57 protein-coding genes, 1 tRNA gene and 1 riboswitch (1 of these 59 running past the window's edge) are annotated in these 56732 nt (G+C 63.3%); of the genes, 34 read left to right on the plus strand and 24 right to left on the minus strand.

The window, feature by feature from the left end; translation table 11 throughout:
• Positions 1 to 447 precede the first annotated feature (447 nt).
• The 3 genes from GOX01_RS06330 to purF are packed head-to-tail and all read left to right on the plus strand — an operon-like array spanning position 448 to position 2678.
• Positions 448 to 648 (plus strand): hypothetical protein, encoded by a 201-nt coding sequence (locus GOX01_RS06330; RefSeq protein WP_226986557.1) that lies wholly within the window; start codon positions 448 to 450, stop codon positions 646 to 648.
• A 1-nt stretch (position 649) separates the two neighbouring features.
• The gene (locus tag GOX01_RS06335; RefSeq protein WP_024716953.1) at positions 650 to 1213 is read left to right on the plus strand and encodes a CvpA family protein; all 564 of its coding nucleotides are present in this window, start codon (positions 650 to 652) and stop codon (positions 1211 to 1213) included.
• A 25-nt stretch (positions 1214 to 1238) separates the two neighbouring features.
• Entirely contained in the window at positions 1239 to 2678 is a 1440-nt protein-coding gene (purF, locus tag GOX01_RS06340; protein WP_034954035.1) for an amidophosphoribosyltransferase, read from the plus strand.
• An 82-nt stretch (positions 2679 to 2760) separates the two neighbouring features.
• Here purF and GOX01_RS06345 read toward each other — a convergent pair whose 3' ends face one another.
• From GOX01_RS06345 to GOX01_RS06400, 13 genes are all read right to left on the minus strand, one after another.
• Positions 2761 to 4983, minus strand: a complete 2223-nt coding sequence (locus GOX01_RS06345; protein ID WP_228119233.1) for a histidine kinase dimerization/phosphoacceptor domain -containing protein — start codon at positions 4981 to 4983, stop codon at positions 2761 to 2763.
• Positions 4984 to 5142: 159 nt separating this feature from the next.
• Positions 5143 to 6627, minus strand: coding sequence for a S10 family peptidase (locus tag GOX01_RS06350; protein WP_011253165.1), 1485 nt, complete (start codon positions 6625 to 6627; stop codon positions 5143 to 5145).
• Between the two features lie 120 nt (positions 6628 to 6747).
• Positions 6748 to 8151, minus strand: a complete 1404-nt coding sequence (locus tag GOX01_RS06355; RefSeq protein WP_011253166.1) for a class II fumarate hydratase — start codon at positions 8149 to 8151, stop codon at positions 6748 to 6750.
• Positions 8152 to 8276: 125 nt separating this feature from the next.
• A complete protein-coding gene (locus tag GOX01_RS06360) occupies positions 8277 to 9173 on the minus strand; it encodes a DMT family transporter (RefSeq protein WP_011253167.1) in 897 nt (298 codons plus the stop codon).
• A gap of 55 nt (positions 9174 to 9228) precedes the next feature.
• Complete coding sequence (locus GOX01_RS06365; RefSeq protein ID WP_024716934.1) at positions 9229 to 10227, minus strand: hypothetical protein; 999 nt, start codon at positions 10225 to 10227, stop codon at positions 9229 to 9231.
• A gap of 129 nt (positions 10228 to 10356) precedes the next feature.
• Entirely contained in the window at positions 10357 to 10638 is a 282-nt protein-coding gene (locus tag GOX01_RS06370; protein WP_011253169.1) for a hypothetical protein, read from the minus strand.
• Positions 10635 to 11375 carry a c-type cytochrome biogenesis protein CcmI gene (gene ccmI / locus GOX01_RS06375; protein WP_011253170.1) on the minus strand — a complete coding sequence of 247 codons (741 nt, stop codon included), beginning with the start codon at positions 11373 to 11375 and terminating at the stop codon, positions 10635 to 10637. Before ccmI ends, GOX01_RS06370 begins: the two co-directional genes overlap by 4 nt.
• Before the next feature lie 5 nt (positions 11376 to 11380).
• Entirely contained in the window at positions 11381 to 11851 is a 471-nt protein-coding gene (locus GOX01_RS06380; RefSeq protein ID WP_011253171.1) for a cytochrome c-type biogenesis protein, read from the minus strand.
• Positions 11848 to 12402 carry a DsbE family thiol:disulfide interchange protein gene (locus GOX01_RS06385; protein ID WP_011253172.1) on the minus strand — a complete coding sequence of 185 codons (555 nt, stop codon included), beginning with the start codon at positions 12400 to 12402 and terminating at the stop codon, positions 11848 to 11850. Before GOX01_RS06385 ends, GOX01_RS06380 begins: the two co-directional genes overlap by 4 nt.
• 12 nt (positions 12403 to 12414) lie before the next feature.
• A complete protein-coding gene (locus tag GOX01_RS06390; RefSeq protein ID WP_011253173.1) occupies positions 12415 to 14394 on the minus strand; it encodes a heme lyase CcmF/NrfE family subunit in 1980 nt (659 codons plus the stop codon).
• 7 nt (positions 14395 to 14401) lie between these two features.
• Complete coding sequence (ccmE, locus tag GOX01_RS06395) at positions 14402 to 14905, minus strand: cytochrome c maturation protein CcmE (protein WP_011253174.1); 504 nt, start codon at positions 14903 to 14905, stop codon at positions 14402 to 14404.
• Positions 14902 to 15069 carry a hypothetical protein gene (locus GOX01_RS12860; protein WP_165919959.1) on the minus strand — a complete coding sequence of 56 codons (168 nt, stop codon included), beginning with the start codon at positions 15067 to 15069 and terminating at the stop codon, positions 14902 to 14904. Before GOX01_RS12860 ends, ccmE begins: the two co-directional genes overlap by 4 nt.
• Complete coding sequence (locus GOX01_RS06400) at positions 15066 to 15827, minus strand: heme ABC transporter permease (RefSeq protein WP_011253175.1); 762 nt, start codon at positions 15825 to 15827, stop codon at positions 15066 to 15068. The genes GOX01_RS12860 and GOX01_RS06400 overlap by 4 nt, the downstream gene beginning before the upstream one ends.
• 173 nt (positions 15828 to 16000) lie before the next feature.
• On the opposite strand from GOX01_RS06400, the gene GOX01_RS06405 reads away from it, so the two are divergent.
• Complete coding sequence (locus tag GOX01_RS06405; protein ID WP_011253176.1) at positions 16001 to 16417, plus strand: EVE domain-containing protein; 417 nt, start codon at positions 16001 to 16003, stop codon at positions 16415 to 16417.
• A 6-nt stretch (positions 16418 to 16423) separates the two neighbouring features.
• Here the strand turns inward: GOX01_RS06405 and GOX01_RS06410 are convergent, their stop codons facing one another.
• Positions 16424 to 16957: a hypothetical protein gene (locus tag GOX01_RS06410; protein WP_011253177.1), complete on the minus strand. Its 534-nt coding sequence runs from the start codon at positions 16955 to 16957 to the stop codon at positions 16424 to 16426.
• 141 nt (positions 16958 to 17098) lie between these two features.
• Here GOX01_RS06410 and GOX01_RS06415 point away from each other — a divergent pair, with 141 nt between their 5' ends.
• The gene (locus GOX01_RS06415; protein ID WP_011253178.1) at positions 17099 to 17938 is read left to right on the plus strand and encodes an EcsC family protein; all 840 of its coding nucleotides are present in this window, start codon (positions 17099 to 17101) and stop codon (positions 17936 to 17938) included.
• 27 nt (positions 17939 to 17965) lie between these two features.
• Positions 17966 to 18355 (plus strand): MAPEG family protein, encoded by a 390-nt coding sequence (locus GOX01_RS06420; RefSeq protein WP_011253179.1) that lies wholly within the window; start codon positions 17966 to 17968, stop codon positions 18353 to 18355.
• Here the strand turns inward: GOX01_RS06420 and GOX01_RS06425 are convergent.
• The gene (locus GOX01_RS06425; RefSeq protein ID WP_034954040.1) at positions 18342 to 18545 is read right to left on the minus strand and encodes a hypothetical protein; all 204 of its coding nucleotides are present in this window, start codon (positions 18543 to 18545) and stop codon (positions 18342 to 18344) included. The two genes, GOX01_RS06420 and GOX01_RS06425, sit on opposite strands and share 14 nt — an antisense overlap.
• A 105-nt stretch (positions 18546 to 18650) precedes the next feature.
• Between GOX01_RS06425 and aat the strand changes: the two genes are divergently transcribed.
• The 11 genes from aat (at position 18651) to GOX01_RS13130 (ending at position 31342) form a co-directional block, all read left to right on the plus strand.
• Positions 18651 to 19328 (plus strand): leucyl/phenylalanyl-tRNA--protein transferase, encoded by a 678-nt coding sequence (gene aat / locus GOX01_RS06430; RefSeq protein ID WP_024716936.1) that lies wholly within the window; start codon positions 18651 to 18653, stop codon positions 19326 to 19328.
• The gene (locus GOX01_RS06435) at positions 19325 to 20242 is read left to right on the plus strand and encodes a hypothetical protein (protein WP_011253181.1); all 918 of its coding nucleotides are present in this window, start codon (positions 19325 to 19327) and stop codon (positions 20240 to 20242) included. Before aat ends, GOX01_RS06435 begins: the two co-directional genes overlap by 4 nt.
• Entirely contained in the window at positions 20239 to 20853 is a 615-nt protein-coding gene (locus tag GOX01_RS06440) for a hypothetical protein (RefSeq protein WP_011253182.1), read from the plus strand. Before GOX01_RS06435 ends, GOX01_RS06440 begins: the two co-directional genes overlap by 4 nt.
• A 166-nt stretch (positions 20854 to 21019) precedes the next feature.
• Positions 21020 to 21418, plus strand: a complete 399-nt coding sequence (locus GOX01_RS06445) for a hypothetical protein (RefSeq protein WP_011253183.1) — start codon at positions 21020 to 21022, stop codon at positions 21416 to 21418.
• 63 nt (positions 21419 to 21481) lie between these two features.
• Positions 21482 to 21988 carry a thioredoxin-dependent thiol peroxidase gene (gene bcp, locus GOX01_RS06450; protein ID WP_011253184.1) on the plus strand — a complete coding sequence of 169 codons (507 nt, stop codon included), beginning with the start codon at positions 21482 to 21484 and terminating at the stop codon, positions 21986 to 21988.
• A gap of 59 nt (positions 21989 to 22047) precedes the next feature.
• Positions 22048 to 25314 (plus strand): YhdP family protein, encoded by a 3267-nt coding sequence (locus GOX01_RS06455; protein ID WP_131973817.1) that lies wholly within the window; start codon positions 22048 to 22050, stop codon positions 25312 to 25314.
• A 126-nt stretch (positions 25315 to 25440) separates the two neighbouring features.
• Positions 25441 to 26844 carry a replication-associated recombination protein A gene (locus tag GOX01_RS06460; protein ID WP_098049541.1) on the plus strand — a complete coding sequence of 468 codons (1404 nt, stop codon included), beginning with the start codon at positions 25441 to 25443 and terminating at the stop codon, positions 26842 to 26844.
• Positions 26841 to 27848: an RluA family pseudouridine synthase gene (locus GOX01_RS06465; protein ID WP_011253188.1), complete on the plus strand. Its 1008-nt coding sequence runs from the start codon at positions 26841 to 26843 to the stop codon at positions 27846 to 27848. Before GOX01_RS06460 ends, GOX01_RS06465 begins: the two co-directional genes overlap by 4 nt.
• A complete protein-coding gene (locus GOX01_RS06470; protein ID WP_011253189.1) occupies positions 27845 to 30364 on the plus strand; it encodes an AsmA family protein in 2520 nt (839 codons plus the stop codon). Before GOX01_RS06465 ends, GOX01_RS06470 begins: the two co-directional genes overlap by 4 nt.
• Positions 30361 to 31056, plus strand: coding sequence for an ATP12 family protein (locus tag GOX01_RS06475; RefSeq protein WP_062269203.1), 696 nt, complete (start codon positions 30361 to 30363; stop codon positions 31054 to 31056). The genes GOX01_RS06470 and GOX01_RS06475 overlap by 4 nt, the downstream gene beginning before the upstream one ends.
• A gap of 154 nt (positions 31057 to 31210) precedes the next feature.
• Complete coding sequence (locus tag GOX01_RS13130) at positions 31211 to 31342, plus strand: hypothetical protein (protein WP_255314061.1); 132 nt, start codon at positions 31211 to 31213, stop codon at positions 31340 to 31342.
• Between the two features lie 84 nt (positions 31343 to 31426).
• Here GOX01_RS13130 and GOX01_RS06480 read toward each other — a convergent pair whose 3' ends face one another.
• The 4 genes from GOX01_RS06480 to metZ all read right to left on the minus strand — a co-directional run bounded on the left by GOX01_RS06480 (position 31427) and on the right by metZ (position 34855).
• Entirely contained in the window at positions 31427 to 31861 is a 435-nt protein-coding gene (locus GOX01_RS06480) for a lysozyme inhibitor LprI family protein (protein ID WP_062269205.1), read from the minus strand.
• A gap of 34 nt (positions 31862 to 31895) precedes the next feature.
• Complete coding sequence (locus GOX01_RS06485) at positions 31896 to 33062, minus strand: bifunctional 2-C-methyl-D-erythritol 4-phosphate cytidylyltransferase/2-C-methyl-D-erythritol 2,4-cyclodiphosphate synthase (RefSeq protein WP_062269209.1); 1167 nt, start codon at positions 33060 to 33062, stop codon at positions 31896 to 31898.
• Positions 33063 to 33146: 84 nt separating this feature from the next.
• The gene (gene apaG, locus GOX01_RS06490; RefSeq protein WP_011253193.1) at positions 33147 to 33620 is read right to left on the minus strand and encodes a Co2+/Mg2+ efflux protein ApaG; all 474 of its coding nucleotides are present in this window, start codon (positions 33618 to 33620) and stop codon (positions 33147 to 33149) included.
• Positions 33621 to 33661: 41 nt separating this feature from the next.
• On the minus strand, positions 33662 to 34855 hold the full coding sequence (gene metZ / locus GOX01_RS06495; RefSeq protein ID WP_011253194.1) for an O-succinylhomoserine sulfhydrylase: 1194 nt from the start codon (positions 34853 to 34855) through the stop codon (positions 33662 to 33664).
• Between the two features lie 72 nt (positions 34856 to 34927).
• Positions 34928 to 35007: riboswitch (SAM riboswitch) on the minus strand.
• 109 nt (positions 35008 to 35116) lie between these two features.
• On the opposite strand from metZ, the gene GOX01_RS06500 reads away from it, so the two are divergent.
• Positions 35117 to 35190, plus strand: a tRNA-Gly gene (locus GOX01_RS06500).
• A gap of 21 nt (positions 35191 to 35211) precedes the next feature.
• Here GOX01_RS06500 and GOX01_RS06505 read toward each other — a convergent pair.
• The 5 genes from GOX01_RS06505 to GOX01_RS06525 form a co-directional block, all read right to left on the minus strand.
• Positions 35212 to 35751 (minus strand): hypothetical protein, encoded by a 540-nt coding sequence (locus GOX01_RS06505; RefSeq protein ID WP_024716943.1) that lies wholly within the window; start codon positions 35749 to 35751, stop codon positions 35212 to 35214.
• Positions 35752 to 35803: 52 nt separating this feature from the next.
• Positions 35804 to 36553, minus strand: coding sequence for a 2OG-Fe dioxygenase family protein (locus GOX01_RS06510; protein WP_011253196.1), 750 nt, complete (start codon positions 36551 to 36553; stop codon positions 35804 to 35806).
• Between the two features lie 80 nt (positions 36554 to 36633).
• Positions 36634 to 37863 (minus strand): NAD(P)/FAD-dependent oxidoreductase, encoded by a 1230-nt coding sequence (locus GOX01_RS06515; protein WP_011253197.1) that lies wholly within the window; start codon positions 37861 to 37863, stop codon positions 36634 to 36636.
• Positions 37864 to 37961: 98 nt separating this feature from the next.
• The gene (gene argJ, locus GOX01_RS06520; RefSeq protein ID WP_024716944.1) at positions 37962 to 39197 is read right to left on the minus strand and encodes a bifunctional glutamate N-acetyltransferase/amino-acid acetyltransferase ArgJ; all 1236 of its coding nucleotides are present in this window, start codon (positions 39195 to 39197) and stop codon (positions 37962 to 37964) included.
• A 4-nt stretch (positions 39198 to 39201) separates the two neighbouring features.
• The gene (locus tag GOX01_RS06525; RefSeq protein ID WP_011253199.1) at positions 39202 to 40128 is read right to left on the minus strand and encodes a peptidylprolyl isomerase; all 927 of its coding nucleotides are present in this window, start codon (positions 40126 to 40128) and stop codon (positions 39202 to 39204) included.
• 46 nt (positions 40129 to 40174) lie between these two features.
• On the opposite strand from GOX01_RS06525, the gene GOX01_RS13135 reads away from it, so the two are divergent.
• The 16 genes from GOX01_RS13135 to glmM form a co-directional block, all read left to right on the plus strand.
• Positions 40175 to 40297, plus strand: a complete 123-nt coding sequence (locus GOX01_RS13135) for a hypothetical protein (protein WP_255314062.1) — start codon at positions 40175 to 40177, stop codon at positions 40295 to 40297.
• Positions 40298 to 40464: 167 nt separating this feature from the next.
• A complete protein-coding gene (gene secA / locus GOX01_RS06530) occupies positions 40465 to 43230 on the plus strand; it encodes a preprotein translocase subunit SecA (protein ID WP_062269207.1) in 2766 nt (921 codons plus the stop codon).
• Positions 43231 to 43264: 34 nt separating this feature from the next.
• Positions 43265 to 44014 carry a YebC/PmpR family DNA-binding transcriptional regulator gene (locus GOX01_RS06535; protein ID WP_011253201.1) on the plus strand — a complete coding sequence of 250 codons (750 nt, stop codon included), beginning with the start codon at positions 43265 to 43267 and terminating at the stop codon, positions 44012 to 44014.
• Positions 44011 to 44517: a crossover junction endodeoxyribonuclease RuvC gene (gene ruvC / locus GOX01_RS06540; RefSeq protein ID WP_011253202.1), complete on the plus strand. Its 507-nt coding sequence runs from the start codon at positions 44011 to 44013 to the stop codon at positions 44515 to 44517. The genes GOX01_RS06535 and ruvC overlap by 4 nt, the downstream gene beginning before the upstream one ends.
• A complete protein-coding gene (gene ruvA / locus GOX01_RS06545; protein WP_011253203.1) occupies positions 44514 to 45116 on the plus strand; it encodes a Holliday junction branch migration protein RuvA in 603 nt (200 codons plus the stop codon). Before ruvC ends, ruvA begins: the two co-directional genes overlap by 4 nt.
• Positions 45113 to 46162, plus strand: coding sequence for a Holliday junction branch migration DNA helicase RuvB (gene ruvB / locus GOX01_RS06550; protein WP_011253204.1), 1050 nt, complete (start codon positions 45113 to 45115; stop codon positions 46160 to 46162). The genes ruvA and ruvB overlap by 4 nt, the downstream gene beginning before the upstream one ends.
• A 52-nt stretch (positions 46163 to 46214) precedes the next feature.
• The gene (ybgC, locus tag GOX01_RS06555; protein WP_011253205.1) at positions 46215 to 46640 is read left to right on the plus strand and encodes a tol-pal system-associated acyl-CoA thioesterase; all 426 of its coding nucleotides are present in this window, start codon (positions 46215 to 46217) and stop codon (positions 46638 to 46640) included.
• A 29-nt stretch (positions 46641 to 46669) separates the two neighbouring features.
• Positions 46670 to 47461, plus strand: coding sequence for a protein TolQ (gene tolQ, locus GOX01_RS06560; protein ID WP_172952927.1), 792 nt, complete (start codon positions 46670 to 46672; stop codon positions 47459 to 47461).
• A 3-nt stretch (positions 47462 to 47464) separates the two neighbouring features.
• Positions 47465 to 47905, plus strand: coding sequence for a protein TolR (gene tolR, locus GOX01_RS06565; protein ID WP_024716946.1), 441 nt, complete (start codon positions 47465 to 47467; stop codon positions 47903 to 47905).
• Positions 47906 to 47917: 12 nt separating this feature from the next.
• Complete coding sequence (locus tag GOX01_RS06570) at positions 47918 to 48913, plus strand: hypothetical protein (RefSeq protein WP_011253208.1); 996 nt, start codon at positions 47918 to 47920, stop codon at positions 48911 to 48913.
• A gap of 16 nt (positions 48914 to 48929) precedes the next feature.
• Entirely contained in the window at positions 48930 to 50291 is a 1362-nt protein-coding gene (tolB, locus tag GOX01_RS06575) for a Tol-Pal system beta propeller repeat protein TolB (protein ID WP_011253209.1), read from the plus strand.
• A gap of 487 nt (positions 50292 to 50778) precedes the next feature.
• Positions 50779 to 51258: a peptidoglycan-associated lipoprotein Pal gene (pal, locus tag GOX01_RS06580; RefSeq protein ID WP_011253210.1), complete on the plus strand. Its 480-nt coding sequence runs from the start codon at positions 50779 to 50781 to the stop codon at positions 51256 to 51258.
• Between the two features lie 143 nt (positions 51259 to 51401).
• On the plus strand, positions 51402 to 52268 hold the full coding sequence (locus GOX01_RS06585) for a tetratricopeptide repeat protein (RefSeq protein ID WP_011253211.1): 867 nt from the start codon (positions 51402 to 51404) through the stop codon (positions 52266 to 52268).
• A 62-nt stretch (positions 52269 to 52330) separates the two neighbouring features.
• A complete protein-coding gene (gene tilS / locus GOX01_RS06590; RefSeq protein WP_011253212.1) occupies positions 52331 to 53527 on the plus strand; it encodes a tRNA lysidine(34) synthetase TilS in 1197 nt (398 codons plus the stop codon).
• A 171-nt stretch (positions 53528 to 53698) separates the two neighbouring features.
• The gene (ftsH, locus tag GOX01_RS06595) at positions 53699 to 55603 is read left to right on the plus strand and encodes an ATP-dependent zinc metalloprotease FtsH (protein WP_011253213.1); all 1905 of its coding nucleotides are present in this window, start codon (positions 53699 to 53701) and stop codon (positions 55601 to 55603) included.
• A gap of 93 nt (positions 55604 to 55696) precedes the next feature.
• Positions 55697 to 56732: the 5' portion of a phosphoglucosamine mutase gene (gene glmM, locus GOX01_RS06600; RefSeq protein ID WP_011253214.1), read on the plus strand. The gene runs 323 nt beyond the window's last position; only the first 1036 of its 1359 coding nucleotides appear in the window; it begins with the start codon at positions 55697 to 55699; its stop codon lies beyond the right edge, outside the window.

A 56732-nucleotide genomic window follows, 5' to 3' on the forward strand; every position in this document is an offset into this window, starting at 1 on the left:
CCCATCAAACCCCGGGACCAAACACCTAGAGTCCTGAGGAGGCCGGGAGCCGTTCCAAAGAAGAGGGGTGGGTTCCAGGGCCTGACTGTGACGCGTTGTCTCATGCGGAGAGTTAATTATTAGATAATTTAAGCGCAAAATCATTCAGGTTTTAAAAATGAAAACGTCAGTGACAAATCGTTAAAACATTATTTTTCAGTTACTTGCGCGAAGTGCCCCCGCCGTACTTCAGGAGGTGACGCTGGACTTGGATCTTTGTTTTTCAGAGAAAACAGAGCAGGATCGTGTCAGGAAAAAACGGCGGAACGGGTTGCCTGTCAGCAGGCTTCCGACCATCATGTCGTGATGGTGTCACAGGAAAAATCGGTTCCCTTCCGTAAGAATCGGAAAGTAACAAAGCTTTCTCAAAGAATGGGAATTGCGGGAGCTTCCTGTGTACTGGATGTCATGATCAATGACCGGTCTGCCCTGGTCCGGGACAGCGCGGCTTTCATTGTGCTTCTGGAAAGAATCTGGAAAGCGCGTGATGTCGATGCGAGCCTGGTCTGGTCGGAGATCGACGAGCGGATCCGTCTGGCGGACGAGTTGCGTGCGAGTGGGATCCGTCCCTACAAGGGGGGCCGTTTCCGCTCGACGAAGCTGCCGTGACATGCCGCCCCTGCCAGACCTGTCCCATATCAACCCTGACGATCTGACCCGTCTCGACATCGTTGCCCTGATCATCATGGCGCTGTCGGCGTTATGGGGGCTGACGCGGGGTTTTGCGACCGAACTGGCCGGGCTTCTGGCCTGGGTGGGGGCAATTGTCCTGACCTACCGGTTCCACGGGATGCTCGAGCCTTATCTGGAACCCTATCTGCATCAGGCGGCACTGGCCGGGAGTGCGAGTACGGCGATTCTTTTTGTTGTCGTGCTGCTGGTCTTCACCATGCTGGGCGCGCGGATCGGTTCGGCGGCGCGGGGCGTCCTGTCTGGCGGCGTGGACCGTATTCTGGGGGCCGTATTCGGTGTGGCGCGGGGTTATGTGGCCCTGATCGTGCTTTATCTTCTGGCGGGGTCTTTTTTCGGGTCCTGGATGACCTATGTGATGCAGGGAAGCCTCATCGGCCCTTACATTGCCGCTGGAGCCACCCATCTGACAGGTTATCTGCCTCATTTCCTGCAACCGCATCTTGCGTCTCCGTTCACAAGCGGCCATGAGGCGTCCTTGTGAAACCAGTCCGGAAAGGCCGCGCCGCATGACCCAGTCCGACAGTCTCAACCGCCCCTACGAAGAGTGTGGGGTTTTTGGCGTCTGGGGTGTGCCTGATGCGTCCGCCCTGACGGCTCTGGGGCTGCACGCCCTGCAGCATCGCGGCCAGGAAGCCGCCGGCATCGTCAGTTTCGATGGCGAACGGTTCCACCAGCACAAAGGTCTGGGACTGGTCGGCGATGTGTTCGGTGACAGCCGCGTCATGGCGACGCTGCCCGGCACGGTGGCCATCGGTCACAACCGCTATGCCACGACGGGCGGGACGCATGTCCGCAATGTGCAGCCACTTTATGCCGATTATGAATTCGGCGGTCTGGCCGTGGCGCATAACGGCAACCTGACCAATTCCGCGACCCTCAAGCAGGCGCTGGTCAAGCGCGGATGCATCTTCCATTCCTCGACGGATACGGAAGTCTTCATCCACCTGATCGCCATATCGCTCTATACGACCGTGCTCGATCGCTTCATCGATGCCGTCAAGCAGGTGAAGGGTGCGTACTCGCTCATTACGCTGACGCCGGATGACGGCCTGATCGGCATGCGCGATCCGCTCGGTGTGCGTCCGCTCGTCCTTGGCCGGATGCCGGGCTATGAGCAGGGCAATGGCGGCTGGGTGCTCGCGAGCGAGACCTGTGCTCTGGATATCATTGGTGCGGACTATGTCCGGGATATCGAACCCGGCGAGATCGTCGTCATCAATAATGACGGACTGCGCTCCCTGCGGCCTTTCGGCGATCAGGGCGGCCGGTTCTGCGTTTTTGAATACATTTACTTCGCGCGGCCTGATTCCGTGCTCGAAGGCCAGCCGGTCTATGAGGCGCGGCGTCAGATCGGCTGCGAACTGGCACGGGAGAGCGCGGTTGAGGCGGATGTCGTGGTGCCGGTGCCGGATTCCGGTGTGCCGTCTGCGATCGGCTATGCGGCGGAGAGTGGCATTCCGTTCGAGCTTGGCATTATCCGTAACCATTATGTGGGCCGGACCTTCATCGAGCCGACGGACCAGATCCGTAATCTCGGCGTGAAGATGAAGCACTCCGCCAACCGTCCGGTTCTGGCGGGCAAGCGCGTCATCCTGGTGGATGATTCGATCGTCCGGGGCACGACGTCGCGCAAGATCGTGGACATGGTGCGTGCGGCCGGTGCGACGGAAGTGCACATGCGCATCACGTCTCCGCCGACGAAGCATGCGTGTTTCTACGGGATCGACACGCCTGAAGAGAGCAAGCTGATGGCGGCGACGCATACGCTTGAGGAAATGGCACAGGCGATCGGTGCGGACAGTCTGGCCTTTGTCAGCTTCGACGGGCTTTACCGGGCGCTGGGTCATGCTAACCGGGCCGAGGGCGCGCGCCGTTACTGCGATGCCTGCTTCACCGGGGATTACCCGATCGAACTGGTGGACAAGGAAGGCAATCTGGTCGCGTAAGACCGGATTTTCTTGGAGAGCACAAAAAAGGCGCCGGACTAAAGGTCGGGCGCCTTTTTTCATGCCTGAATGCGGGGAAGGCTCAGGGATATGGGTAGGGGGGCTGGGACAGGGCGGCCTCGGTGCTGGCATCCGCTTCCGAAGGCAGGATGGAGTCCAGCGGCAGGGTCATGACAGCTTCCAGGCCCGGAGTGAGCGTGGTGTAGGTCAGTGTACCCGAAAGGCTGTTGACGACGGCATTCATCATGCGTGTGCCGAAGCCCGTTCCCTTGAGCTGGGGCGTACATTCGCCCTGATCCGAGACTGTCAGCACCAGACGGTCGCTGGTCTGGGCCAGACCGACATGCAGCGGGCCGGCCTTGCCGTCATAGGCGTATTTGCTGGCGTTGATGACCAGTTCGGTCAGGACCAGGCCGATATTGATGGCACGATCGGCCGAAATCATGATCGGGAAGAGGGAGAGGTGCAGCTGCTCCTGCCAGTCTCCGCCCAGTGACGAGCACAGCTCTTCCATCAGTTCTTCAAGATAGCGGCCGAGGTCCACGATCCCGAAATGCTCGTCGCGGTACAGGCGGCGGTGCACGAGGCCGATGGCGGCGATGCGGTGCTGCGCTTCGGTCAGGGCGGTCGTGGTTTCCTCGTTCGAGGCGCTGCGAGCCTGGAGCTTGAGGAAGGAGGCGACCATCTGAAGGGAATTCTGCACGCGGTGATTGACTTCCCGGATCAGGAAATCCTTCTGGCGGAGCAGGCTTTCGCGCTCTTCCAGCGTGGCGGCAAGGGTCGCGTTGAGTTCCCGGAGCTGCTGGGTCTGGTAGTCCGCGATCAGGACGCGGCGCAGGCGGCGGGCGGCCTGTTTCTGTTCGCTGGTCCAGCGTGTGCTGTGACCGCGGATCGTCTGTTCCCAGGTCCTGAAGGACGCGCGGGGACGCAGGACATCACTGCCTTCTGTCGTGTCCTTGTGCGGATTTCCGGCCCATTCGATGGTCTGGATGATCTCGACGCGGCTCCAGATCAGGCAGGTCGGCGTCCGGAACGGGAGTGTGATGGCCAGAAGACCGGCCGAGCGTTCGGGCCACTCTGCTGCGGGCGGATAGTCTTTGCCCAGCATGGTGCTGACGAAAATGCCGCCGTTCGTGCCCAGTCTCAGCCAGTCATGCAGCCGGTGCAGGTTCTCCGCATCGGGCAGGACGCCGGTCCCGGTAATGGTCTGGTCACTGATGACGGCAAAGCCGTTGCACGGGAACAGGGACTGCAGTTCGCCCATGAAGCTGCGCAGATTGCTTTCGATGGGATGACGCACGTCGAAATGGGACGTGACGAATTCCATCGCATTGCGCAGGCGCAGACGCTCCTGATAGGTGACCAGCTCTTCCTTGTTCCGCAACTGCCGCGACATGACACCTGCCAGCGTCCGGCAGGCGGCGCGGATGTCTTCTGACAGGCAGCGCGGCGTGGCATTGTGGCAGGCGATCAGCCCCCACAGCACACCATCCACGACCAGTGAGACGGAGGCCGAGGCCCGCGTGCCCATATTGGCCATGTACTGGAGATGGATCGGCGAGACGCTCCGGAGCTGGACATCGCTGAGATCAAGCCCTGCAAGCCCGGCTTCCGGGGGGCGTATGGGGGCGGCCTCGTAGGTGATGTCAGGGATGACGCGGATGCGGTTGCGCAGATACAGCGCCCGGGCCTGCGTGGGGATGTCGCTGGCCGGAAAATGGTGGTTCATCAGGGAGGGGAAGGCGTCGTTGCGGCTTTCGCCGACGACGCGGCCGGTTCCGTCCTCCATGAAGCGATAGACCAGAACGCGGTCGAAACCCGTAAGCCGACGGAAAATCGCAGCGCCCTGGCGGCAGACGGAGGTTGTATCCGGGCAGCGCTCGAAACGGTCTGCCGTGCTGTCGATTTCGCCGAAAATGTCCCAGGTCAGCAGGTTGTGCGCTTCGACCGGTTCAAGCTCGATGAGGAGATGCGTGCCTTGGGCGTGGCGCAGGATGCTGAAGGTTTCGTCTTTCAGCCCTGCAACACGCAGATCGGACAGGGAAGGCCGCTTTTCATCGTGAAGGCGGCTTTCCGGGATTTTCAGGATATCCGCGAGGGGGCGTCCGAGCCAGTCGGGAGCGAGACGCCCTTCGATGTCGCCTGCGCCACCGATGATTTTCAGGCTCGTGCTGTCGACGACGAGCAGGAGTCCATAGGGCTGGATGGCGTCCGGTCGATGGATCGGCTCGCGATCACACGAGGTCATGACGGCATGTTCCAGCGAACAGCCCGGTTCGGGGGCGAGGGAGCGCTGGACTGTCAAATGGAGATCCACCTGAAAGAGGAAGAGACCGCCCGAAGTCCCTGAAAGACAGCGGACATGGAAGGTCCAGAAATCATTCCGTCCATTATCTGTTCCTCCATCAGGACTGTCAATTTATGACATCCTGTTTCAGCGATGGCTGTTTCAGCGATGGCTGTTTCAGGGCTGGCGACCGTCGGCCTGGATCCAGGAGGCGACGTCTGCCGAGAGGGCATGACGGCTGGCCGGACGCGTGTAGAGCATGTGGCCGCCCTGATAGAGGTGCAGCGAAACACGATCCGCGCCCACCGTCAGATGATCCTTCATCCAGTGTGCCGTTCCGAACGGGCAGGCCACGTCGTAATAGCCATTGGCCACAAAGACGCGCAGGCCGGGATCGAGCGCCAGCAGGCGGTTCAGGACCGGGATCTGATGGATTGGCGAGGGACCGCCCGAACTCCACTTCCAGCTTCCGTTCACCTTAAGGGAGAGCAGGTCGTAGGTCAGCGGGGTCTTGAAGCCGAGTTCATTGGCCGCGTAGCCGGAGAAAGCGTTGCCATAGGCACGGCCGAAGCCAAACAGCGTCGGATCGGGGCTTTCGTCCAGACCATCGGCCGCAGGGTCGGCGATGGACTGGGTGAAGTCGTACAGTCCATACAGGCGACCATCACGGGACATGATGTCATGCGAGCCGATGGCCGGGATACCGTGCTGGCGGGCGATCACGTCCTGCGGCAGGCCGGTCCTCTGGGCGATTTCGGCGTAAAGCGCCTGACCTTCGCTTCCCGAGGGGAGCTTGCCGGCGATTTTCGGCAGATAGGTGTTCAGGGACCACTGATAGGCGTCTTCAGCGGTCTTTTCCGTCACGTTCGGGCTCTGATGCGATGTGATCAGGCTCGGCATCATGAGGGCGGCGGAAAGCGGGTTCTCGTCCGTGTCGAGCAGGGGCATTTCGATGGCCGGGGAGATCATGACGATGCCGTTGAGCAGGATGCCCTGTTCCATCTGCAGCGCATTTGCGACCTGGATGGAGCGGATACCGCCATAGCTTTCGCCCACGAGATAATGCGGGGAGGCTTCACGACCATTTGCCGACGTCCACAGGCCGATGGCCTTGGCGAAGGCGCTGGCGTCCTGCTTGACGCCGTAGAACTGGTCCCCGGCCTTGGCCGTGTCGGCGGGACGGGAATAGCCCGTGCCCACGGCGTCGATGAAGACCATGTCCGTGACGGGGAGCCAGCTGTCGGGGTTGTCACCCATCGTGGCGTGCGTGCCGTCCGTCGGGTCCTTGGCGGGCATGGTCAGGGCTTTGGGGCCGGCCGCGCCGAGGTTCAGATAGGCCGTGGCCGCCCCCGGGCCGCCATTGAAGAAATACGAGACCGGGCGGGTGCCGGCCGGGACGCCGTCCTTGGTGTAGGACACGTAGAACATGCGGGCAGTCGGTTTGCCGTCATGGTCGCGCAGGATGAGCGTGCCGGCATGGGCGGTATAGGCGATGCCGTTCAGATGATGCTGGGTGACGGAATCCGCCGGGAGCAGGGCTGCCTCGCCGGTGAAGGCGTCGGTGGCCTTGATGGCGTCGGTTTTGGGAGCCTCGGCCGCCGCGGCCGTACAGACGGGGGACAGGAGCGTTAAAGCCAGCAGGGCTGCGCGGCGGGTCATCATCTGACGGGCATCTCCGATAAAAGAAACAGGAATATTCCGCCGTATCAGTCCTGAGGCGGAACGGCTACCGCTGCCGCATGAAGTTTTCGTCATACGGCAGGGTGAGGGGCCCGGAACCGGTCAGGCTTTGGGCGGCGTGATGTTGGAGCGCAGCATCAGGCGCGGGTCGGCGAAGCGGTCATACTCTTCTGATGTCATGAAGCCGAGTTCCAGCGCGGCTTCACGCGGGCTCAGCCCCTTTTCCATGGCGTGATGCGCGACTTTCGAGGCGCGGTCATAGCCGATGGCGGGGGACAGGGCCGTGACGAGGACGAGCGAGCGTTCCAGATCCTGCTTCAGCTTGTCGGTATTGGCCTTCGTGCCTTCGACAAGGAAGCGGCGGAAGTTTTCCGACCCGTCATGCAGAAGGGTGATACCCTGCATGATGTTGTGGATCATGAGCGGCTTGTAGACATTCATGTCCAGCATGCCCGCTGCACCGCCAAGGCCAACCGCAACGTCATTGCTCATGACCTGAAGGGCAAGCATGGCGAGCGCCTCGGCCTGGGTCGGGTTGATCTTGCCCGGCATGATGGAGGAGCCGGGCTCGTTCTCCGGCAGGTGCAGTTCGCCCAGACCGGCGCGCGGGCCGCAGGCGAGCAGGCGGATGTCGTTGGCGATCTTGAACAGGCTGCCCGCCGTCGTCCGCAGTGCGCCGGACAGATGCACCAGTGCGTCATGGGCGCCCTGTAGCGCGAACTTGTTCTCGCCTGCTGTAAAGCCGAGGCCGGTCAGGCGGGCGATTTCAGCGCAGGCGCGGCGGTCGAAGCCTTCATCCGTGCTGACGCCGGTGCCGAGTGCCGTACCACCAAGGGCGAGGGGGAAGAGGCCGTCCCGGGCCTGCTCCAGACGGGCGATATTGTCCGTCAGCATCCCGGCATAACCGTGCCATTCCTGACCCAGCGTGATGGGAACGGCATCTTGAAGATGCGTGCGGCCGACCTTGACCAGATCGCGCCATTCCTCGGCCTTGGCGGCCATGGCGTCACGCAGGCGGGTCAGGGCGGGGATGAGGCGGCGATGCGTGCCGAGAACGGCCGCAATGTGCATGGCGGTCGGGAAGTTGCAGTTGGTGGACTGCGACATGTTGACGTGATCGTTCGGATGCAGCGGTGTCTTGCTGCCGAGCGGATTGCCAGTGATCTGGCAGCCGCGGTTGGCGATAACTTCATTGACGTTCATGTTGAACTGCGTGCCCGAGCCTGTCATCCAGACATGAAGCGGGAACATCCGGTCATGCTCGCCCTTCGTGATCTCATCGCAGACGGTATGGATCAGATCCGCACGGTCCTGCGACAGACGGCCACTTGCGGCATTGGCCGTGGCACAGGCACGCTTCATGATCGCATAGGCTTCGATCATTTCACGCGGCATCAGTTCGCGGCCGATGCTGAAATATTTCAGGGAGCGCTGGGTCTGCGCGCCCCACAGCACATCATCAGCGACTTCGATCGGGCCCATGCCATCGGTTTCGGTACGGCTCATTGTCTGTTTTCGGCTTTCCTGCGGGTGATCCGGCTCATTCCAGGCGGGAAATTATCGCACAATCGCCGCAGGACAAAGGAAGACAGCCATAGAAAATCAGGATGCCGCCACAGGCCGCCGGGGGCTCAGGATTCTACGGTCTGGGCAACGGGGTGACGACCATAGGTGTTGGTCAGGATCACGCCGGCCATTACGACCGCGCCGCCGATCAGGGTGCGCAGGGAGGGGACCTCGTTAGTGAGAAGATAGGCCAGGACCATCGTAACAGGGGGCAGAAGGTAAAGCAGCGCGGCGCCCCGGGACGCGCCGAGATGGCCGATGACGAAACCCCAGGCTGCATAGCCGAATGCCGCCGGGAAAATGCCGAGTTCCAGCACTGCGGCCTGTCCCTGCCATGAGGCATGGGAGAAGCTCGTGAGGCCCTGAGGCAGCCATGGGGTCAGGAAAATCGCGCCGGAAATCAGGACATAGGCAATGGTAGGGAGTGCGCCGTAACGTCGGATCAGGCCCTTCTGAAGGATCGTGTAGAACGCTGCGCAGACGGCCGCACCGAAGACCAGTGTCGCGCCCGAGCCGAAGGAAAGGCCACCGCTCTGCCCTTTTGCGATCAGGGCGACGCCGCTGAAACTCAGGATCGATCCGGCCCAGCCCCAGCGGGACATGCGTTCGCCGAGGAACACCATGGCCAGAAGGCCCGCCATCAGGGGGGCTGCGCTGATGAGAAGGCTGGCCGCACCGGAGGAGACGGTCATTTCGCCGCAGTTGAACAGGATGTTGTAGACCGTAATCCCGATGATCCCGCAGGCCAGGATCTGCGGAATATCCGTCAGTTCCGGACGGCGGGGACGCTTCCACAGCAGCCACAGGGCCGCCATGACGGCCGCCACGGCATAGCGCAACGCGGCCAGAGGCACGGGGGCAAGGTCATGCAGCGCAATCCGGACGACGGGATAGGCGCTCGCCCAGGACAGAATGGCCACGGCGACGAAGAATGGCAGAAAACGCCCGGAAGGATGTGTCATGATCGCCCATTATCAGGAATATTTCCCGAGCGGGAGACGGACTTTATGCGGGGGCTCAGAATGTATGTTCGAAGGCCAGCGTCCCGATGACCTGACGGGTTGTATCGCGGCCTGAAAGGGTCAGTCCGACGCCGCCGAGAATGGAGGTGCTGGCGTTCCAGTTGTATTCAATGGCCGGCGCAGCCAACCCTTCGTCTTCCGCGGGTGTATTGAATGACAGGTTCTGGGCGGCTGGCGCGGTCTGGAGGATCTGGCGTCCCTGCACATGGGAGCCGCTGGACCAGTCCCGGATCATGTCTAGGGCGAAGACGAGGTGGCGGGTCAGGGAAAATTCGACGGATCCGCCGAAATTGCCGAACGCCTCGGCATGGGCGCGGCCGGAAAATCCTGTGCTGGTTCCGTAAACGCTCTGTCCGTTCAGGGACGCCGATGTGACGGGCTGGATTCCGGTGGCCCAGAGGCGGACGCGGAAGGGACGCATGTGGCCGAATTTGAATCCTGTCTGGTCGGTCAGGCCGTAGCGGAAGGAATAGACGCCCGAGCCGCTGCCATCCTGCGGCCGCGACAGCCGGTCATAGCTTCCCGTTGGAAAGTTCATGCCGAGATCGACGGTCAGGGTGGAATGCTGCCAGCTTCCGGGCCAGAGCCTGCTCTGACGATCCAGCGCCACGCCTTGCAGGACAAATGACAGATCCGTGAATTTCAGACCTGAGGGCGTGGCGGACCGCTGCCAAGAATACTGCACCTGTGGCGTGATGTAGACCGAGATGCGGTTCGTGATGCCGTATTTCAGGATGATGAGTGAACTGACGGAGCGCTGGACGCCGGGCAGGGGGTGATAGTCTCCCTGTGAGCCAAACTGCCCGATGGGTGAGCCAACATAGAGATAGGGCTCGACATAAAATGCGCCGGCTTTTGGCAGCGGCGTGGGCGGCGAGAACAGGGAGCCTGAATAGGCCTGTTCATCTCCGGGGACAGCATGGGCCCGGGACGTGGGCAACAGTACGGCCGCGGTTAGGGACAGGCACAGGACGATCTCCAGCGGAAAGCGCACGGCTTCACAGACTTCCAGACAGTGACGGATGAAAGGGAAACGATCGTTTTCCCTTTCGGGTTCACAAACCTGATCGTCTGTTTCTGTCTGGAAGGCCGGATCAGGCCCCTGTCCGGGCCTGACGGGATATTATTTCAGCCAGCGATCGCCGCTGAAACGGTTGTGGGAGAAGAGAAAACCGGCCACCAGCCCGATGGCAGCGAACATGATCGTCCACAGCGAGATCGGCAGCAGCAGGGTCGAGAGCGCCGCGAGCAGGACCATTCCGGCGAAGGCGCAGACGGCGGATTCGACGACGCGCGGACCGTAATGGCGCTCAGCCCCGCAGCTGGGGCATTTTTCCGAGGTCGGGCGCATGGGCTGGCGGCAGACGGGGCACAGCGCGATGGCGTTGGCTTCGGGTTTTCTCACTGACCGTTATTCTCCTGATGTTCGCCGACCGCGATACGTGCTTCCACGGCCATACGCCAGGGCGCATCGGCCGGTGCCGCTGCCAGGGCGCGGCGATAGAGGTCAAGGCTCTCACCAGAGATATGGCTGCCGTTGCGACTTTCAAGTTCGGCGAGGCGGATGGCGAGCTCGGGCTCGAAATGCGCGTCAAGCGCGGCTTTCCAGTCCCGGATCGCCTCATCCGTCATGCCGGATCTTGCTTCGATCTGCCCCAGAAGGAAATGCCCGGTCGCATAGGTCGGTGAACCGGGGGGGATGGTGGAGACCTGGGTCTGGAGCTTGTGGATCATCTGCAGGCCCTTCGCGTCCGGGCGTGTCTGCCGTCCACTCAGGGGCTGGGGCGGCAGGGAAGGATGACCGTTGACGATATAGAGCGCGAAGGCCAGCACCGGAATGCCGATCCCGACGGCCGCGACCGGCAGGGCGCGGCTGCGTTTTGCAGGTTCGGCGTTCAGATCCTCGACGGCAGCTTCGCCATCGGTGGCCAGCAGGCGGCGCTGAACTTCCAGACGGGCGGCCTGATATTCCTCGTCATTGATGAGGGCGAGGGCGTGGTCACGCTCCAGATCGCCAAGCTGTCCGCGATAGAGGGCGAGAGCGGAGTCACGCGCGTTGACGCGCCGGCGCAGGGTGCGCAGCCCCAGAAATGCGGGACACAGGGCCACCGCCGCGATTATCAGGATTCCCAACCAGAACAAAAAGTCTACTCCCGGCCCGAAAGGGCATCCAGACGCGCGCGCTCGTCATCCGTGAGCGGCGCAGGCGTGACGACGGTGCGGCGTTTGGTCGCACGCCATGCAATGACAAGTCCGGCCACCAGCGCGAGCGCCGGCATCAGCCAGAGCAGGGCGGTGGACCATGAAAACTGTGGGGCCAGACGGATGAATTCGCCGTAGCGTTCGGTCATCCAGTCCATGATCTGCTGATCGGATTTTCCGGCCGAGACCTGCTCGCGCACAACCTTGCGCAGATCGCGGGCGAGGGGGGCGCTGCTGTCTTCGATGCTCTCGTTCTGACAGACGAGACAGCGCAGATGCGCGCCGATGGCTTCGGCCCGCTTTTCCTGCGCCGGGTTCGGCAGCATCTCGGCAGGGTCATCCACGGCGAGGGCCACGCCACCGCCGATCAGGCCAGCCGCGAGCAGCAGGGCCGGGAAGCGTCTGGAGGCCTTCATAGTCCGGCCAGCCTCGGACGGATTTCCGCCTCATAGATCTGGGGATCGAGGGCGGCACTGCCATGCCAGATGATCCGGCCGCCGGGGGCCACCAGAAAGCTCTCGGGCACGCCGGTCACGCCCCAGTCGATGGCGACCCGGCCATGACGGTCCGACGCAACGCGGGCATAAGGCGAGCCGTCACGCTGGACGAAGCCGGCAGCGTTCTCGGGCTTGTCCTCATAGGCGATGCCCCAGATCGGCATGTTGCGCGAAATGGCGCGCAGGCCGGGCATTTCCGCGACGCAGGGGATGCACCATGACGCGAAGAAATTGACCAGAACCGGGCGGTGCTGGGCCCTGAGTTCCGCATCGGTGAAGCCGTCGCCAAGACCGGGGAGGCCGGGCATGGCGAAGCTCGGGATGGGCTTGCCGACATTGGGGTTCTTGATGGCGCGCGGGTCGAAGGCACCGCTGCGCATGTCGCTCAGCATCCGCCAGAAGCCGACGCCGAGGACGCCTGCGCCGATGATGGGGACGGCCGTGAGGATGCCGCGTCGTGTTGCGTTCATGTCCCTCTCTCCTCAGGCACGCGCCATGTTGCGGGCGGCGGCGCGCTTGGGGGCGCCAATTCGCATCCGGCGGTCAGACAGCGAGAACGCGCCGCCGATGGCCATGACCAGTCCGCCCAGCCACATCCAGGGTGCGAGCGGATTGCGGTGCAGGCGCAGGACATAGGTCGTGTCCTTGCCCGTGCCGTGCCGGTCACCGACCACGCCGTACAGATCGGTGATGAAATTGGTGTGGATGGCGACTTCGGTCGTGGTCTGGCTCTGCGTCGTGAAGTCGCGCTTTTCGGGGTGCAGGATGGTGACCAGCTTGCCGTTGTGGCGGATGGCGATGTCAGCCTGCATGGCCTTGTAGTTCGGGCCGATATAGTCGTGCACGTCGAGCAGGGTCCAGTCGTCGCCGGCCAGCGAGCGGGTCTCGCCAATATGGACTTCGACGATGGCGTGCTGCGCCTGCGACATGCCACACAGACCAAGCACGGTGATGCCTGCGCCGATATGGGCGAGAGCCGCGCCCCAGCTTGAACGCGGCAGGTGCTTCATGCGCTCCCACACGCCCTGTGCGGAGGTGTGGCCAATGCCGATCCGGCGCAGGACGTCGGAAGCGGAAGCCGCGATGACCCAGATGGCCAGCGCGCCGCAGGCGATGGGCAGGACACCGGAGAGCTTCCAGAAGCACAGGACCAGCCCGATCGCGGCGATGCCGGCGGCGGCATAGAGATGCGAGAAGGTCCGGGCGAGCTGTGCGCGTTTCCACGGCAGGGCGGTGCCAACACCCATGGCCAGCAGGAGCGGCAGGGTCAGCGGGATCGTGGCGGCGTCAAAGAACGGCTTGCCGACGGAAATGGTACGGCCGGCCAGAAGCTGCATGAAGGGCGGATACATCGTGCCCGTCACGACCACGGCGCAGATCGAGCACAGCAGGATGTTGTTCAGGACCAACGAGCCTTCACGGGAGATCGGCGAAAACAGGCCGGTCGAGGTGAGGGACGGGGCGCGCCAAGCAAATAGGGCAAGCGAACCGCCGATGACGATGGCGAGCAGGGCCAGGATGAACACGCCGCGTGCGGGATCGTTGGCGAAGGCGTGGACCGAGTTCAGGATGCCCGAGCGGACGAGGAAGGTGCCGGACAGTGAGAACGAGAAGGTCGCGATAGCCAGCAGGACCGTCCAGATTTTCAGGCCTTCGCGCTTTTCCACGACGATGGCGGAATGCACGAGGGCCGTGCCCGTCAGCCAGGGAATGAGGGAGGCGTTTTCCACCGGATCCCAGAACCAGTACCCGCCCCAGCCCAGCACATAATAGGACCACCAGGAGCCCAGCGCGATGCCGCAGGTCAGGAAGCACCAGGCCGCCACGGCCCAGGGACGGACCCAGCGGCCCCATGCGGCATCGACGCGGCCTTCGATCAGAGCCGCGACGGCGAAGGCGAAGGGGACGGCGAAACCGACATAGCCGGTGTAGAGAATGGGGGGGTGGAAGGCGAGACCCGGATCCTGCAGGAGCGGGTTCATGCCCTGACCGTCCATCGGTGCCGGGAAGACGCGGTCGAACGGATCGGAGGTCAGGAGGCAGAACATCTGGAACCCGGCGGAGACACCGCCGAGAATGGCCAGAACGCGTCCGCGCAGGATGTCTGGCAGGTTACGGCCGAACAGCGAGACCGCACCGCCGCAGACGGCAAGGATCAGCGTCCAGAGCAGGACCGAGCCTTCGTGGTTTCCCCAGACGCCCGTGATTTTATACAGGAGCGGCTTGGAGACGGCAGAGTTTGCTGCAACGTTCTGGACCGAGAAATCGTCGCTGACGGCGCACATCACGAGGCACAGGAACGAATAGCCCAGCGCGATAAGCTGCGAGACCGCGAGATAGGGCGCGAGCCCCACGAGGCGGGCATCGCGGCGGTTTGCGCCCCAGAGCGGGACGGCGAACTGCACGAGGGCGAGCACGCAGGCGAGGGCCAGGGCGAAATGGCCCTGTTCAGGTCCGAACATCAGGCGGTCAGCCCCCTGCTTTCTTTGCGGTCATGGTGTCCCAGCTCGACGCGTCCGGAGCCTTGCCGAAGCGCGGATCCCATTTGCCGGTGCGCTTGAGTTCGTCCGCGACTTCCTTGGGCATGTAGGTCTCGTCATGCTTGGCGAGGACTTCGCTGGCCGTGAAGCCGCCGTCCTTCTGGACGGTGCCGAGGGCGACGACGCTCTGTCCTTCGCGGAACAGGTCGGGGAGGATGCCGGTGTAATGGACCTCGACGGCAGCCTGTCCGTCCGTGACTTCGAAGGCGTTCACGGGGGTGCCGTTCTCGTTGATGCGGTGCAGGCTGCCGGCCATGACCATGCCGCCGAGGCGGATGGTGCGGTCTGGCGAAGGCGGATTGGCTTTCACCTGCGAGGGCGCCATGAAGAAGACGATATTGGACGAGAACGCCCGCAGCGTCAGGGCGGCGGCGGAGCCGACACAGGCCAGACAGGCAATGACGATCCAGAGGCGACGGGTCTTGCGGGTCATGATGCTGACCTTTCACGACGGCGGGCATGGCCCTCAACGACGGCCAGACGGGCCTTGGACTTCCGAAGGCGCAGGGCCGCGCCGACACCGAGGACGAGCGAGCAGCCCAGCGTCAGGGCATAGGATGCCGCGATATAGGGCCAGTGGTTCGGGAGGTGCATCATGCGGCTTGACTGTCCCTGCGGTCGAGGCGCGAACGGGCCAGAAGCTGGCGCGCGCGGCTTTCATGGATGGCGGCGCTGAGCCGGGTGAAGATGACGGCCGCGACACCGAGCGTGAAGCCGATCGTGGTGATCAGCAGCGGCCAGAGCATCATCATGGACATGGTGGGGGCGCCGGTCAGGGTAATGCTGTCGGGCTGATGCAGGGTATTCCACCACTGGACGCTGAACTTGATGATCGGCAGATCGATCACGCCGGCCAGAGCGAGGATCGCGGCGGCGCGTTGGCCACGGGCGGGTTCATCAAAGGCGCGGATCAGGGCGATATGGCCCAGATACAGGAAGAACAGCACCAGCATCGAGGTCAGGCGCGCGTCCCAGACCCACCACGTGCCCCACATGGGCTCACCCCAGAGCGAACCGGTAATCAGGCACAGGGCGGCGGCGCAGGCACCGACCGGGCCGATCTCGATGGCGGCAAGATCCGCCAGCGGATGGCGCCAGACCAGCGAGAGCACGCCGCAGACTGCAAGTCCAAGGTAGCAGGACGAGGCCAGCCAGGCCATCGGGACATGCACATACATGATGCGCACGGTGTCGCCCTGCTGCCAGTCAGCCGGGGCGATGAACAGGCCCCAGATGACGCCGACGGTCAGGAACAGGATGGCGCCGCTGCTCAGCCAGGGCAGGAGCGCATGCGCCAGACGCAGGAACTGCCCCGGATTGGCATAGCGATGGAGCAGGTTGGGGGTAGGGCGCACTGGGACACGGACCTCGGAGATTGGCAACTCGGCGATTGGTTCCCCTTTGAAATAGTCCGAAGCAATCATATTCGGAAGAGGCGCGTTGTCCCATTGTTCCGATCACTGTTATCACGTTTCACGGAATTGAGCGGTAAATGCCTCTGTAAATGCCCTTGGGGCGGGAGTGAAATGTGGCTTTCTGGCTGGTGAAATCGGAACCCGAGGCGTTCTCGTGGGCACAGCAGCTCGATCATGGCGTCGAGCCGTGGACGGGGGTGCGCAACTATCAGGCGCGCAATAACCTCTCGGCCATGAAAAACGGTGATCTGGCGCTTTTTTACCACTCCGTCAGCGAAAAACGCATTGTCGGCGTGGTTGAAGTGGTGCGGGAAGCCTATCCGGACCCGACGGCGGAGGATCCGCGCTGGGTCTGTGTGGATGTGAAGGCGATGGGGGCGTTTGCCCACCCCGTGAGCCTGGCCGACATCAAGGCTGATCCTGCCCTGGCGGAGATGGCGCTGCTGAAACAGTCCCGACTGTCCGTGGCGCCGGTGACGGAGACGGAGTTCCGCCACCTGACGCAGATCGGGGGCTGGACGCGCCCCTGAGGAGGATCAGTGAATGGCGGAGGAGTCGCCGTTCACGAGAATGTTGGTCTGGCCGTTGACCGGGTGTCCGGCGTAGCTCGTGGGAGAGTCTTCATCCTCATAGGGGGACTGGACCGGGGCGTTGAACTTCACCGGCATGCCGAAGATCGAGAAATGGGACGGCAGGTTGTTGGTGCCGTTGGTCTTCTGCTGGGCGTTCGTGCCGGGCATGCCGACCGGGAGATGCGTGCGGACGCGATCACTGTAGCTGGCGAGGGCTGCTTCCGAGTCTTCCACTTCCGTATAACCGTGCGGCGGGGCGGGAGCGCCTTCATCGGGCAGGGCGGATTGCTGGGCCGGAGTCAGGGGCTTGGCGGGAGCGCCGACGATCTGGCCGGCTGTCGGGCCCATCTGCGGAAGATTGGCCGTGCCGTGTGCGGCGCGGTGACGGGTGTGACCCGAGGAAGAAGAGCTGGAGGCGGCATGGGCCGAAAAACCGGCCGGGATGAGGAGGCTGGCTGCCAGCGGAGCAGACAGGATCCAGCGCGATAATACGGTCATTATTGTAATTCTCCTCACCCCGCCGGGGGCGTCCCGGGTAGCGTCACAGAGCCGATATCCCCATGATGGCGCCATGTTAGGATATGAAACCTGCTATCCGGTAAACGGTTTCGGGTCTTACGAACAGGAGTTTTGATCGTCATGACCGCAGTGAATGACACGCAGCTTCCAACCAGCGAATTCGCCTCGATGGCGCTGGACGGGGATTCCCTTGCCCAGCTTCAGTCGGTTCTCGAAAAGGTGGAACAGGGCCGCGGGGTTCTCGTGCGTCTTGCAGACCTGATGGGGGGTGCGGTCGGGCAGGCTACGCGACTCGGTATGCAGGGACTCGGCCTGGCGCCGGCGGTGCAAGAAAAATTCCACAACGCGGCTGAGATCGCCATCGAGCGGGCGTTCAAAGTCGCCATACTGGGGATCGACAACGAGGCTCCCGCCGTCCGTGAACCCTGGCGTGAGAATGTGGGGCAGGCCGCCGTGGCCGTTTCGGGCGCGCTGGGTGGTTTCGGCGGGATCTTCGGTCTGGCGCCGGATGTGGGCTTCACGACGCTGACCATCATGCGCGAGATCGCACGCATTGCCCGCGAGGAAGGCGAGGACCTGCGTAACGAAGACACGCGCCGGGCCTGTCTGGAAGTCTTTGCGCTGCGCAGCTTCCCCGCACGGCAGAGCGAAGATGAGAGCGAACTCGGATTTTTCTCGGCGCGGGCGCTGCTGCGTGGCCGGCCTATCGTCATGCTGATGGCGGAAGTGGCGTCGCATTACGGAATCGGTCTGTCGCGCAAATTCGCGTTGCAGATGGTGCCGGTGGCAGGTGCACTGTGTGGGGCGTCGCTCAATGCGGCGTTCCTCGCGCATTACCGCGCGCTGGCCCGGGCCCATTTCACGATCCGCCGTCTGGAACGGACCCATGGGCTGGCCGTTAAGGAAGCGGCTGCCGACCTGCGCGCAGGGGGAACGGGCACATCTGAAACATTCTCCTGATTTTCAGGAGCTTCCGGGGAAAAGCCCATGCCGATCGGTCTTGTCTGGCTTGGATGGACACTGGTGCTGGCAGTCGTCCAGCTTTTCCTCACCGCCTCAGCGTGCCGTCAGCAGGACGGTCTGCAATGGGCGAGCAGCAACCGTGACGGTGACCCGCCCCATTACACGGGGATGGCGGCACGGCTGAAGCGGGCGCAGGCCAATCTGGCGGAAACGCTGCCGATCTTTATCGGGGCGGTCCTGCTGAGCTGGGTCTCGGGCCGTTACAGCCCGCTGACGGGCTGGGGTGCGGGGATCTATTTTCTGGCGCGGACACTTTATGTGCCAGCCTACGCGTTTGGCTGGGGGCCGGTGCGCAGTCTGATCTGGGGGATCTCGATGGCCGGCTTGGTCCTGGTGCTGATCAGTCTGCTGTGAAGGACGCTTCGGTCATGGACGGGGGTTCGACGCCTTCGCGCATCATCCACAAATCCACGAGTGCGGAGATGACCAGACAGACGGCGCTGACCTTGGCCAGGGTCATCAGCAGGCCATGCGCTTCGGGCATTGCCAGACGCAGTGCGCCGAGAATGACGAGAATGATGGCATAGACGAAGGCAAGCGGCACTGGCGGTCTCCCTGACGATGGATCACCCTTACCATGCCCGCTGTCGGCACGGCCATGTTTTCCCGTGCCGCCCCGGATCATGACACGAGCAAAGACTGTACCCTCATGGACGACATAACGCCGGATCTTCTGCTGCGGGCCTATGCCTCGGGGATCTTTCCCATGGCGCCTGACGCCGGGAGTATGGAACTCTCATGGTACCTGCCCGAAGAGCGCGGGATCATGCCGCTGACCGGGATGCATGTTCCAAAGAAGCTCATGCGGCTGGTGATGTCCGGCAGAATGACGGTGACGGCGGACCGGGCTTTCGATGAGGTCATGCGGGCCTGCGCGGAGCCTGCGCCGGGGCGGGAGACGACCTGGATCAGCGGCCGCATCCGCGTTCTTTACGGTGCGCTGCACCGGCAGGGAAACGCCCATTCCATCGAGGTCCGGGAAGGCGAAAAGCTGGTGGGCGGCCTGTATGGCGTGTCGCTGCGCGGGGCTTTTTTCGGCGAGAGCATGTTTTCGCGCGAACGTGATGCTTCTAAGGTGGCTCTGGTTCACCTTGTCGCAGGGTTGCGAAAGGGGCGGTTCACGCTGCTGGATACGCAATACACCACACCTCATCTGACGGGGCTTGGCGGTATCGGAATTCCGGCGGCAGATTATCAGTCCCTGCTTCATCAGGCGCTGACCGTGCGCGCGGTCTGGCCTGACGATTTCAGCCTTCAGGCCCTGCGGGAATCCATTGCGTCCCTGCGTGTGCCTGCCGGGCGCACGCCTGCCGGAGATCCGCCATGACTGTTTTCACGCGCCCCGCCCTCCTGTCTGCCGCGCCATTGGGGTTGCTGGCCGTCGGGCTGTGTCTGGTGACGCCGGCCCGGGCGGAGGATCATCCCCGCCTGACGCCGACGCGCGATGTCACGGTTGTTTATGAACTCACCACGTCATCCGCGCCGCCCAAGGCTGGGCCCAATACCGTCAAGGTGGCGTTTTCGGGGGCGGGCGATCTGCTGCGGATTGATTCGCAGGACGGCAATGGCGTCACGATTCTCGACCGGCCGGGGCAGCAGGTGACGCTCGTGATGATGAAGCAGCAGGTCTATACGCGCCTGCATCCCAGCCACGGGCTGCATAATCCGTTCATGCTTGATCTGGACATGCAGTACACGCCGGCGGGGCATGAAACCGTGGCGGGCGTGGCCTGTGAGCGCTGGGACATCCAGAGCAGCCATGGCAAGGCCAGTGCCTGCGTGACGGAAGACGGCGTCATTCTGGCTGAGAATGGCGTGGACGCGGATGGGGTGGAAGGATCAATCAAGGCGCTTTCGGTGTCCTATCAGGATATTCCGTCCTCGACGTTCGAACCGCCAGCGGGATTCCATATTCTGGAGCCGAAGGCCCGCCCCGCCCATCAGAGCCAGGCGGGAAGTGCGACGCCATCTCCCGTGCCGGAAACGTCAGGCAGCGACACGAAGACGACAATGCCCGAAGCGGCGTCTCCCGAGACGTCCGATTCCGATAATCCCGTGATTGGCAGTCAGGACAGTCCGGCCCCGGCGAAGACAACGCCTGGTCCGGAGGCGCCCTTGCCGGGGCAGTCTTCCCAGCCTGATACGACGCAGCCTTCCGTTTCCAATGATTCTTCGGGGGATGGCTCGGTGTCTGCTCCCGATCAGCCGCCCAGCGGTCCTGCTGATGGAAATCACAAATGAGGCTGACGTTTTGGCCCGGCGCAGGTGGCGCGGCCTGTGTTCTTATGGCGGCTGTATGCGCTTTTCCGGCGAAGGCGGATGTGCCGTCTGTTCCGGCACCCGCGCCGGAACCGGGTTCGGCCCCGCTGGTCACGCCGCTGCATGACGCCGATATCGATTACGTCCTGACCGGTCCGTCCGGGCAGCGTCTGCACCAGCGCATGCGCTGGACGTCCGCGCTGTGGCGGCAGCGGGTCGAGCCGGAAGGGTCCGCAACGGTGATGCTGACGGATTACCGCACGCATACGCTGATGGTGCTGGATGGCACGAACCGCACCGCGACTGTCATGTCCGCGCCGGGCGAGGGGTTTTCCGCGCCCGGAACGCCGGCATCCGGGTCATGGCGCAGGCTGGGGCAGGGCAGGATCGCGGGGGAAGCCTGCACGATCTGGGAAAGCGCGGACAGCGACCGTCACCCGACCACATTCTGTTACACGGATGACGGCCTGATGCTCGGGGCGGTTCATGATGGCAAGCCGGTCGTGGAAGCGGTGTCCGTCAGCCACGCGCCGCAGCCCGTCGAGATTTTCGACCCGCCGCCGGGCTATCACCGCGTCGATCCGGCACACTGAGACCATGGGGTGAGAGCAGGGCAGGGCGCTGTTACAATTTGTCCGCCTCCTGCCATGATTGGCGCCTCTTGCTGCCATTTTCAGCGGGCATGATCTTTCTCATGGACGGAAAAGACCCCTTTCATCCGGGGCTTTCCGGTCCACGTGTTTCGAGGAGAAAGATGCCATGCGTCGCATCACACGTGCAGTTCTTATGGCCGCTCCCCTGCTGATCGGTTCTGCCATCGTCCCGAATGTTCTGGTGCCGCAGGCCCAGGCTCACTGGCATGGCGGCGGTCGCGGTCCTGGTCCCGGTTATGGCGGTCCGCGTGGCGGCTGGCATGGGGGCTACCGCGATCATTCCGGCGCCATTGTGGGCGGGATCCTTGGCGGTCTGGCTCTGGGTGCCGTAGGGGGCGCGCTTCTGGCGCAGCCTTATGCCGCCCCTCCGCCGCCCCCGCCGCAGGTGGTCTATGCGCCGCCGGCAGTCGTTTACGCCCCGCAGCCGCAGGTTGTTTACGGACCGCCGCTTGTTTACGGACCGCCGCCGGGTCCGGCCTATCTGGGGATGTATCGGGGTTACTGATCTCGGCAAACTGAGCGCTTTGTGTCCGCTTTGCCTTGATCGGACCGGAAGGGTGAGGCAATCATGCCCGTCATGACAGCTTCTTCCCCCAGAACGGATCTTCAGCCGGGTGACCGGGCGCCGGACTTCACGCTTTCCGCCTCGGGCGGACGCACGGTCAGCAGTGCGGAGCTGAAGGGGAAGCCCTATCTGCTCTATTTCTATCCGAAGGCCGATACGCCGGGCTGCACCACGCAGGCCTGTGGCCTTCAGGACGTTCTGCCGAAGTTTGAGGTCGCTGGTCTGACCATCATTGGCGTCAGTCCCGATCCGGTGGCGAAAATTGAAAAATTCGCCACCAAATACGGGCTTCAGTTCCCGCTGGCCTCGGATGAGGACCATGCCGTCGCCGAGGCTTACGGAACATGGGTTGAGAAATCAATGTATGGCCGGACCTATATGGGAATGGAGCGCAGCTCCTTCCTGGTGGACGGGCAGGGCATCATCCGGAATGTGTGGCGCAAGGTGAAGTCTGCGACCCATGCGGCCCTGGTGGCTGAAGCGTTCCGGGATCTCTCTTCGGGGGCCTGAGGGCTTCCTCCACAAACTTTTACGAGGGAGACAGGCCGGAAACGCGCCGATGACCGTCTATGGCCGTCCCCGACTTCCCGCGCCCTCCCCGCAGGCGTTTCCGTCCTTTCTGCCCGGGACCACAGTTTCCCCGCCATCTGCATATCGCACGCTGGGCGGCGCTGGTCTGCGTCACGCCCATCGCGCTCGTTGCTGCAGCGGGAAGCGTTTTCCTGTGGGAGCTGGCGCATGGTCCGGTGGACATCACGCGCGTCTCGCATCTCGTGGAGCCTGTTTCCATCGCGGCGGGGAAGCGTCCCGGACATCCGGCCGGCCGTCTGAGCTGGGATACGCTGCGCATCCAGTGGCAGCCTGCGGCGGGCGGCGTTCCCGCCGGGCTGGTGCTGATGGCGCGCGGGCTCAAAGTCACCCGCTTCGATAATCTGATCGCCGAACGTGCCGAAGAGGCCGATGCCGTTCTGTCGCTGAGCGCACTGTTCGAAGGCGTGATCGCCCCCCGGACCCTGCGGCTTGAAAATGCCACGCTGGCCCTGCGCCGTCTGCCCGATGGCGATGTGGACATGGACCTGCCAGAGCAGAAGCGCGGTGGGCGTGGTGTTCCGACACAGCTCGATCGTCTCCGCGCGGTTGATGTTCATAACGTCGCCATTACGCTTGCCGGTCTGCCTCAGGACCGGATCGTCGTGATCGGGCCGGTCGAGATGCAGGCGCGCCGCATCCGGGTGGCGCCGCATTCGCCTGATTTTGTCTGGACGGGAACGGCCCGGACGACGGTCATGCTCGACGGGTTCCGCACGACACTGACGGCGCAGGCCAGGCAGGTCGGGAATACCGGCAGGCTGCATCTGGGTAGCACGCCGTTTGAACCTGCGGCGCTTGGCGTTTTCAGCCCGCTGGCGGTGGACTGGCATGTTCCGGTGTCGGTCGGGGCTGATGCGGTCTTTGTGCCGCATGGCATGGACGAGCAGCCCTCGGAGCTGACGCTGAACCTGTCGCTGGGCGACGGACAGGTTTTCCAGAAAACGGCCGATCCGATTCATCTCCATGCCGGACAGGCGAGCGTGCATCTGCGGATGGATCGCCCGGGTCTGGACGGGGAGGCTACGGTTTCAGTGCCGTCTGCCGGGCTGGATGTGGCGGATAATGCGGGTGCGCTGACGCATGTGCATGCCTCGGCCAGTCTGAGGCTGGACAGTCTGCGCCAGCCAAAGGTGATGGACGGGGACGCCGAAGCCGGGTTGGACGGGGTGCGCTTTGCGACGCTGGGCTCCATCTGGCCGGCCAGCATCATCAAGGGCGGCCGGCGCTGGATTTCCAGGAACATCACCGACGGCACGGGGCGGGATCTTGAGGTCAAAGCCCATCTGCACGGCGATCACGGGCCGGACAGCATCCTGCCGGTCTCGGTTCAGGGGCAGCTGACGGGGCGTGGGCTGACGGTGAACTGGCTGCGGCCGGTTCCGCCCGCGACGGGCCTGGATGCGTCCCTGCATTTCGACGGGCCGGAAACGCTCGTGATTGATCTGAGCCGGGGTGTCCAGCCCACGGGCGTGAAGGAGAATGTGCTTCTTCCGGACGGGGAGATCCGGATTGGCGATCTGTATGCCAAGGATCAGACCGGCGATATTTCCACGCATCTGACGGGGCCTCTGGCGGGGTTCATGTCCGCGCTGGCGCATCCGCGGCTGCATCTTCTGGCGCGGCATCCGCTGCCGTTCACGCATCCGGACGGGATGGTGGATGCGCATGTGCGTCTGACGCTGCCGCTTGTTGCGCATATTCCGGAAGGGGCGCTTCATGTCTGGACGCAGGCCACGTTCTCCGGCGTTCATCTGGGTAATGTGCTGATGGGGCAGCCGGTGGACGGGGCGTCGGGGAAGATGTCCGCGACCGAGGATGGGCTGGACCTGACGGGGGACGGGCGGCTTGCGGGGATTCCCACGCATGTCGTGCTGCATGAGAATTTTCAGGACGGGGCGCCGTCGCGGGTGTTGCAGACGATCGATGCGCGGTCGGTCCTGGACCCGCAGTCCACCGCGAAGGCCCGGATTGCGCCGGGCGGGCTGTTTGACGGGCATGCGGTTCTGAATGCGCATTTCGTGCAGCAGGCCAATGAGATGTCCGATCTGAAGCTGTCGCTGGACATGGCGCAGGCGGCGCTGACGGTGCCGATCTGGGCCAAGCCGATGGGTGAGCCTGCGACGGCCATGGTGCATATCGGGTTCCAGAAAGGGCGGATGTCGGTTCTGGATGGATTGCAGGCGCACGGGACCGGGCTTTCCGTGGCGGGGCGCGGTGTGACCCGTGCGGGCAAGCTGACGGGGATCGTGCTTGAGGGCTTCCGGATCGGCCGGACGGAGGGCGATGCGCGCATTGCCCTGCCGCAGGCCGTGGATCAGCCGATTGGCGTGACGGTCGATGCCGATCCGCTGGATCTGGCGCCGATGTTCGCGCCCCATCCGCCGACGCCACCCGCTGCTTCACCGCGCGGTGGTTCAGGCGAGAAGAGCGTCTCCATGGGGGACAGCTGGTCCATCAGCCTGAATGCGCCGCATGTTTATTATGGCCCCAGGGCGCAGGTTGGCGGTGTCGTCTCGCAGATCGAACTGCGGAACGGGCATTTGGCCTCGGGGCGGTTTGCGCTCGATGCGCCGACAAGGGTCCGGGCGGTTCTGGCCGATACGGGGCGCGAGCATCCGTTCGTGCTGGATATCGATAATCTGGGGACGCTGCTTGAGGGTCTGGGGCTGTATGACCGCATCCGGGGCGGGCAGACGCATCTGGACGGGGTGTTCACGCCGGACGAAACGACCGTGCGGAAGGTGCCGGAAGGGCGGAACACGAAATCGGCCGGGCTGTGGGGCGGGTTGCCGCCGTTCCGCGGGCATGTGGAAATGGGGCCGTCGCAATTCCTGCGGCCGCCTCTGACGCTGACGGCGGTGTCGGACCTGTCCCCGCTGCACTGGCTGACCAATCATCTGGACCGGTTCGAGATCAGTCATCTGGCGACGCGTCTGAGCCTGGCGGGGAACCTGCTGGTGCTGCATGACGGGGTGATCGGCAATCAGGCGCTTGGGGCCACGATGGAAGGGCCGATCGACCTGACGACTTCTAAACTGAACCTGAACGGGACGATCGTCCCGCTGTTCGGGCTCAATGCGCTGCCTGGGCGGCTGCCGGTTCTGGGGCATCTGCTGTCTCCCGAGAAGGGGGGCGGGCTACTGGCGGCGACGTTTGATCTGCATGGGACGGTCGAGAAGCCGGATCTGTCGGTCAATCCGCTGTCGATGCTGTTGCCGGGCGTGATGCGGCGCATCCTTCATTAAGTCGGCGGCCGGGGTTATGCTCCGGTAACGTGAGGCCGGGGATTTTCCTGACCGGCCGGGCTCCCCATATCCGGGGAGCAGACCTTCTGACGGGGCTTCGGGGAGCGGGAGACGCCAGTGACCGACATGACAGATCTTTTCGGCGGTGCTCCGGACGCGAACCGTGCGCAGGCTTCAGGCCGTGGCCCGTCCCGTACGCCGGAGAACATGCGGCAGCAACGTCCGATCGAGGCACCTCAGGTGCAGCGCCGACCGCCTTCCCGAACGCAGCCTCTGGCGGACCGCCTGCGGCCGAAGCGGCTGGAAGACGTGCGGGGGCAGGATCATCTGCTCGGGCCTGAGGGAACACTCACGCGGATGCTGGAGCGGGGTACGCTGTCCAGCCTGATCCTGTGGGGCGGTCCGGGATGCGGCAAGACGACGATTGCGCGGCTTCTCGCAGGGCGGGCCGGGCTGTTCTATTCGCAGATTTCTGCCGTTTTTTCCGGCGTTGCAGATCTGCGGCGGGCGTTTGAGGAAGCGGACAAGAAACAGGCGGCGACGGGTAAGGGGACGCTGCTGTTCGTGGACGAAATCCATCGCTTCAACCGCGCACAGCAGGACGGGTTCCTGCCCTATGTGGAGCGCGGGACGGTGGTTCTGGTGGGTGCGACCACGGAGAACCCGTCCTTTGCGCTGAATGCGGCGCTGCTGTCCCGATGTCAGGTTCTGGTGCTGAACCGGCTGGATGATGCGAGCCTTGAGAGCCTGCTGGTGCATGCGGAAGAGGAAGTGGGGCGTCCGTTGCCGCTCGATCCGGAAGCGCGGGCCAGTCTGCGGGCCATGGCGGATGGGGACGGGCGGTATTTGCTGAATATGGTTGAGCAGCTTGTGGCGCTTGATCCGTCGAAAGTGCTGACGCCACGCGATCTGGCGGCGATCCTGTCCCGCCGGGCGATCCTGTATGACCGGGATCGGGAAGAGCACTACAATCTCATTTCCGCGCTCCACAAATCGCTGAGGGGCAGTGATCCGGATGCGGCTCTGTACTGGTTCGCGCGGATGCTGGAGGGCGGGGAGGACCCACGCTACATCGCCCGCCGTCTGACGCGGTTTGCGGCCGAGGATGTGGGGCAGGCCGATCCGTCCGCGCTGCCGATGGCGGTGGCGGGGTGGCAGACCTATGAGCGGCTGGGTTCTCCGGAAGGGGAACTGGCGCTGGCTCAGGTGGTGGTGCATCTGGCGACCGCGCCGAAATCCAATGCGGTTTACACGGCTTACAAGGCGGCCCGGGCTCTGGCGCGGGACACCGGCAGCCTGATGCCGCCGTCGCATATCCTGAACGCGCCGACGTCCCTGATGAAGGATATCGGATACGGCAAGGGCTATGAATACGACCACGACAGCGAAGACGCGTTTTCGGGTCAGAACTACTTTCCGGACGGGATGCCCAGAGCGTCCCTTTATCATCCCACGGACCGCGGACATGAGGGGCGTATCAGAAAACTTCTGGACATGCGGGCCGCCAAGAGGGCATCCCGCGAACCATGACAGTTACCAACCGCATCGTGACCGAGGATGAGGCCGATATTCGCCTCGACCGCTGGTTCAGACGTCACTACCCCAATCTGACGCAGGGCGCGCTCCAGAAACTGTGCCGCAAGGGACAGATCCGCGTGGAGGGAGGGCGTGTCCAGACCAACACGCGCCTGATCCCCGGACAGAGCGTCCGCATCCCGCCACTGCCGGACGTGGACAAGCCCGCACCCCTGCCGCCGCCGGATCCGATGCTGGCGCGCGAGATCAGGAAGATGGTGATTTACGAGGACGAGCATCTGCTGGTTCTCGATAAGCCATCGGGCCTTGCGACGCAGGGCGGTCCGGGCATTACCAAGCATGTGGACATGATGCTTGATGGTCTGCGGACCGAGGGCGGGGACCGGCCGCGTCTGGTGCATCGCATTGACCGTGACACATCTGGTATTCTGCTGATCGCGCGCACGCCGGGTGTGGCGGCGAAGCTTGCGGCGGCGTTCCGTGGGCGCGATGTGGAAAAGACGTACTGGGCCGTGGTCGTCGGGCGGCCTTCGCCGGAATCCGGCATTATTGACCAGCCTCTGGCGAAGATCGGTGCGGGTGGTGCGGCACTGGTGATTGCAGCGTCGCGCGATGAGGAAGACGCGGCTTCGGCCAAGACGGAATATGAGACGCTCGATGCGGCGGGCAAGAAGCTGAGCTGGCTGAAGCTGTCTCCGCTGACCGGGCGGACGCATCAGCTTCGCGTACATACCGAATCCATTGGCACGCCGATCCTTGGTGATCCGCGCTATGGCGGGAAAGCCGCGCATCCGGAAGGGTTTATCGACCGGCTGCATCTGCATGCGCGCCAGCTTGATATTCCGCATCCCGCAGGCGGGCGCCTGATCGTGACGGCACCTCTGCCGCCGCATATGCGCGAGACGTTCCGCACGCTCGGCTTCGTGCCGGGTGAGACGCCGGCGCCCAAGCGTGTCCGGGGTGGGAGCAGCAGCAAGGGCCGGGGGCCTGCAAAATGAAGAAGCTGACCGGCGTTCTGATTGCCGTCATCGTTGCCATTGTGGGTGTGAGTGTGGCCACGCATGTCCTGATCGATCAGGACGCGCTGCGCGAGCGTGTGGCTGTGGCGCTGAAGCACCAGACGGGGCTTATGATGCAGGTCCGTCATTCGTCGGTGCAGCTTCTGCCCTGGCCGGCGTTCGAGGCCTCCGACGTCGTGCTGACACGCGATGGGCAGACGCCGGTTCTCAAGGCTCATACGATCCATGCCGGGATCGCCGTTTTTGCCCTGCTGCACCGTGAGGTCCGGTTTCAGGATTTCGTGGTCGAGGGGGCGACGGTCAATCTTGTTCGCGGTCTGGACGGGCAGGCGAACTGGTCCCTGACGCCGGATCGTGAGAACGAGGATGCGTCCCTGCCGGTGCATGGTCAGAGCGGGCAGCGGATTCAGGCGCACTGGGATCTGTCGCTGGACGGGCTGCATGTCGCGCAGGCTGCGGTGATCTGGAACGACCGTCTGACCCGCACGAGCGGTTCGTTCGGTCTCGATACGCTGGATCTGGCGGGGCTGCGCAGTTCCAGCCCGTGGATCAGCTTGCAGGGCCATCATGCGGGCACGCCGTTCACGCTCAAGGGTCATGTCGGCAATCTGTCGCAGATCCGGGGCACGCAGCCCTGGGCGTTCAGCATCGGGACGACGCTGGGCGATGGGGAAAAGCGCGACTGGCTGAATCTGGACGGGCGGATCGGCAATCCGTCGCAGATGCAAAACGTGGTGCTGACAGCGCAGGGCGAATGGCCCAATCTTCAGGACGCGCACCGTCTGTTCCCGCATGCCAATCTTCCGAATGTCCCGGCACTGGGCGGGGATATTGCGGTTCAGGGCAGTCCCGGTCCGCTGACGGATCTGGATGGGGATGCGCTGCTGCATCAGGTCCTGGGCAGCATGAATCCGATGCGGGTGCATCTGCATGCGGGTTATGTCGCACTGCGGCAGGGCGTGCTGCGGAACCTGCATGTCGACTCCGCCGGGCCGGATGCGGCGCTGACCGTTACGGCAGATACGCAGTGGCGGGATACGGCTTGGCACGTCGAAGGCGGGGCCGGGACGATGCAGCAGGCGCTTGCGGCCTGGCGCGACGGGTTGAAAACGGCTGTTCCGCTGGCGGTGCAACTGCGGAGCCAGACGGCGCTTCTGTCCGGTGCGCCTGCGCTCAATGCGCAGGACAGTGCGCGTTTTGCTCTTTCGGGGACGATCGGCGCGGAGAACGGACATCTTGTGGCGGAAGGAAGCGGCAAGACGCTCCATCTGCCGGGCGCGGTTTTACATGACGTCAGTCTGCATGGCACGCTGGACGCGCAGGACCACGAGAACCTGTCGCTCGACGGGCTGACCTTCGGCAGTCAGGAACTTTCCGTGGATGGGGCGCTCAAGCTGGTTGTGGGGCATGACGTTCCGCCGGTCGTGAGCGGAAATCTGCATGCCGCGAAAATGGATCTGGATGTGCTCAAGGGGCTGTGGCTTCAGCCTGCGCAACCGGCTGCTCCGGCTGTTGCGCCCGCTGTTCCGGGTGTGCCCGCACCGAAGCCTGTGGTGCCGCAGAATGATGCTCCGGTTCCGGCTGTGAGCGATCATCCTTCGGCTGAGACGGCCGCTGTGGATCCGACACCGTCCTGGGTGAAGCGGTTGCGGGCGCAGGATGTGAACCTGCATCTGACGGCGGATCATGTCGTGTTTGCGGGGCGGGATTATACGGATCTGGCGACACGCCTGACGCTGTCGGGTGGCCATCTGCGTCTGGATCCGATTTCCGGTCAGGCGCAGGGAGTGCCGCTTTCGGGAATGGCGGAACTGGATGCCAGTGCGCTGCCGGTGACGGGTAGCGTGACGTTCCAGCCGCTGATGCTTCCGGCCGGTCTGCTGGAGACGCAGCTTGGGATGCCGCTTCTGCTTCAGGGGCCGGTGCAGGTCGTGGGGCAGCTTTCGGCGAAGGGGAACAGTTCGCAGGAACTGCGGCAGTCGCTGGACGGGCATCTGGGTATTTCCATGGTGGATGGCCAGGTGCAGAGCGAACTGCTCGGCCAGATGGCAGGGTCTGCGGCCAGTGTGGTGCTCGGGAAAGGGGGGCGGTCGCTCCGCTGTCTGGGGCTGCACATGAGCATTGCGAACGATGTTGCCCATATCGACACGCTGGGGCTTCAGTCCGGGCGGTTCTCGACGTCGGGCAGCGGGACTGTCGGGCTTGGGACGCAGGCGCTGGATCTTCGCCTTTTGCCGGTGGTGGATTTTGAAGGGGCGGGGGCATCCACGCCGGTTGTGCTGACGGGTACGCTGGGGGCACCGCATGTCGAGCAGGATCGTGACGCGGGTGGTAATTTCCATGTGACGATCGGCGGGGACAGCAATACGGCCGATCCCTGCACGGCACCGCTGGCTGCGGCGCGGGAAGGGCAGGCTGGTCCGGCTCCTTCGGCGGTCAAGGCGCATCATTCGAAGGCCGGGGATATCCTGCGGGCTCTGGGAGTTCTGCATTGAGCGGGCACAAGCGTTTCTGGAAAGCGGTTTCAGTCGTATCGGAGGACGGGCTGTTCCAGCCGCGTCTGGATGGCCGGCCGATCCGTCTGCCGCAGGGCCACGTTCTGGCTGTACGTTCCTCTGTGCTGGCTGAGGCCATTGCCGGGGAGTGGGGGCAGATTGCGGAAGGCGCGTCCTTCACGCCGGATTCTCTGCCTCTGACGCGGATGGCCGGGACGATGATCGAACGGATTGCGCCCGATCCGCAGGCGGCGCGGGACATGCTCCTCGGACTCGGGGTGGATGACGGGCTCTGCTACTGCGCAGACGGGATCGGGCCTGTTGCGGCGCAGGTTTTCGCCTGGCTTTCGGGTTACGGGCTCCACCCGAATGTAACCGATGGTCTCATGCCGGTTGTGCAGCCTGAAGGGTACCGGGAGGCTCTGGCGGGGCTTCTGGCGGCACGGGATGATCTGGAGCTTGCGGTTCTGGGCGTTCTGGCGCAGGCGACGGGCAGTCTGCTTCTGTCGCTGGCTGTCGTGGGAGGCGCTGTCAGCCTCGTGGATGCGGTGCTGTGGACCAATAATGATGAAAAATCCCAGCTTGCGACCTGGGGGCAGGATGATGAACTCGTCCGCACGATGGAAAACCGCGAGAAGGACATTCTTGACGCGGGCATGTTCCTGACGCTCGGGCGGCAGGTTTCGATCTGAGAGGAAAATGCCCTGAATGGGGCATGATCTTGCCATATTCGGGGATCATTGAAGCTCCAGCCATGAGACAGAACGAGATGATTGGTGACTCGCCCCCGCCGGGGATCGGGCGCTATCTCCGGATCTGTCGAACACTGTGAGATTCGAGGAAGATATGTCCGTATCCGTTCGTAGGCCCCTGCTGCGCCACATGGGTACCCGTGTCGTGAAAACCTGCTCCATCGGAGCATGGCTCTTTCTGGCCGCGACACCGCTGATCGTGGTGGTCTGCGCCATTCACGGCTGAGCTGCTGTACAATCAGGCATGAAAAAGCCCGGCCTCCCTTTCGGGAGTGCCGGGCTTTTTTTTATGGCGTCAGGGCCGGAGCGTTCAGTTCTGTGGGCTTACTGCGGGTTCGGGAAGGATCGGGGTAGCCCGGTCCGGAGCAGTCAGCCAGTTCTGCCAGAGTTCGTAGGTCCGCTCTTCCGTGAGTTTCAGGCGGCAGGACAGTTCCATGGATGTCCTGATCGTTCCGTCTGACCAGCGGCCTGCGACGGCCTTGCACTCTGCCTCACGGAAAGCCCTCCAGGCTGATTCGCCTTTGCGGAAATCCGCCTGTGTCCGGGCTGTGATGCCCGGGCCCTGCATCCGCCGCAGCGCCGCTTCCGCGTATCGCTTCAGTTGCGCCTCGGCCTGGGCCAGGCGGGAACTGAAGCAGGACTGGATTTCTGGCGTCGTTTTGCCGGAGCAGACCGGGGCCGCCAGTGCCGACTGGGCCAGCAGCAGGGCCGTGACGCAACAGACGGGCAGATGGCGGATCCTCATGGCGATGCTCCGTGTACGGATGATGAAATGAAGGTCAGGCTTCCCCGTTATCGGGAACCATAATGCTCACTGTGGCGGTGGCGGCAATCCCTTCTTCGCGGCCCGTGAAGCCCAGACGCTCGGATGTGGTGGCTTTGACCGAGATGCGGCTGACGCTGACCTTCAGGAGATCGGCGAGGCGATTGCGCATGGCTTCAGCGTGCGGGCCGATCTTGGGGCGTTCGCAGATCAGCGTGACGTCGGCGTTCACGAGGAAGCCGCCGCGCTCGCGGATGCGCTCGCCGGCATGGACTAGGAAGCGGGCCGAATCCATGTCCTTCCATTTGTTGTCGGACGGCGGGAAATGGCGGCCGATATCGCCTTCGGCCAGCGCGCCGTAAATGGCGTCGCACAGCGTGTGGATGCCGACATCGGCGTCGGAATGTCCGGCTAGGCCCTTCGTATGGGGCACCTCGATGCCGCACAGGATCAGTTTGCGGCCTTCCTCGAAGGCATGGACGTCATAGCCCAGTCCGACGCGGGGCAGCAGGTTCCGGTCAATCACACCTTCAAGACGCATCAGGTCCTCCGCAACAGTCAGTTTGATATTGTCTTCCGACCCTTCGACGATCGCGACCGGATGGCCAGCCTGTTCGAGCAGGGCGGCATCATCGGTGCGGGCGTCACGATGGGTGCGGTGAAGTCCGAGCAGGGTACCGAAGCGGAAACCCTGCGGGGTCTGGGCGCGCCACAGCCCGTCACGCGGGACGGTATCAACGATGATGCCGTCTTTGGCCTTCTTGATCGTGTCGATGACGGCGACGGCCGGGATCACGCCCTCATGGGTTTTCAGGGCGTTGATGACGTTTTGCACGACTTCGGCCGGGACGCAGGGGCGGGCGCCATCATGGACCAGCACCAGATCGGGCGGTTCGGGCAGTTTGGCCAGGGCTTCGAGGCCGTTACGCACGCTGTCATGGCGTTCCGCGCCACCGCTGACGGGGGGCAGGATATCCAGTCCTTCGAGGCTGTCGGCCAGCAGGGGATCGTCCCCGACCGGCAGGAGTACGTCGACATGCGGCAGGAGGGCTTCGGCAGCGCGGCGGATGACGGGTTTGCCCCGCAGCATCCGGAACTGCTTGGAAGAATTTTCCCCGCTCTGCGAGGAGGCGTCAAAGCGCCGGCCACGACCGGCAGCAAGAAGGAGGGCAGCGATACGCATGGGGGAGGAATGGGCCGGGACGGCGGGAACGTCAAGCTTGTGTGACTGTTCTCCTGCCTGTCCGTGCGGCCCGCCCACGGCCGGTCAGTGCACCAGTGTGCTGTCGTGGGGGCTGTCGAGGCTGAAAACGGGGATGCTGACGTCGAAGCGATGGCCCGAGCGGGGCTCGACCATGTGGTAGGTGCCGCGCATGAAGCCGGTCGGCGTCGTGAGCATGGCGCCGGACGTGTAGTCGAACTGTTCGTTAGGCGCGATCACGGGCTGTTCACCAACGACACCATCGCCGTGGACATGTTCCTTGCGTCCAAGCCCGTCCACGATTTCCCAAGAGCGGGAGAGAAGCTGGAACGTGTCTTTCCGCTCGTTCTCGATGCTGATGTGATAGGCCCAGGCGTATTGATGGTCTTCGGGGTGGGACTGGTCGTCCAGCCAGAAGGTCCGGACCGTGACCGTCACGTCGTCCGTGGTTTCGCTGAAGCGGGGGGCGCTTTCCATGGCTTCGGCGAGTGCCGTCTCGGGATCGGCGTGCAGATGGGGGTGGGATGACTTGTCAGGCATGACGCCATTGTAAAGCCATCCCGGGGATTTGTCAGGAAAACTTATGCGAGGGCCGCAACAGCCGCCGCACCACGCTTGAGATCGTCGATCAGGTCTGCAGGATCTTCCAGACCTACGGAGAGGCGGATGGCGCCATCCGTGATGCCGAGACGGGCGCGCTCTTCCTCGCTGACGCGCATATGCGTCGTTGTGGCGGGGTGGGTGGCCAGGCTGCGGGCGTCGCCGAGATTATTGGAAATCGCGATGATTTTGAAGGCGTTCATGAAGGCGAATGCGCCCTCACGGCCCCTGTCCACCACGAAGGCGACCATGGAGCCGCCATTGTTCATCTGGGTTTTGGCCAGTTCATGCTGCGGATGATCGGCGCGGCCCGGATAGCGGACCTGAACGATTCCCGGCAGCTCGGCCAGTGCGTCGGCTACGGCGGCGGCGTTGCGGGCCATGGCATCCGTGCGGAGCTGGAGCGTTTCCAGACCCTTGAGCAGAACCCAGGCATTGAACGGCGACAGGGCGTTGCCGGTGTTGCGGGTGAAGGGCTGGAGCGTCTCGCTGATCCACTTGCTGGAACCGAGCACCGCACCGCCGAGGACGCGACCCTGACCGTCGATATGTTTCGTACAGGAATAGACGATCACGTCTGCGCCCAGCTTGAGCGGAGACTGGCCGAGCGGAGTGGCGAAGACGTTGTCCACGATCAGCAGGCCACCGGCCTTGTGCGTCAGTTCGGCGACGCGGGCGATGTCGAGGACGTCGAGCATCGGGTTGGACGGGCTTTCGATCAGCACGGCAGCTGTCGGCTTGGACAGGGCGCGCTCCCAGGCGTCGTAATCCGTGCCATCCACCAGTTCGGTCTCGATGCCGTAGCGGGGCAGGAGGTTGGTCACGATCCAGTAGCAGGAACCGAAAATGGCGCGGGAGGCCACGACGCGGTCACCGGCCTTTACAGTCGACAGGATGGCCGAGGAGACGGCGCCCATGCCGGTCGCTGTGGCAACGCAGGCTTCGGCACCTTCGAGAAGGGCGAGGCGCTCCTGAAGCGTGTCCACGGTCGGGTTGCCGAAGCGGGAATACTGGAAGTGCTGGACGTCGCCCGTGAAGGTGGCGGCGGCCTGTTCGGCGCTGTCATAGACGAAGCCGGATGTCAGGAAGAGTGCCTCGGACGTTTCGCCGAACTCGGTGCGGTTCGGGGCTTCGTGCAGGAGACGGGTGGCTGTGCGCCAGTTTTCTGAAGACATGATGTGTCCCTCCATAAAACGCCCTGTTGTGCAGGGCGCATGTGGCGGGCCGTGGAAGTCCTGGAAATCGTTCGATAACGACGCAGGGCCTCTTTAGCGCAGTTCTTTAGCCTCGCCGCAAGCCGGCCGCTCAAATCACGAGGGTCAGGCACGCCATGACGTTTCTGACAGGCAGGACTATGAGCCGTATTTCGGTTTTGCGTCAACACCTTGAAGGCGGATTGCGGAGGGATCGCAGAGCGGTTATGATCGGGGCCGTAAGCGGGCGTAGTTCAATGGTAGAACGGCAGCTTCCCAAGCTGCATACGGGGGTTCGATTCCCCTCGCCCGCTCCAGAATTTCCTGAAAAACAGTGGTTATTTGGGCATCGGCGGCGCGCTGAGCGTGTCCTGATATTCCTTGCCGTTCCAGACCCAGCGGTCGTTCGGGCTGACCAGCAGGTCATGCATGCCCTTGTGGCGCGTGGGCAGGACGGAAATATCGCCGTTCACGGAGTCCAGAACCGTGTTCCAGGTGTCGTTGTGCTTCAGATAGACGGAGGTCGTGCAGCCTGCGGAACCGCAGAGGCGGGCGGACTGGAGCTGTACGAACAGGGCTTCGTCATTCTTGCCTGAAGACAGCGGGGCGGAGCCGACGAGCACAACCGGCTGGTCATGGTGCTTAGCGGCGTCCTGAAGATCGTCTTCGTTCAGTTTGCGGGCGTCTTCATCCAGCTTCGTGCCCGGATGGGCCGTGAGGATGACGGGGGCCGCACCGGCATTGGCGGACTGCGCCGTATGCAGCGTGTGATGGCGGGTCTTGCCTGTCGCGGCATCCGCACAGGACAGGGCTCCGGGGAGCATGAAGGACAGGGCCAGAACCGCCGCGGGGCGGGAAAGAATCTGCTGGATCGACATGAGACCTGTCATAACACGAAATTGAAGAAGAACATCTGTGAAGCTTCGGGTGTCATTCGTGGCGGAGCGTCACCACCAGCACGTCCCGATAGGCCGGCTGTGACGGATCGACGGGCTGGACGGCCGTGACGCCATGATAGACGCGATGGTCGTCCACGATGGCGGCATCCAGCGGGTTGGTAAGCGTGAAAGAACCGAGAGGTTCCTTGCGCATGCCGTGGATCGTGGTGACGCCCTGTTCGACGTTGTGGCGGGCGACCATCAGTACGAGAACCCAGTCCACGCCATCGCGATGCAGGCCCTCGGGTGTGGGGTGGCCTTCATTGCCCGGACGGGCCTCGATGCGGAACTGATGCACTTCGACATGCCAGACCGGGGGTTTTTCCTTCGGCGGCGTCAGGGCATCCGCGATCCGGCTGACGGTGCGGATGGCAGCGGTCATGGCGGGATGGGTGGCGATGGCGTCGGTTACGGCCGGAAACCAGCGCTCGATGCCGCCATTGAGCAGGTTGTAATCCCGGCTCTGGTAATGGGGCTGGTGTTTCTTGCGGGTGATGGTGTCGCCCGAGACGGCGAAGGTCGCATAACGGCGGCGGCGGTAACGGCCGCCATCCGCCATGTAGCGGTCAAGACCCAGATGGTTCCAGCTCTCGGCGAAACCCTGCCAGTCCGTCAGGCCTTCATGCTCAAGCAGAGGACGCGTGACGTCGGCCTGCAGGAAGGAAAACCCTTTTTCCAGCAGCGTATCTTCGACGCCGGTCAGAACCCTGTCAAAGGGCGGAGAGAGATCGGTAGGGTTCATGAGTTCTCGGACCAGGGGACGCAGGGTTGGATGAGGCTCCGTCCCACATTCCCTCTTTGACGGGCTTCTGAAAAGGGATTTCAGGCGCCCAGATCAGGTTTGACCGGCGAAAGATGTTCGCGGACCGTGCTGCAGGCCGTAGGCGCCACGCCGAGGATGCCTGCGAGGTGCTGGCGGTAGAGCCCCTCATGGATCAGACGTGCGGCCAGACCCGACAGCAGACCGCCGCCGAAGCTGCGCTTGGCGTCCAGCATGCCCCAGCCATTGTAGTCCCCCAGGGCCACGACAGCGCCGCGGTCGTTATAGGCGAACGGGGCAGGGGTTCTGCCGGCGATGATTTCCGGCAGGGCACGGCCGAGATACTGGCCTTGCTGGCGTGCGGCCTGAGCCGTCGGCGCGATCGGGGCTGCGTCGATGCGGGCGCAGTCGCCGATGGCAAAAACGGCCGGGTCCTGCGTGGTCTGAAGCGTGGTGGTTACGCCGAGCTGGCCCGAGCGTCCGCGTTCCAGACCTTCGAGAAGGTTTGTGGCATCCGAGGCGCGCACGCCGGCGGCCCAGACGCGGAGGCTGGCGGGGATGTGCTCGCCGGATTTGAGGCTGAAACCGGTCTCGTCCGCGCCGACCACCATGGCTTCGGTGCGCACGGAAATTCCGAGCTTTTCGAGCTGCTGCGTGGCAGCGGTGGAGACGGCCTCGGGGAAGGCCGGGAGGATGCGCGGGCCGGTTTCGATCAGGACGGCGTTCAGCAGGGATTTGCGAACAGCCGGTCCCAGACCGCGGGCGTCATCGATGGACTTGCACAGTTCGGCAATCAGCTGAACGCCGGTGGCACCCCCGCCGACGATGCCGACCGAGAGCTTCTCGCCAGCGGCACGGGCTTTCTGCACGGCTTCGCGGAAGGTGGCGAAGAGGGCGTCGGCGTCATTCAGGCTGTCGATGAACATGCAGTGGTCGACGATGCCGGGAATGCCGAAGTCATTCGCGCGCGAGCCGAGAGCGACCACCAGATAATCGTAAGGCAGTGTTGCGCCGGTATCGAGCGAGACGGTCTTGTTCTCGCGGTTGACGGCGACGGGGCTGCCCTGGACGAAGGTGAAGCCGAACTTTACGGCCGTGTCTTTGAAGGGGATGCAGTTCCCCTGATGCTGCATGGTGCCCGCAGCGAATTCGTGCAGAGCCGGCTTCCAGTAATGGAGGGGGCTGCGGTCAACGAGTGTCAGGGAGATGTTCTGGCGACGGCCCAGCGCTGCAGCGGCTTCAAGCCCCCCAACGCCACCGCCAAGAACAAGCACGCGAGCTCCAGCAGACATGGATTTTTCCTCATATCAAGTGCGAAACGGCACCCGGATTTTGCTAACGGCAGAGGCGGGGACGCACAAGCCCCGCTCTCGCTGACGTGTTGGGACGGTCAGCTGCGGTAGGAGCCGTTGATGTCGATGTAGCCATGCGTCAGATCGCAGGTCCAGACGCGGGCCTGTCCGTCACCCAGGTCGAGATCGACGGCAATTTCGATCTCCTGACCCTTCATGTGGGCGACGACCGGGGCTTCATCGTAATTCTCGACGACACCGCCGTCTTTCGCGATCCACGTGCCGCCGATGGCGACGGAGAGGCGGTCGCGGTCTGCGGGTTCACCGCTTTTTCCCACCGCCATGACCACCCGTCCCCAGTTGGCGTCTTCGCCCGCAATAGCGGTTTTGACGAGCGGGGAGTTGGCGATGCACAGCGCGATGCGGTGGGCGGAGAGGTTGGAATCCGCTCCGGTGACGGCGATACGGACAAGCTTTGTCGCACCTTCGCCATCGCGGACCACCATCAGCGCGAGCTCCAGCAGGAGATCGTTCAGCGCAAGGGTAAACTCGGCGAGAGCGGGATCGTTGACGTCGTCGACTTCCGGATTGTCGGCCAGTCCGGTCGCGAAAATCATCAGCATGTCCGAAGTGGACGTGTCCGAATCGACGGTAATGGAATTGAAGCTCTGGGCGCAGCCGGAGGCCAGCAGGGACTGCAGCACGTTCTGCGGCAGTTTGGCGTCGGTTGCCACATAGGCCAGCATCGTGGCCATGTCGGGGGCGACCATGCCCGATCCTTTGGCGATGCCCTGGATGCGGACGGGGGTGCCGTTGATTTTCACATCGCGACGGGCGGCCTTGGGGAAGGTGTCCGTCGTCATGATGGCGCGGGCGGCATCGGCCCAACCGTTCTCTTCCAGTCCGGCCCTGGCGGCGGGAAGGGCGGCGATGATGCGGTCCTGCGGCAGTTTTTCGCCGATCACGCCCGTAGAGGCGAGAAAGACGTCCTGCGGAGGGCAGTCGAGAAGCTGTGCGGTGGCGTCCGCACAGTCTTCGCAGGCCTGGATTCCGGCGCGGCCGGTGAAGACGTTCGCGTTGCCTGCATTGACGAGCAGGGCGCGGGCATAAGGGGTCGTCAGGGCCTCGCGGCACCACAGGACCGGGGCGCCGGGGCAGGCGTTCTTCGTATAGACGCCCGCGGCGACCGTGCCGGGGACGAATTCCGCGAGCATCAGGTCCGTACGGCCCTGATAGCGGATGCCCGCGGCGACGGCGGAAAGCCGCACGCCCGCAATCGTTGCAAGGTCCGGAAGCGGACGCGCGAGCGGAGAGACGGGGAGCGGCTTTGCCATGGACTTACTTCTTTGCAGGTGCGGCAGCCGGAGCTGCATTCGGGATCGCCTTGCCCTGTGCGTCGTAGTGAACGACCTTCACCTGGGATTCAGCGGCCTGAACGATGTCACGCACCTTGTCGCGGATCAGCTCCTGACGGACCTGGTCGTGGACCTGGTCGAAGGTCGGGATCGGGGCCGTACGGGTCGCGAGGACCTGGATCACGTGCCAGCCGTACTGGGTGTGAACCGGGGTCTGGGAGATCGTGTTCGGCTTCATGGCGAAAGCAGCTGCGGAGAAAGCCGGCAGCATGTCTTCCTTCTTGAACCAGCCGAGATCGCCACCGTTTGCACCGGCGGAACCCTTGTCCTTGGAAAGCTGGGCAGCAAGCTTGCCGAAATCAGCGCCCTTGCCGAGCTGGGCAATGATGTCCTTGGCCTGCGCTTCGCTGTCCACGAGGATGTGGCGGGCGTGGATCTCTTCTTCCGGCTTCTTGTTCGCGTAATGCGACTGGTAGAAGTCATGCATTGCGGAATCGGTGACCAGCGGGCCGACCTTCTCTTCGAGATAGGCGTTCTGCAGCGCATTTGCGGCAGCGGCATCCATGGCAGCCTTCACGTCCGGCTTGTGGTTCAGGCCTTCCTTCTCGGCGGCGAACTGTACGGCCTTCTGGTCAACGAGCTGGTTGACGATCAGCGGAACCAGGACGGACGGCTGGATCTGGCGGGCCTGCGGCGGGAGGTTGCCCGCTGCGCGCTGCACGTCGCCCAGCGTGATCTTCGCACCGTTGACGGTGGCGATCAGCATGTCGGGGTTGGGGGCAGCGGCCGGAGCGGCTGCGGGTGCTGCGGCGGCAGGGGCTGCTGCGGGAGCGGCGAAAGCCGTCGATGCTGCGACCGACGTGCCGGCCAGAAGGGCGGCGAGAGCGAAAGTGGAGCGGGAAAGCCGCATGTGGGGACTACCTCGGATGTAACCTGGAAAAAGGATGGCCTGCACCATGACAAAGGCTGGTCCGCCCTGCAAGGGTGCGGTCCGTTACCATTCCTTCACGCGCCCTTCACGCACGCTGCAGGCGGGTGTTGCGCGGGGTGCGGGGGCGGTCGGGGATGTGACACTGTGATGACAATGGGAACATTTCATCGGAGTTCTGGGCGGGCTCTCCATTGACCCTTTGCGGCCCGGGTCCTATCTCCAGCAGACGTGAAAATCCTGACGGCACGGTGCGGCGGGTCTTTCCGGTAGTGGAAAGAGCTGGCGCTTCGGGCCTTCGGCATCTCAAGGTTCAGCATGTTCGCACGCCTCGCCCGCGCCCTTTTCGGTTCTGCCAACGATCGCACGCTCAAGGCGTATCAGCGCCGTGTGCCCGAGATCAATGCACTGGAGCCTGCGGTCCAGGCCCTGTCTGACGAGCAGCTCCGGCACAAGACGACCGAGTTCAAGGAGCGGCTGGAAAAGGGCGAAACCCTCGACGGTCTGCTACCGGAAGCCTTTGCGGTCTGCCGTGAAGCGTCGCGCCGTGTTCTGGGTAAGCGTCACTTTGATGTGCAGCTGATCGGCGGCATGGTCCTGCATGCGGGGCGGATTGCCGAGATGCGGACGGGTGAGGGCAAGACCCTTGTGGCGACTCTGGCGGTCTATCTGAACGCGCTGAGCGGCAAGGGCGTGCATGTCGTCACGGTGAATGACTATCTTGCGCGGCGTGACGCGGAAGAGATGTCCATCCTCTACAGCTTTCTCGGGCTGACGACCGGTGTGATCGTGCCGAACCTGTCGGACGGGGAGCGTCGCGAGGCTTATGCCGCGGACATCACCTACGGCACGAATAACGAGTTCGGTTTCGACTACCTGCGCGACAATATGAAATATTCGTTCGCCGACATGGTGCAGCGTCCGTTCAACCACGCGATCGTGGATGAGGTGGACAGCATCCTGATCGACGAGGCGCGGACCCCGCTCATTATCTCGGGTCCGGCAGATGACAGCTCCGATCTTTATCGCTCTGTCGATGATGTGGTCGTGAAGCTCGTTCAGGAGCCGGATGTCTACGACAAAGATGAGAAGCTGCGTTCCGTCACGCTGACCGAGCACGGCTCGCACCGGGTCGAAGAACTGCTCGCCGAAGCGGGCGTGCTTCAGGACGGCGGCCTGTACGACATCCATAACGTCGCGGTGGTCCATCACGTCCAGCAGTCCCTGCGGGCGCATACGCTGTTTACGCGGGACGTGGATTATATCGTGCGTGACGGCAAGGTCGTCATCATTGACGAGTTCACGGGCCGCATGATGGACGGGCGCCGGTATTCGGATGGTCTGCATCAGGCGCTGGAAGCCAAGGAGCATGTGGAGATCCAGCAGGAGAACCAGACGCTCGCCTCCATCACGTTCCAGAACTATTTCCGTCTCTATCCGAAGCTGTCCGGCATGACCGGTACGGCCATGACCGAGGCTGACGAGTTTGCGGAAATCTATCACCTCGACGTGGTGGAAATCCCGACGAACCTGCCGGTCAGGCGGATCGATACGGATGACGAGGTCTATCTGACGGCGGCCGAGAAGTTCAGCGCCGTGGCCGATCTGATCAAGGAAATCCACGAGACTGGCCAGCCCATCCTCGTGGGTACGACGTCGATCGAGAAGAGCGAGTATCTCTCGCATATTCTAACGCAGCGCGGCATTCCGCATAACGTCCTCAATGCGCGCCAGCATGAGAAGGAAGCGATCATCGTGGCGCAGGCGGGTGCGCCGGGCGCTATTACGATCGCCACGAACATGGCGGGCCGCGGTACCGACATCAAGCTTGGCGGCAATATCGAGATGCTGGTCAAGGCCAGCACCGAAGGCGTCGAGGATGAGGCGCAGCGTGAGTCCGTTGAGCAGAACATCCGCGCGATCGTCGAGGAGCATCACGAGGAAGTTCACAAGGCGGGCGGTCTGTATGTGATCGGCACGGAGCGGCATGAGAGCCGCCGTGTGGACAACCAGTTGCGTGGCCGTTCGGGACGACAGGGTGATCCGGGCAATTCGCGGTTCTTCCTGTCGCTTGAAGACGATCTGATCCGTATTTTCGCCAGCGACCGCATGGGCGCGATGATGCAGAAGATGGGGCTCAAGGAAGGCGAGGCGATTGTTCACCCCTGGCTGAACAAGGCTCTGGAAAAGGCGCAGAAGCGGGTCGAGGCGCGCAACTTCGACATGCGCAAGAACACGCTCAAATATGACGACGTCATGAATGACCAGCGCAAGGAGGTTTATGCCCAGCGCCGGGAATACATGGCGACGGACGACCTGTCGGGCGTGATCGCCGAGCTGCGCGAGCATACGATCGAGGATCTGGTGCATGCGCATATTCCCGAGAAGTCCTTTGCCGAGGCCTGGGATACGGAAGGGTTGACCAAGGAAGTCTCCCGCATCCTGAACCTGGATCTGCCGATTGCGGACTGGGCGAAGGAAGACGGTATGGATTCCGAGGGCGTGATCGAGCGGATCGAGGCGGAAGCCGCGAAGGCGCAGGCGGCACGGACGGCCAATATGGGCCCCGAGCTGATGCGTCTGATCGAGAAGCAGGTCGTGTTGACGACGTTCGATGCGGTGTGGAAAGAGCATCTGCACGGGCTGGACCAGCTGCGTCAGGGTATTGGTCTGCGGGCTTATGGGCAGCGTGATCCGCTGAATGAGTACAAGCAGGAAGCCTTCCAGATGTTCACGGCGATGCTGGATGACATGCGCATCCGCGTGACGGAGACGATGTGCCGCATCCAGGCCGTGTCCGAGCCGCCGCCATTCCCGGTCATCAACACCGAGACGTCCGGTCCGTCCGAGGAACCTGCGGGACTGTTCTCGCAGGGAACGACGGGGGGCGACATTCCGGCGCCGCAGCCGATGGCAGGTTTCCCGTCCGCTGCTCCGATGCCGCCACGCCCGCAGCCCGTCCCGACGGGTGCTGAGCCTGATGCGGCGACGCTTCAGCGCTGGTATGCGGAGACGCCGCGCAACGCCCTTTGCCCGTGTGGATCGGGTCTGAAGTTCAAACATTGTCATGGCAGGCTCGCCTGAGCCTCTGACACGACGATAGAGGAAGGAGCGACCGATGGCCGGTCATTCACAGTTTAAGAACATCATGCACCGCAAGGGTGCGCAGGATGCCAAGCGCGCCAAGCAGTTCGCCAAGGTCCTGCGTGAGATCACGGTTGCGACGCGCTCGGGCCTGCCGGATCCGACGTCCAACCCCCGTCTGCGTGCCGCGATTTCCATGGCGCGTGAAGTCAACATGCCCAAGGACAATGTCGAGCGTGCCATCAAGAAGGCGTCCGGTGCTGCCGGTGGCGACGACTATGTGGAAGTGCGTTACGAGGGCTACGGCCCGGCCGGCGTTGCGATCATCGTTGAAGGCCTGACGGACAACCGCAACCGGACGGCAGGTGAAGTCCGTGCCGCGTTCTCCAAGCATGGCGGGTCACTGGGTGAGACGAACTCGGTGTCCTTCATGTTCCAGCGTCTGGGCGTGATCAGCTATCCGCTGGATGTGGCTTCCGAGGACGAGATGCTGGAAGCCGCGATTGAAGCCGGTGCGGATAATGCCGAGACGACCGAAGAAGGCCACGAAGTGACCTGCGCGATGGAGAATTTCTTCGCCGTGCGTGATGCGCTTGAGAGCCGTTTTGGTGAGCCGCAGTCGGCCAAGCTCGACTGGCGCCCGGAAAACAGCGTGACGCTGGACGAAGACAAGGCGCGTTCGGTCATGAAGCTGATCGACGTGCTGGAAGACAGCGACGACATCCAGGCTGTCTATGCGAACTTCGATATTCCCGACGATGTGGCTGAGGCGCTGGCTGCTTGATCCGCCTGATGGGCATTGACCCCGGCCTGCGTTTCATGGGCTGGGGCATCATCGACGTGGACGGCAATCATCTCAAGCATGTGGCTTCGGGTGTGATCGGGACCGATGGGTCCGAATCCGTGCCGCTGCGTCTGTGTGAACTTCACGGCGCACTCAAGAAGCTGATCCGCGAATATGCGCCGGCCGAGGCGGCTGTTGAGGAGACTTATGTCAACCGCAACGGCTCCTCGACGCTCAAGCTCGGCTATGCGCGTGGGGTGGCTCTGCTGACGCCCGCCTATGAAGGGCTGCCGGTTGCGGAATACGGGGCGATGACGGTCAAGAAATCCGTGGTCGGGACCGGATCGGCGAGCAAGGAACAGGTGACGATGATGGTGAAGCGGCTTCTGCCGGGGGCGGAGATCCGCAAGGCTGACGCCTCCGATGCGCTGGCGGTTGCGATCTGTCATGCCCATCATCGTGCAAGTGCGGCCCATGTCGTGGCCGGAAAGCGCATGGCATGATCGGGCAGTTGACCGGACTTGTCGGGCAGATCGAAGGCGAGCGCTGTATCGTGGACGTCAATGGTGTGGGGTACGTGGTTTCGGCCTCGACCCGCACGCTGGCGGTACTGCCTCAGCCGCCGTCTGTGGCGCGCGTATTGATCGAGACGATCGTGCGCGAGGATGCAATCCAGCTTTTCGGTTTTGCGACGACGGATGAAAGGGACTGGTTCCGGCTGCTGACGACTGTGCAGAGCGTGGGCGCGAAAGTGGCGCTGGCGATCCTATCGGCGAACAATCCGGGCGAGCTTCTGCTGGCCATCAATGCCGGAGACAAGGGCTCGCTGACCCGCGCGGCCGGTGTCGGGCCGCGTCTGGCGGACCGGATCCTGAGCGAGTTGCGCAACAAGGTTGCGAAAATGCCGGGCGGGGGCGGGACCGTGTCCGCGCCGGGGATCGTTTCGGGGCCGAGTGTCGAGAATGATGCGCTGCTGGCGCTGGCGGGGCTCGGATTCCGTCGGGCCGAAGCCTGGCCTGTTCTGAGCAAGGTGCTGGCCGAGAACGAGAATGCGACGCTTGATCTGGCGATCCGGCTGAGCCTGAAGGATCTCGCGCGATGAGCGACGACTATCGCGAAACCGATCCGACCCGTCAGCCCGAGGATATGGGCGAGGGCAGTCTGCGGCCTGAAACGCTTGCGGATTTTACGGGCCAGAAAGCCAGCCGCGAAAATCTGGCGATTTTTATCGAGGCGGCTCGGGCCCGGAATGAAGCGCTGGATCATGTCCTGCTGCACGGGCCTCCGGGTCTGGGCAAGACGACGTTGGCACAGATCGTGGCACGTGAGCTGGGTGTGGGGTTTCGGGCGACGTCCGGGCCGGTCATCCAGCGAGCGGGTGATCTGGCGGCGATCCTGACGAATCTCCAGCCGCGTGATGTGCTGTTCATTGACGAAATCCACCGTCTTCAGCCGGCGATTGAGGAAGTGCTCTATCCGGCGATGGAGGACTTCCAGCTTGACCTGATCATCGGCGAAGGGCCGGCTGCGCGGTCCGTGCGCATTGATCTGGCGCCGTTCACGCTTGTGGCCGCGACCACGCGGGCCGGTCTGCTGGCCACGCCTCTGCGGGACCGGTTCGGGATCCCGCTGCGGCTGGTGTTCTATACGCCGGAAGAACTTCGGGCGATCGTCTCGCGCGGGGCTCTGAAGCTCGGAATGCGCCTGACGGATGACGGGGCGGAAGAAATCGCCCGCCGGTCGCGTGGGACGCCGCGTATCGCCGGGCGTCTGCTGCGCCGGGTGCGGGATTTCGCGCTGGTGTCGAAGCATGCGGTCGTGGACCGGGCGCTGGCGGATGCGGCTCTGGGGCGGCTTGAGGTTGATGAGCGCGGGCTGGATGCGATGGACCGGCGCTACCTCAAGCGGATTGCCGAGCATCATCATGGCGGTCCGGTTGGTGTGGAGACGCTGGCGGCGGGGCTTGCCGAAGCGCGCGATACGCTGGAAGACGTGATCGAGCCCTACCTGATCCAGGAAGGGCTGGTTCTGAGAACGGCCCGCGGGCGGATGCTGGGTGAGGCGGGATGGCGTCATCTCGGTCTGACGCCGCCGGCGAGCCAGGTGGATCTGCTCTCCTCGCTGGAGCAGGACGATTCCGCGCCCTGAAAGGCCCTGAACACGGTTCGGGGTATGGGCGCACCATGACTGGAGAAACAGTATGGCCACGCACAAGATCAGGTTCCGGGTTTATTACGAAGACACCGATGCGGGCGGTATCGTCTATCACGCCCGCTATCTGGGCTTTGCCGAGCGTGCGCGGAGCGAGGCGATGCGGGATGCGGATGCGTCCGTCACCGAGCTTTTGAACGATTTCGGACTGGTCTTCGTCGTGCGTCAGGCTGCACTCCGGTACCGCTCCCCGCTCCGACTCGATGATGAGATGGAAATCGAGACGGCGCTGGAGGCCATGACTCCGACGCGGCTGAAACTTTGTCAGACGGTCCGGAATTATTCCGGGGGTGGCGATACGGCTACGGTTATCGACGTTGAGCTGGCCTGTCTGAACGCTGCTGACATGAAACCTGCCAAAATTCCGCCTCGGTGGCGTGATGCAGTAAGAAAACTGGAGGCAGGAGAGGTCTGACCCACTTTCCTGTTTCGTCATGAAGTGCAATGGAGAGTCCTGACCCGCAAGGGACAGGATCTGTACAGGAGAGAACAGTGGATCATGAGGTAAGTTCGAGTGCGCTTGGGGCGGTCGGTGCGACTGGTCTATCGCCTCTGGACCTGTTCCTGCACGCCTCCATCGTTGTAAAGCTGGTGATGCTGGGTCTGCTGCTGTGCAGCGCCGGCGTATGGGCGATCATCGCGGAAAAAATCATTCTCATCCGTCGCGTCAACCGTGAGGCGACCGAGTTCGAGGACCGTTTCTGGTCGGGCGGATCGCTTGACGATCTTTACGAATCCGATGGTGCGCGTCCGACGCATCCGATGGCGGCCGTGTTCGGTGCGGCCATGGGTGAGTGGCGCCGTTCGGCCCGGATTGGCGGAATTGACCTGTCGCGGGGTGGCGTGCGTGAGCGCGTGGACCGCGCGATCGACATCACCATCATGCGTGAGAACGACCGTCTGACGCGCCGTCTGATCTTCCTTGCGACGATCGGCCCGGTGGCACCGTTCGTCGGTCTGTTCGGAACAGTCTGGGGCATCATGCATTCCTTCGCGTCCATCGCGCAGATGCACAACACGAACCTTTCGGTCGTGGCGCCTGGTATTTCCGAAGCCCTGTTCGCCACGGCGATCGGCCTCGTGACGGCCATTCCGGCCTATATCGCCTATAACGGTCTGAGCAATTCCTTCGAGAAGTTCGCTGACCGCATGGAAGCCTTCGGCACCGAGTTCGCTGCCATCCTGTCGCGTCAGTCCGAGGAACGTGCGGATGATACGACCGGCGGAAAGGCCTGAACCATGGGAATGTCTGCGGGAGGACGGGCTGGAGGTGGCGGACGCCGTAAGCGTCGCCCCGCGTCGGAAATCAACGTCACGCCGCTGGTGGACGTCATGCTGGTGCTGCTCATCATCTTCATGGTGACGGCGCCGATGCTGACCAGTGGCGTCAATGTGGATCTGCCGAAGACGGATGCCAGCCCGGTCAATTCGGATACCAAGCCGATCACCGTCTCCCTGAAGACGGATGGGTCGCTCTATCTGGGGGACCAGCAGGTAACGTCTGACCAGCTGATCGACCAGCTCAAGGCACAGTCGCAGAATGATCCGACCCATCGCATTTTCGTCCGTGCCGATGCACATATCGACTACGGACAGGTGATGCAGGTCATGGGGCAGATCACGTCGGGTGGCTTCACGCATGTTGCGCTTCTCGCGCAGCAGCCCCAGAGCGGCCAGTAAGAGGCCGCTGCCGTGGTGCGTCCACGCCGCTCTGACAACAGGCGCTTTCGTCATGCGCTTTACGGATCAGCCGCCATTCATCTGGGGCTGATCGCGTATCTGCTTGTGCAGATCCCCCCCGAAAAACCGCCCGAGCCACCGGAGCCCCCCACGGTTCAGATGGAATTCGAGCAGGCAGGACCGCCGACCCATCCGGTCAAGGGCGATCATCCGGCGCCTGCGCCCGCTCCGGCCCCTGCACCCGTAAAGAACGAGGCCCCTCCCGCCCCGACGCCGCCCCTGAAGGCGCCGACGGAAGAGCCGCCTCCGCCCCCACCGCCGCCTCAGTCCGTGCCGCCTCCGCCGGAGACGCCGCCGCAGAAGCTGCCGGACATCAAGCTGCCGCCGAAGATGACGGATGAGTCGCCCGAGCCTGTGCCAGCATCGCCGCCCAAGCCGTCACCGCCGTCCAAATCGACGATGGTTGCACCGCCGAGCCCGCAGACGCAGAAGGCCGACAAGCTGCCGGATATGCCGAAATTCTCGCATATGACGCAGCCGAACGCGGCCAAGAAGACGGAAGCGGACAGTCATTCGCTGCTGGCGACGCTGGATAATTTCCGGGCGGACCAGAAGCAGACCCATGCGCCGACCGCGAAGGCCAATCCGCCGCAGGGTGGTGCGCCGAACGGGGGCGGGGTGCCGAATGGTGACATTACCAAGTCCCTGTCCATGGCGGATCAGAAGGCCATCGGTGGCTCCGTGCGCCGCTGCTATACCGAAGACACCGAAGCGCGGAACTATGCGAGCTTTGTCGCGCATATGGTTGTGACCGTTGATGCGACCGGCGAGGCCCGGATTGTCAAATTTGCGCCTGAAACGGCTGCGAAGATGGCTGCAGATCCGTCTTACCGCGTTCTGGCGGAGCGGGCGCGGGATGCGGTGCTGAGCCCCACCTGTGCCCATCTGCCCATTCCCTCCAAGATGCTTGGTCAGACGCATGAGCTGCGTTTTGTCTTCAGGCCGTAATCCACGAGGAAGTCTCATGTCCTTCATTCCCAATACCGAAGCCGAGGCCCTGAGCGCGCTGTTTTCGCGCCGCTCCGTTCTGGGAGCGACCGCCGCGGGCGGTCTCCTGGCGACGCCTCTGGCGGCCTTTGCTCAGTCCGGTGCGGCCTCCGGCCCCGGTGAAGCAGAAATCACCGTCGATCAGGCCCGTCAGGAGCCGATTCCCATCGTTGTTCCGAATTTCGGGGCAGGGCTGGGTGAGCAGATCTCCGGCGTGATCACGTCCGACCTGAACGGAACCGGTCTGTTCAAGGTCATGAGCGGCAGTGTGCCGCCCGGCTCTACGCCGGATTTCAGCGCGCTCAAAGCCCAGGGCGCCCGCGCGGCCGTGGCCGGTCAGGCCGTTGGTGCGGGAAGTGTGCGCGTCGAGATGCGTCTGTGGGATGTGCTCTCCGGACAGCAGCTTCAGGGCACGGCCTATACGGCGTCCAACAGCAACTGGCGCCGGATTGCGCATATCATTGCTGACGTGATCTATGAGCGGATGCTGGGTGAGAAGGGCTATTTCGATACCCGCATCGCCTATATCGCCCGCACCGGTCCGCGCCATCACCAGATCACGCGTCTGGCCCTGATGGATCAGGATGGCGCCAACGAGCGCATGCTGACGGGTGGCGAGTGGCTGACGCTGACGCCGCGTTTCAACCCGGTGCGCGATCAGATCGCGTTCATGTCCTACGCCAACAACCGTCCGCGCGTGTATCTGTTCGATCTGGCTTCTGGCCGGCAGCAGATTCTGGGCGAGTTCGCGGGCATTTCCTTTGCGCCGCGCTTCTCGCCGACAGGTGGCTCGGTGGTGCTGTCCGCTACACGCGGGGGCGGGTCTGACATCTTCGTTGTCGATCTGGCTTCCCGTGCGAAGCGGCAGATCACCAATTCCAATGGCGCGATCGACACCAGCCCGTGCTTCAGCCCGGATGGTAGCCAGATCGTCTTCAACTCCGATCGTGGTGGCAGCCCCCAGCTCTACATCATGAGTGCATCCGGTGGGGCGGCGAAGCGGATTTCCTATGGCAGTGGCCAGTATGGATCCCCGGTCTGGTCCCCGCGTGGAGATCTGATCGCCTTTACCCGGATTGGCAGCGGCGGGTTCTCGCTCGGTGTCATGAACCCGGATGGTACGGGCGAGCGTATCCTGACGCAGGGCTTCACGGTTGATGGGGCGACGTTCTGTCCGAACGGTCGTGTGCTGGCGTTCTGCCGCCAGAGCGCGTCCGGTGCGGGCGGTGCGGGTTTTGCGTCCGGGATTGGTACGATCGATATTACGGGCTTCAACGAGCGTCCGATCCGGATCTCGACGGGGGCGTCCGACCCGGCCTGGTCTCCGCGGAACGGCTGAGGTCAGGCTCCGCGCTTTCAGTTGGAAAGCGCGGATTTTCAGGGGCGGAAAACCCCTTTTTCCAGCGTCCCGTTGCGGCGTTGATTCGGTCTGTGGTCGTCAGGGGCATGCAGACCGGCTCCGGGTGCTACGCCTGCAACGCTTGGCTGCCACGCGGGCAGCGCATGTATTCAAACTGCAAAACTTCAATGGTGAGACGAATATGGCGGAATTCTGCCACATTCGTCAGAGCCGGTGTGACATTTCTGCCGAGTTTTGTGGTTCCGAAACTGAATCGAACTTTCCGGCCTCAACCCGCGTTAACACGACACTTGACCCATGATTTGAGTCATGAGTATGGGCGCTTATGGCCACCGGTTTTCAGGCGCGGCAGACAGGGATCGAAACCGACTCCTGCTTGTTCCGGTCTGGAAAGAAGTGGTCCGGGATAACGCGGCATTTTCCGCATTCGGTTCCAGATGTGGGGCCGTTCTCAGGATTGAGACACATGAAGTTCAAGGTATTTGGCGCGCTTGGTCTGGCGCTTGTTCTCGCAGCCTGTTCCAACGGCAACACCAACAAGGGTGACAGCACCGGCGCTGGCGCCGTGGCTCAGGAAGCCGGCCCGACGCCCGGCAGCGAAGCCGATCTGGTCGCCAATGTCGGCGATCGCGTCTTCTACGAGCTGAACCAGTCCCAGCTTTCTGAAGAAGCCCGCGCAACGCTGGACAAGCAGGTTGCCTGGCTCGCCAAGTACCCGCAGGTCAGCATCCAGGTTGCTGGCAACTGCGATGACCGCGGCACGGAAGAGTACAACATTGCTCTCGGCCAGCGTCGTGCAAACGCAGCCCGTGACTATCTGGTCGCCAAGGGCGTGAGCGCTTCGCGCATCACCACGATCTCCTACGGCAAGGACCGTCCGACCGCCGATGGCGATGACGAGCAGTCCTGGGCCCAGAACCGTAACGCCATCACGTCTGTTCGCTGAGCCGACGTTTCAGGCCTGACGGACTGGGATGATGAGCGGCCGGGGGATTATCCCCCGGCCGTTTCTGTTTTATGACTGGGCCATGTCGCACGCGAGACCTGCCTGCGTGCCCGTGACCGTGAGTTTGTCTCAGGAGATCCGTTATGGTGCTGTCCCGTTCCCTGCGTGCCGTCTTTCTGGGCACGGCTCTTTCCGTCCTGTCGCCCGTCGTCCCGGCGCTGGCACAGGATGCCCCTGACAGCGGGGAAATTTCTTCACGCGAAGCCATTGCTCTGCAGGACCAGATCGCATCCCTGCGGCAACAGCTTTCTCAGGTTCAGAACGGTGGGGGGCTCGCTGCGCCAAGCACGACGGCGGTTCCGCAGGTTTCGGCCGCAGATGGCAATCTGACGGCGCAGCTTCTGGAGCGTGTTTCGGCTCTGGAAGAGCAGAACCGCCAGATGCGCGGCGAGCTGGATCAGCTCAGCAATTCCGTCCGGGACAATCAGGCCAGCGTGTCCAAGCAGATTTCGGACATGCAGTTCGCGTCCCAGAACGGGGGCGGATCACCGGCCCCGGCTCCGGCCAAGGCCGCCACCGAGGAAAAGGCATCCGCACCTGCTGCAGAGGCCGCCGAGCAGCCGAAGACGGCTCTGGATGCCCTGAAGGCCGGAAACGCTTCCCTGCATTCGGGCAATTACACGGATGCGGAAAGCAATGCCCGCTTCGCCATCAAGACGGCGCATAGCGTGTCGGGCAAGATGGATGCGCAGTTCCTGCTGGCCCAGTCCCTGGCAGGGCAGAAGCAGTACCGTCAGTCCGCCGTTGCCTATTACGACGCCTATACCAAGGCGCCCAAATCCCTGAAGGCCCAGGATTCCCTGCTTGGCGTGGCAGCATCGATGCTGGCGCTCGGGGACAAGGGATCGGCCTGTCAGGCGCTGGACAAGCTCAAGACCGAGTTCCCCGCACCTGCGCCGCGTGTGAAGACGGCTGAGACGACGTTCCGGAGCCGCGCCGCCTGTCACTGAGCGATGTCTTGCTGAGTTCGGGGATGGAGCATCCGGTCGGGGAGCAGGAGTTTGCCGACCGGATGGCCAGGTTTGGTCCGTGGCCACCCGATATCGATGACGCACCGGTTGGGCTGGCTGTTTCGGGGGGCGCCGATTCCATGGCGCTCGCGTTTCTGGCCCGCCGCTGGCGGCGGAATGTTGTGGCGTTCGTCGTGGATCATGCCTTGCGCCCTGAGTCTGCCGCCGAAGCGCAACTGACGGTTCATCGTCTTGCCGGGATGAACGTGAAGGCCCGGCTTCTGACGCTTGCGCCGTTTCCGAAAGGCCGGATGCAGGAGCGCGCACGCCATGCCCGGTTCGAAGCTCTTGAGGCAGCCTGTGTTTCGGAAGGCTGTCTGGATCTTCTGGTTGCGCATCATGCCGGGGATCAGGACGAGACGGTGTGGATGCGGCATCTGCACGCGAGCGGTCCTCTGGGGCTGAGCGGCATTCAGCCTGTCTCCGTTCGCGGGCGTATCCGGCTGGTCCGGCCGCTTCTTACGTTTCCTACGGCGCGTCTGCGCCTGACCCTGCAAGCGGAAAATCTGCCCTGGATCGAGGACCCGTCGAACGCCAACCGGCGTTTCGAGCGGGTTCGTCTGCGCCAGGACCTAACGCCGGAGCAGAGACAGGAGGCCCGTGTTCTGCAACAGGATGCCCTACAGGAACGTCTGCGCCTTGAGGCGGAACTGGCGGAAGAGCTTGGTCGCCATGCCGTCTGGTATTCGCAGGGCTGGGTTTTTCTCGGGCAGGAGGGAGTGGACGAAGAAGCCCTGTCAGTTCTGATCCGGCTGGTCTCGGGGAGTGCCTATCGTCCGGCGCGTGAGGCCGTGCGGACCCTGATGACGCAGGGATACGGAACGCTGTCGGGGGTTCAGGTCCGGCCGGCGGGGCGCTTTGGGAACGGGATTATTCTGGTGCGGGAGGAAAGGGCGCTTGGTCCGTTCGTTCCCGCGAAGGCCGGAGCGGTCTGGGATGGACGCTGGCGCCTTCTGGCCTGCGATGTTCCACAGGGGAGTCTGATCGGGTCTCTGGGGGATGCCATTCATGTGATGGATCTGCGCAGGCTGGGTGTGCCGTATGCGGCTGCCCGCTGCCTTCCGGGCGTGTGGCATGAGGGACGACTGGTTTTGGGGCCGCGTCTGGGGGAGAGGGCCTGGGGCGAATTTGCCGGTGAGGCGGATTTTGTCTGGTCGTCCGGCGTCCCTGCGACAGGAGAAAATCATTTCGGGACGTAAAAAGAGCTTCAAAAACGCAAGAAATGCGTTTTCCTGCCTCCGATGGGGTAGGATCGTGGACGCGGAGGCTTATGTTATGAAGTCAACGCAGAATGTGACCGGTCGGCCAGTTGTGACGGGGGTTCCCGGACCGCATCTGACGGAACAGTCTGAAGGACGACAGAGAGCGAGATGAACAATTTAGGCCGTAACGTCGCGATCTGGGTGGTCATCATCGTGGTCGGAATGGCAGTGCTGACAGCCTTCCAGCCCGGTGGCGGCCAGCATGCAGCCCAGCAGATCGCCTATTCCGATTTCATCCATGATGTAGACCAGCATCAGGTCCGTTCGGTTGTGATCCAGGAGCAGAATGTCTCCGGGACGCTGACGAACGGAACGTCTTTCGAGACCTACGCTCCGCTTGATCCGAGCCTTCCGGCCCGTCTGACAGCCGCGAACGTCGAAGTGACGGCCAAGCCGATGGAAAGCGGCGAAAGCCCGATCCTACGTTATGCGAGCGCCTACCTGCCGGTTCTGCTTCTGCTTGGGCTGTGCTTCATGGTTTTCCGTCAGATGCAGGGCGGTGGTGGCCGGGCCATGGGCTTCGGCAAGTCCCGCGCCAAGCTGCTGACGGAGAAAACCGGCCGGGTGACGTTTGAAGATGTCGCCGGTATTGATGAGGCGAAATCCGAGCTTCAGGAAATCGTCGAGTTTCTGCGTGACCCGCAGAAATTCACCCGTCTGGGCGGCAAGATCCCCAAGGGTGCGCTGCTGGTCGGACCTCCGGGTACCGGTAAGACGCTGCTGGCCCGTGCCATTGCGGGCGAGGCTAACGTGCCGTTCTTCACGATTTCCGGTTCGGACTTCGTGGAAATGTTTGTCGGTGTTGGCGCGTCCCGTGTGCGTGACATGTTCGAGCAGGGCAAGAAGTCTGCGCCCTGCATCATTTTCATTGATGAAATCGACGCCGTAGGCCGTCATCGTGGCGCCGGTCTCGGTGGTGGTAATGACGAGCGTGAGCAGACTCTCAACCAGATGCTAGTCGAGATGGACGGGTTTGAAAGCAATGAAGGTGTCATCCTGATTGCTGCGACCAACCGTCCAGACGTTCTGGATCCGGCACTGCTGCGTCCCGGCCGCTTCGACCGTCAGGTTGTCGTGCCGAACCCGGATGTGGCCGGTCGTGAGAAGATCCTGCGCGTTCACATGCGCAAGGTTCCGCTGTCGTCGGATGTTGATCCGAAGGTCATTGCACGGGGTACGCCGGGCTTTTCGGGTGCGGATCTGTCCAATCTCGTGAACGAGGCTGCGCTGATGGCAGCGCGTCAGGGACGGCGCACGGTCGGTATGGCTCAGTTCGAAGAGGCCAAGGACAAGGTCATGATGGGGGCGGAGCGCCGTTCCATGGTCATGACCGAGGACGAGAAGCGTTCGACGGCCTATCACGAATCCGGACATGCCATCTGCGCCATCTTCACGCCGGGTAGCGATCCGATCCACAAGGCAACCATCGTGCCGCGTGGCCGGGCGCTGGGTCTGGTCATGACCCTGCCCGAGAAGGACAACATTTCCTACAGCCGCAAATGGTGCCTGGCCCGTCTGGTCATTGCCATGGGCGGCCGGGTGGCCGAGGAAATCATCTTCGGACGCGAGGAAGTCAGTGCAGGTGCCTCGGGCGATATCAAGAGCGCGACTGATCTTGCACGCCGCATGGTCACCGAATGGGGCATGAGCGATACGCTCGGCATGATTGCCTATGGCGATAACGGGCAGGAAGTGTTCCTTGGTCATTCCGTGACCCAGAGCAAGAACATTTCGGAAGAGACGGCCCGGGAAATCGACAAGGAGGTCAAGGTCCTGATCGACACGGCTTACAAGCAGGCCCACGATCTGCTGACGACCCGTATCGATGACCTGCACCGCCTGACTGCAGCGCTTCTGGAATATGAAACGCTGACAGGTGAGGACGTTGGTCGCATCATGCGCGGTGAGGCCATCGAGCGTACATCGGACGATGAACAGGTTCCCGATAACCGTCGTGCCTCTGTTCCGACCACGCGCCCCGGCGCGTTTGATCCGGCGCCTCAGGCGGGGTAATCAGGCAGCCAATCGCACCAACAGGCGCGTCATCGGGATCTTTCCCGGTGCCGCGCCTTTTTCATTTCTGGCAGACAGGCAGGATTCTTCATTATGGCCACCAAAAGGTCTCTGTTCGGTACTGATGGCATCCGGGGAACGGCCAATACCGCGCCCATGACGGTCGAGATCGCACAGAGACTGGGGCAGGCGGCCGGTCTGTATTTCATGCGCAGCCAGAACCGCCGGCATAGCGTCGTGCTCGGCAAGGATACGCGCCTTTCAGGCTACATGCTGGAATGTGCCCTGGTGGCGGGCTTCCTGTCGGCCGGGATGGACGTCATTCTGGTCGGACCGCTGCCCACGCCTGCCATTGCCATGCTGACGCGCTCCCTGCGGGCGGATCTGGGGGTGATGGTCTCTGCATCGCACAACCCCTTTACCGACAACGGCATCAAACTGTTCGGACCGGACGGTTTCAAGCTTTCTGACGAGGTGGAAGGCGAGATCGAGGATCTGATGTCACAGGATCTGTCCGCGCGGCTGGCGTCACCGGCGCAGATCGGCCGAGCGTCCCGTCTGACGGATGCGGCCGGGCGCTATATCGAGAATGCGAAGGCCTCTTTTCCGCGTGGCCTGCGTCTGGATGGCCTGAAGATTGTCATCGACTGCGCCAATGGCTCGGCCTATCGCGTGGCACCCACGGCCCTGTGGGAGTTGGGTGCGGAAGTCATCAAGATCGGCTGTTCGCCTGATGGTCTGAACATCAATGACGGCGTGGGGTCAACGCATCCTGAAACGCTGTGCGCAGCCGTCAGGGAGCATGGTGCGGATTTCGGTATTGCGCTGGATGGTGATGCGGACCGTGTTCTGATTGCGGATGAGAACGGCAATCTTGTCGACGGAGACCAGATCATCGGTCTGATCGCAGCCTTCTGGAAGCAGCATGACCGGTTGCGAGGCAATACGGTGGTGACGACCGTCATGTCCAATATGGGTCTGGAAAAGGCCCTGGCGGAGAATGGTCTCGAACTTCAGCGCACGGCGGTCGGTGATCGCTATGTCGTGGAACGGATGCGGGAAATCGGGGCCAATCTGGGCGGCGAGCAGTCCGGTCACATGGTCCTGTCGGACTATGCCACCACGGGCG

The organism is Gluconobacter oxydans (assembly GCF_006539685.1).
In the GTDB taxonomy this organism is placed as follows: Bacteria; Pseudomonadota; Alphaproteobacteria; order Acetobacterales; family Acetobacteraceae; genus Gluconobacter; species Gluconobacter oxydans.

Coding starts and splice junctions, on each gene's coding strand:
- GOX01_RS06350 (WP_011253165.1), bottom strand. CDS start 6,627: ATGATGACCCGCCGCGCAGCCCTGCTGGCTTTAACGCTCCTGTCCCCC.
- GOX01_RS06355 (WP_011253166.1), bottom strand. CDS start 8,151: ATGAGCCGTACCGAAACCGATGGCATGGGCCCGATCGAAGTCGCTGAT.
- GOX01_RS06330 (WP_226986557.1), top strand. CDS start 448: ATGATCAATGACCGGTCTGCCCTGGTCCGGGACAGCGCGGCTTTCATT.
- GOX01_RS06460 (WP_098049541.1), top strand. CDS start 25,441: ATGACAGATCTTTTCGGCGGTGCTCCGGACGCGAACCGTGCGCAGGCT.
- GOX01_RS06415 (WP_011253178.1), top strand. CDS start 17,099: ATGACCGCAGTGAATGACACGCAGCTTCCAACCAGCGAATTCGCCTCG.
- secA (WP_062269207.1), top strand. CDS start 40,465: ATGTTCGCACGCCTCGCCCGCGCCCTTTTCGGTTCTGCCAACGATCGC.
- GOX01_RS06525 (WP_011253199.1), bottom strand. CDS start 40,128: ATGCGGCTTTCCCGCTCCACTTTCGCTCTCGCCGCCCTTCTGGCCGGC.
- tolR (WP_024716946.1), top strand. CDS start 47,465: ATGGGAATGTCTGCGGGAGGACGGGCTGGAGGTGGCGGACGCCGTAAG.
- GOX01_RS06390 (WP_011253173.1), bottom strand. CDS start 14,394: ATGTTCGGACCTGAACAGGGCCATTTCGCCCTGGCCCTCGCCTGCGTG.
- GOX01_RS06455 (WP_131973817.1), top strand. CDS start 22,048: ATGGCCGTCCCCGACTTCCCGCGCCCTCCCCGCAGGCGTTTCCGTCCT.
- GOX01_RS06505 (WP_024716943.1), bottom strand. CDS start 35,751: ATGTCGATCCAGCAGATTCTTTCCCGCCCCGCGGCGGTTCTGGCCCTG.
- tolQ (WP_172952927.1), top strand. CDS start 46,670: ATGGAGAGTCCTGACCCGCAAGGGACAGGATCTGTACAGGAGAGAACA.
- GOX01_RS06515 (WP_011253197.1), bottom strand. CDS start 37,863: ATGTCTGCTGGAGCTCGCGTGCTTGTTCTTGGCGGTGGCGTTGGGGGG.
- tolB (WP_011253209.1), top strand. CDS start 48,930: ATGTCCTTCATTCCCAATACCGAAGCCGAGGCCCTGAGCGCGCTGTTT.
- ftsH (WP_011253213.1), top strand. CDS start 53,699: ATGAACAATTTAGGCCGTAACGTCGCGATCTGGGTGGTCATCATCGTG.
- pal (WP_011253210.1), top strand. CDS start 50,779: ATGAAGTTCAAGGTATTTGGCGCGCTTGGTCTGGCGCTTGTTCTCGCA.
- tilS (WP_011253212.1), top strand. CDS start 52,331: ATGGCCAGGTTTGGTCCGTGGCCACCCGATATCGATGACGCACCGGTT.
- GOX01_RS12860 (WP_165919959.1), bottom strand. CDS start 15,069: ATGATGCACCTCCCGAACCACTGGCCCTATATCGCGGCATCCTATGCC.
- aat (WP_024716936.1), top strand. CDS start 18,651: ATGGACGACATAACGCCGGATCTTCTGCTGCGGGCCTATGCCTCGGGG.
- GOX01_RS06440 (WP_011253182.1), top strand. CDS start 20,239: ATGAGGCTGACGTTTTGGCCCGGCGCAGGTGGCGCGGCCTGTGTTCTT.
- GOX01_RS06510 (WP_011253196.1), bottom strand. CDS start 36,553: ATGAACCCTACCGATCTCTCTCCGCCCTTTGACAGGGTTCTGACCGGC.
- GOX01_RS06435 (WP_011253181.1), top strand. CDS start 19,325: ATGACTGTTTTCACGCGCCCCGCCCTCCTGTCTGCCGCGCCATTGGGG.
- GOX01_RS06420 (WP_011253179.1), top strand. CDS start 17,966: ATGCCGATCGGTCTTGTCTGGCTTGGATGGACACTGGTGCTGGCAGTC.
- GOX01_RS06360 (WP_011253167.1), bottom strand. CDS start 9,173: ATGACACATCCTTCCGGGCGTTTTCTGCCATTCTTCGTCGCCGTGGCC.
- GOX01_RS06410 (WP_011253177.1), bottom strand. CDS start 16,957: ATGACCGTATTATCGCGCTGGATCCTGTCTGCTCCGCTGGCAGCCAGC.
- GOX01_RS06480 (WP_062269205.1), bottom strand. CDS start 31,861: ATGAGGATCCGCCATCTGCCCGTCTGTTGCGTCACGGCCCTGCTGCTG.
- GOX01_RS06470 (WP_011253189.1), top strand. CDS start 27,845: ATGAAGAAGCTGACCGGCGTTCTGATTGCCGTCATCGTTGCCATTGTG.
- purF (WP_034954035.1), top strand. CDS start 1,239: ATGACCCAGTCCGACAGTCTCAACCGCCCCTACGAAGAGTGTGGGGTT.
- GOX01_RS06445 (WP_011253183.1), top strand. CDS start 21,020: ATGCGTCGCATCACACGTGCAGTTCTTATGGCCGCTCCCCTGCTGATC.
- GOX01_RS13135 (WP_255314062.1), top strand. CDS start 40,175: ATGACAAAGGCTGGTCCGCCCTGCAAGGGTGCGGTCCGTTACCATTCC.
- argJ (WP_024716944.1), bottom strand. CDS start 39,197: ATGGCAAAGCCGCTCCCCGTCTCTCCGCTCGCGCGTCCGCTTCCGGAC.
- ccmE (WP_011253174.1), bottom strand. CDS start 14,905: ATGACCCGCAAGACCCGTCGCCTCTGGATCGTCATTGCCTGTCTGGCC.
- ruvB (WP_011253204.1), top strand. CDS start 45,113: ATGAGCGACGACTATCGCGAAACCGATCCGACCCGTCAGCCCGAGGAT.
- ybgC (WP_011253205.1), top strand. CDS start 46,215: ATGGCCACGCACAAGATCAGGTTCCGGGTTTATTACGAAGACACCGAT.
- bcp (WP_011253184.1), top strand. CDS start 21,482: ATGCCCGTCATGACAGCTTCTTCCCCCAGAACGGATCTTCAGCCGGGT.
- GOX01_RS06335 (WP_024716953.1), top strand. CDS start 650: ATGCCGCCCCTGCCAGACCTGTCCCATATCAACCCTGACGATCTGACC.
- GOX01_RS06535 (WP_011253201.1), top strand. CDS start 43,265: ATGGCCGGTCATTCACAGTTTAAGAACATCATGCACCGCAAGGGTGCG.
- GOX01_RS06385 (WP_011253172.1), bottom strand. CDS start 12,402: ATGAACGCAACACGACGCGGCATCCTCACGGCCGTCCCCATCATCGGC.
- metZ (WP_011253194.1), bottom strand. CDS start 34,855: ATGTCTTCAGAAAACTGGCGCACAGCCACCCGTCTCCTGCACGAAGCC.
- GOX01_RS13130 (WP_255314061.1), top strand. CDS start 31,211: ATGTCCGTATCCGTTCGTAGGCCCCTGCTGCGCCACATGGGTACCCGT.
- apaG (WP_011253193.1), bottom strand. CDS start 33,620: ATGCCTGACAAGTCATCCCACCCCCATCTGCACGCCGATCCCGAGACG.
- GOX01_RS06585 (WP_011253211.1), top strand. CDS start 51,402: ATGGTGCTGTCCCGTTCCCTGCGTGCCGTCTTTCTGGGCACGGCTCTT.
- ruvA (WP_011253203.1), top strand. CDS start 44,514: ATGATCGGGCAGTTGACCGGACTTGTCGGGCAGATCGAAGGCGAGCGC.
- GOX01_RS06485 (WP_062269209.1), bottom strand. CDS start 33,062: ATGCGTATCGCTGCCCTCCTTCTTGCTGCCGGTCGTGGCCGGCGCTTT.
- GOX01_RS06465 (WP_011253188.1), top strand. CDS start 26,841: ATGACAGTTACCAACCGCATCGTGACCGAGGATGAGGCCGATATTCGC.
- GOX01_RS06380 (WP_011253171.1), bottom strand. CDS start 11,851: ATGAAGGCCTCCAGACGCTTCCCGGCCCTGCTGCTCGCGGCTGGCCTG.